The following is a 57,671-nucleotide window of genomic DNA, read 5'->3' as shown; positions in this document are numbered from 1 at the left end:
CGTCTACACGAATGCCCCATTCATCGACAGGAACACCGTTAGGGATACCTTTGTCACCCGCGCCTGCCATGGAGAACCATGCATCAGTAAAACGCCACCCCAAAGAAGGGTCTTTTTTACCGTAATCCATGTGGCCATAAACACGTTCGCCGTCGATTTCTTTTACGTGAACCGAAAAGAACTCAGCGATGTCTTCATAGGCAGACCAGTTGACAGGAACACCGAGCTCATAACCATAAATGCCTTTGAATTTGGCTTTGAGATCGTCGCGGGCAAACCAGTCAGCGCGGAACCAATAGAGGTTGGCAAATTGTTGATCCGGCAGTTGGTAGATTTTCCCATCTGGACCTGTGGTAAAACTAAGGCCAATAAAGTCATCAAGGTCGAGTGTTGGCAATGTGATGTCTTTACCTTCACTTTCGATGTAGTCACTGATAGGAAAAACTTTCCCATAGCGAAAGTGAGTACCAATCAAATCAGAATCATTGATGTATGCATCATAGATACTGCGGTTTGATTGCATCTCGGTTTGCAGTTTTTCGACCACATCACCTTCTTGGATCAAGTCGTGTGTCACCTTGATCCCCGTGAGTTCTTCGAAGGCCTTTGCAAGCACTTTCGATTCGTATTCATGGGTGGTGATGGTTTCGGATACGACCTTGATTTCCATACCGCGGAAAGGTTTGGCAGCGTTGGTGAACCACGCCATTTCCTTTAGCTGTTCATCTTTGTTAAGCGTTGAAGGGGTAAATTCATCATTCACCCACTTCGATGCTGCGTCGCTGTACTGATCGGCGTGTACCGCCGGTGCCAGTAACAACCCGATCATGAACCCAAGAGGCGTCCATTTGGTTACAGCAGGCAATTGCTTCATAGTTTCGCTCCTTTGTCGTTTTCCCTAACCCCAACGAAGAACGGTGACTAGCCATACAATGGCAATCCCAAAGGGATACCAAATGGGAAGGTCCGTCATTCCGATGAAGAGAAGGTGGATATAGGCACTGCCAAGCAGGCCTATAAATAGTCGATCACCCCGGGTTGTGCGGATAGGCAAAAATCCTTTCCTTTCCACACAAGGCCGAAGTACTTCGAATACGGTCATGGCTGTCAACATGCAGCCAATGGTGATAAAAAACAGAGCACTTGGGAGTGTCCAGGCCATCCAACTCATCGTATTTCTCCTTAAACGCGTCCTAGTGCAAAACCTTTAGCGACGTGGTTACGAACGAACCAAATCACCAATAATCCGGGTACGATGGTGAGCACCCCTGCCGCTGCCAGTACACCCCAGTCAATACCAGATGCACTCACCGTACGGGTCATGGTGGCGACAATCGGTTTGGCGTTCACTGAGGTCAATGTGCGCGCGAGTAAGAGCTCGACCCAGCTGAACATGAAACAAAAGAAGGCTGTGACACCAATGCCTGAGCGGATCATGGGAATGAAAATTCGCACAAAGAACCGCGGAAAGCTGTAGCCGTCTATGTAAGCTGTTTCGTCTATCTCTTTGGGAACCCCAGAGATAAAGCCTTCTAATATCCAGACAGCGAGCGGCACGTTGAACAAACAATGTGCAAGTGCTACCGCAATGTGGGTATCAAATAAGCCTACAGAGCTATAAAGCTGGAAGAACGGCAGCAAAAACACGGCTGGTGGCGCCATTCTGTTGGTGAGTAGCCAGAAGAACAGGTGCTTGTCGCCAATGAAACGGTAGCGAGAAAACGCGTATGCCGCGGGCAAGGCTACCGACAACGACAGCAAGGTATTAATGGTCACGTAGGTCAGCGAGTTGAGATAACCGTTGTACCAGCTTGGATCAGTAAAAATGATGATGTAATTTTCTAAGGTGAATGATTGAGGCCAGAACGTCAGCCCTCCGAGGATTTCCTCGTTGGTCTTGAATGACATCATCAGTAGCCAATAGATGGGCAACATCAAAAATAGGATATAGGCAGAAAGGCCAATCGATTTTTTATTCATGGCTTAATCCCTCCTGTCCATGCTGGTCATGGCGGTATAGAACATCCAACACACCAACAAAATAATTAAGAAATATATGATGGAAAATGCAGCCGCAGGGCCAATATCAAACTGACCTACCGCCATTTTCGTCAGGGCTTGCGATAAGAAAGTGGTGGAGTTACCCGGCCCACCGCCAGTGAGCACAAAGGGCTCGGTGTAGATCATGAAGCTGTCCATAAAGCGCAGCAGAACACCTAGCAAGAGCACGCTTTTGAGCTTGGGTAATTGGATGTAACGAAATACAGCCCAGTTGGACGCTCGGTCGATTTTTGCTGCTTGGTAGTAAACATCGGGAATGGCGCGTAACCCTGAATAGCAAAGCAGTGCGACTAACGACGTCCAATGCCACACATCCATCACCAATACGGTGATCCATGCATCGACGGGGTCGGAGGCATAGTTGTATTCCACACCAATGTTGTTGAGGAACCAGCCGAGCAGGCCGATGTCCGCCCGACCAAATATTTGCCAGATAGTGCCGACGACGTTCCACGGGATCAGCAGGGGGATAGCAAGCACGATCAGTACTATTGATGCTTTGAGTCCACGGGCTGGCATGGTGAGTGCTACGGCAATTCCTAGCGGTATTTCAATGGCGAGTACGCAAAAGGAATAGATAAATTGGCGCACAAGTGAGTCGTGTAAGCGTGGGTCGTTAAGGATTTCGCGGTACCATTCTGTACCGACGAAGTAACGCGTATTTTGATCGAATATGTCCTGTATGGAATAGTTCACCACGGTCATCAATGGGATGATGGCGGAGAAGGCGACCAAGAGGAACACGGGCATGACCAAGAGCCATGCGCGATTGTTTTCGGTTTTAGTTTGCATCCTGCTCTCCCGTTTCCATCTCTGATTGTTGCGGTTCACCGGCCAAAAATTCGTCGATGTATAGCTTTAACCATTGAGCGGGAAAGCTGATATGGGCGTGGTCAGCCGGAACAGGCGCTTCTTCTGCAATGCGCAGTTTTAACAATTGTTTGCCAAAGCGAACGGTAACGATTTTATACGTGCCGAGGTCTTCAACGAACTCCACGGGGACTTGCCACGCGTCGTCTCGTTTTTCCTGCCACAGGTGAACGAATTCGGGCCGAATACCCACTTTGATATTGCTGCTATCGGTTTGGGCCAAGACATTGCGCTGTTCGTCAGTTAACAACAGCTCTATATCTTCAAAGCTGACATTGCCGTCGGGCGTTCTTTGTACGGGCAACAGGTTCATGCCTGGACTGCCAATAAAGAATCCAACGAAAGTGTGATTGGGTGACTCAAACAATTCGCGTGGTGTACCAAACTGCACAATGACACCGTCGTACATCACGGCGATCTCTTCCGCGAACGTGGCGGCTTCCAGTTGGTCGTGGGTCACGTAAATCATGGTGATGTGAAACTGTTCGTGAATCTGCCTCAGCTTACGGCGCAGTTTCCATTTGAGATGGGGGTCAATCACCGTCAGCGGTTCATCGAACAAGATGGCGGAAACATCTTCACGTACGAGTCCTCGTCCCATGGATACTTTTTGCTTTTCATCAGCGGTAAGGTTGCTAGCACGTTTGTCGAGTACAGGAGTGAGTTCAAGCAACTCAGCCACATCGCTCACGCGAGAGCGCACTTTGGCTTCAGGCGTTTTCATATTCCGTAATGGAAAGGCAAGGTTGTCATAAACGGTCATGGTGTCGTACACCACAGGAAACTGAAAAACCTGTGCGATGTTTCTTTCTTGCGGCGCTAGCTGGCTGACGTCTTGGTGGTCGAAAACCACCTTCCCTTCCGAGGGGGTCAATAGTCCTGAAATGATGTTCAGCATGGTGCTCTTGCCACAGCCAGAAGGCCCAAGCAGGGCATAGGCACCGCCATCTCGCCATGTATGGGTCATTTTCCTAATGGCGTAGTCGTTGCGACCTTGCGGAGAGGACGAGTAAGAATGCGCTAATGAATCGAGAATTATTTCTGCCATGCTTATCTCCTCACAAACGGCGTGCAGATTGAATGAGCTGCTTTGACTGGTCGAACACATACAGTTTGTGTGTGGGCACATAGATGCTGATGCGTGCATCGACGGGGTAATCGTGAACACCAGGTAAGTGCAGAACCATGTTGATATCGCGGTTTCGTACGTGCAGGAAGGTTTCGCTGCCGCTGATCTCAGCCAGTTCAACGTCAACAGACAGCTCAAGGTCGTCGTCGTTATGTGGGACCAAACTCAAATGGTTAGGGCGGATACCAAATTGGTACTGTCCGTCACTGAGTTCTCCCAGATCGGTATTGAGGGGAAAGTGAATCGTTTCATTGAACGACACATTGCCAGCGCCAACACTGCCATTGATCAGGTTGATTGGCGGCTCGCCGAACAGATCTGCGCATGTGACAGAAGCGGGATGGTGATATACCTCCGCGGTAGGGCCGGACTGGATCACCTTGCCTTCATGAATGAGCAAAACGTTTCCGCCCAATGCGAGCGCTTCATTGGGCTCTGTGGTGGCGTACACGGCAATCGTGTTGCGTTCAGCAAATAACTCTCGCATTTCTTGGCGAAGCTCTTCACGAAGTTTGTAATCGAGGTTCACGAGAGGTTCGTCAAACAAAATGAGATCGGCACTTTTAACAAGGGCGCGTGCCATGGCAGTTCGCTGTTGTTGACCACCTGAAAGCTCAAGCGGAAGGCGATCGAGGAAAGATTCGATACGCAACATTTCGGCGGTTTCCTGCACGCGCTCTTTGATGATGTGTTCAGGGTGTTTTTCTAGGCGCAGTGGAGAAGCGATGTTTTCATACACTGTCATGTTGGGGTAATTGATGAATTGTTGGTACACCATAGAAACGTTACGCTCACGCACAGGTATGCCAGTGACATCTTGGCCATTGAACAAGACGCTGCCAGAAGAGGGTTTATCTAATCCCGCCATGAGTCGCATTAGGCTGGTTTTTCCCGCTAACGTTCTGCCGAGTAAGACGTTGAATGAACCGGGTTCGATACGCAGATCGATATTGTCTAGCCACACCTCGTTATTACTTATTCGTGTGACGCTTTGCAGTTCAAGTGACATGAAGGCTCCCTGAATCAGTGTTGGGGTTAATGTGGTAGCGTGAAATTTCTCTTTGCGAAAACGCGCGCATACATCACATTCCGAATGATATACGCTAGAACCGTGCCAATAGTTAATGAAATGTTATCTCATTGATTTATAAATATATAAATGAAATGTGAACATTGATGGTGTGAAAAAAGTGTCACCTATTGTGTTGACTGTTAACAAAATGTGAACAATGATTAACGCTCATTTTATGTTCGAATGCGCATGGTGGGATGTTGTAATGAGCGATAAAGCTCACTCTCATAGTGAGATAATCCAAGCTTCATGGCGGCGCTGTCAGTCATTTGGTTTGTCACAAAAAAACTCGCCTGAAATTGTGAAACTCGATACCGGAGATTGGGGAGATGTTCGCGATCGGTCTCATGACCTGATTGCGACGACGCAAGAACAAGTCCTACCTTTTTACGAAAATATTTTGGTAAACAGCAACAGCTTAGTGCTGTTGGCAGACAATGATGGCAACTTGCTGAGTCGCTGGGGGCGGCCTGGTTTTATTAATCAAATGGAGAAACATCTGTTTGACGAAGGAACGAACTGGCGAGAAAAATACAACGGTACCAACGCTGTGGGTACAGCCTTGCAAACCGGAGAAGCCGTCGCGGTGGGGCGAGATGAACATTATTTGATAGCAAACCGCTACATGACCGCATCTGCCGCCCCGATATTTAATAGTGATAGGCATTTGGTCGGTGTATTGAACATTTCTTCGGACGCTTATTTGCCGACATCACATGTCGCAGGCATGGTGAAGGTGATGACACAATCGGTTGAGAATCAACTGATCATCGCTACTTACCGTCATCACTGCCACATGCTCACCTTTAACACCAGTAGTGATAACCTCGCTAGCCAGTGGGCTGGGCTGTTAGTGTTTAATGAAACTGGCGACATCATTGCTGCTAATCGGCGAGCGGATTTGTTAGTCGGGCAGACCTTAGTGGGTTTGGACATTGGGTCAGTCACTGGAATTTCGGCGCTCAAGCTGTCGGCACATCCTGAACATCACCCTCTGTCATTTATTGGGTTGTCTAAATACCGCCTGTTTGGAACGATTAAGCGACCAGTCAACCGCGCAATTCGATCGCCACTCTCGGCACCGTTTCCTATTTCAGGGTCATCGATTCCCTCTCAAAAGGCGGCTATCAAGCCCAGCGAACGTCAACTTCAACATTTGGACCTTGGCGACATCAAAATGCAAAAGGCCATTCGGCAAGCTCAGAGTGTAGTGAACAGTGATATTCCGTTGGTGATCCAAGGTGAAACAGGGGTTGGCAAAGAGGTGTTTGCTAAAGCAACCCATGCTTCATCAAGTCGCGCCCACAAAAAGCTGGTGGCGGTAAACTGTGCAGCGATTCCGGCTGATCTGGTGGAATCTGAATTATTTGGCTATGTGAAAGGTGCTTTTACAGGGGCGAATACGAAAGGCAGCATTGGCTATATCCGACAAGCAGACGGCGGCACTTTAATGTTGGATGAAATTGGCGATATGCCACTGCATGTGCAAGCTCGATTACTTAGAGTACTGCAAGAAAAAGCCGTGACGCCCCTTGGCAGCACCGAAAGTTATTCGGTGGATTTTCGTGTGATATGTGCAACGCACCAATCGCTACGAGAAGCCGTCGCGCAGAAAAAATTCAGAGAAGATCTGTACTATCGCATTAATGGATTGACGCTTTTCCTACCAGCTTTGAAAGAACGTTCTGACATAAATGCTCTTGTTAATGTATTACTGCCCGAGCTTGCAGGAGAGATCAGTACGCAAATTGATGATGACGTATTTGCGCTATTTAATCGCCACCCTTGGCCGGGCAATATTCGACAGTTGGTAAACACGCTTCGTGTTGCTTTGGCGCTGTCAAACAATGAGAGAGTGCAAACTCACCACCTTCCAGATGATTTCTTCCTCGACCTTCGCAATGACGTTATACCACTTTCATCACAGCCAGAAGTGACTCCTCGTGTTGCTAGCTGGCGCGAAAGCCTCCCTTTGTTGTATGCCGAAACGGAAGGCAACATTACCCGAATTGCAGAAATTTCAGGTGTGAGTCGTAACACTATCTATAAGCGCCTTCGGATGCTGGGCATCAAATAGCCAAAACTTAACCTGCACTATAAATGTCAATTAAATTAGTGTCTTGTTGCACGTTATTTCCGCATTGAGCCGAAAAAACTCATTACAACCCTAAATATTATTTCCCTAATTAGAGATGTGAGTCGCATTTATTGTTCAGGGTGATGTTAACCGTATTGCGTGTTTTTTACGCATATTTTGTGTGGGGATTAAGCGGCTTTGCTTTTCGCTCTCATGAATGTTTAGTTGCATTAGTGCGCCATTTGATTCGTTTTAGCGACTTATTATTCGCTTTTGTGTTATTTTTATGAATGTTTGATTGTTGGTGAAATGTTAGCCCAAGTGTCTGTCAAGTGCTTTAAATGTTAATAAATATATCGTTGAACTCTGTGTTTCTAGGATGTTAATTTTTATTCCGCAGCATCAATGCAAACGGAATTTATAAGAAATACAGGAACGTATTCTATGAAAAAGACAATTTTAGCAGTAGCAATCCCAGCAGTACTTTTGGCAGGCAACGTAAGCGCTTACGAAGTTCTAAGTACAGAAGATGGTTCAGTTGAAGTATTTGGTCAGTTACGAGCAAAACTAGAAAAGAAAGAGAACACTGACATTAAATTAGACGATGGCAGCTCTCGAGCTGGCGTTGCAGCGCAATACAAAGTGACTGAAGACTTTGATGTTCTTGCTGCACTAGAGTATAGCCTGGCTGACGAATTTAAAAACCGTTATAGCTACATTGGTGCAACTGGTGATTGGGGTAAGGTCACCATTGGTAAGCAATACCTAACAGCCGATGACCTTTGGGGTGTAGATAACTCTTACTTCTACGGTGGTTCACATATTGTTGAAGGTATGGTCTCTGGTGGTAAGCACGATAGTTCAATCCGCTACACATACCAGCATGACGCGTTTTATGTTGATGCGAGCTACGCATTGCCAGAAGATGATACCAACCCAGAAGTATTCGAACTTTTCGGTGGCTTTAAGGTGGCGGGTTTTGACGTGACTGCTGGTGTTTCTAAAGCAGAGCAAGGCCACGGTGCTGAGGGGGCGGTTAAAGCTGGTACGCTTGAAGATCTTTACCATACCGTATGGGTTGAGCGTTCGTTTGGTGACCTGAGTGTTGGCGTACAATACGCAGCAAGTGACATTGATAGCGCAGAGAATAACACATCTCTAGATCGCACAGGTTATGCAGTAGCAGGTAACTATGCTGTTTCTCCAAAATCAGCAGTATATGGCGGCTACGAGATCAGTGAATACGATGTAAGCGGTCTTCTTGATGAAAGTGGCGACGCGACTCTGGTCTATTTAGGCGCAGTACACAAGTTTAACTCATTCTTCCGTGTGTACGGTGAAATGGCTTATGCTGACGGTACGACTGCAGGTTTCACAAACAACAAGAACGATTGGAAAGTGGAATCTGGCTCAACAGCTGACAGCGAAATGATGTATGCCATCGGTGCACGTGTTTACTGGTAATCAATACCGTTAACAACGCTTAAACTTCACACTGTCTTTAAAGCTCAGCATTTGCTGGGCTTTTTTCGTTGTACTCGTTTAATGACCAAGAGCTGATTGATGGCACTTGTCTCAATGCAACAAAAAAGGAGGCAGTAGCCTCCTTTTGTTCAATCTGATACTGGTGACAGCATCCTATGTATAAACGCTTACTTCTTGCCTTCTTTCTCTAGGCGCGTCAATTCTTTGATTTGACGACTGATTTCGCGGCGTTCTTTTGAAATTTCAGCGCTGCTGATAATGTGGTCATCAACACGATCTTCATAATCTGCTTTCATGTTCTTGACGATTTCTACGATTTCGTCAGGAGTCATGTTTGGCTGAATGTAGTCAAGCAGGTTCTCAAGCAAAGTAACGCGCTTTTGGTTGTCGCGGATTTTTTTCTCGTTGTCCTGAATTTCCCGCTTCAGTTTATTTTTGCGACGAGAGAACTTAACGATCTCGAATACATTGTTCATCTGTGTTCAACCTTCTATGTGTAATCCTGACGAAATTAAACCACATCGGGAGCGTTGGAAACAGTCTTTTGATCAAGGAAAAGTGAGTAATTTTGGAAGTTGTAATCAGCGTGGAGCGTACGGAAGTATTGGCGGTTTTTTGTCGTCATGCTGTGAAAGAAATTGTTTGGGTGGCAGACCTGCATGACGACAAATGAAAGTAAATTACTCGACGGTCCCTTCTAATCGAACAGATTCGTTTTGTGTTTTTAGTGTCGCCCCTCTCAACATAGCGGTGACTAACTCGGTTGCATCAAATTTCTCTAGTGCTTCGTGTGCCCCTACTTGGTGAGCGCGATCAACACTGATTTCACTCGAAAGCGAGGTATGTAGGATGAGGTATGCTTCAGACAATGAATTATTGCTGCGTATTTCAAATGCTAACTCGTAACCATCGATTCCCGGCATTTCAATATCACTGACTACAATGTCGAAGGGGCGTCCTTGCATGGCTGAATCTTTCATTTTCTCCAGCGCATCAAGGCCATTGGCGCTGACCACGTAAGGGATGTTTATGCTGTCGAGTGCCTCTGACAGTTGGCGTCTTGCCAGGCTGCTGTCATCAACCAAAAGAATATGCATAGGTTTGAGCTTTTCGCGATCAACATCAGCGAGGATCGGATGCAGTTTGTCTTCTGAGGTTGGAAAGACTTTAGACATGATGAGTTCGACGTCGAGTAACTGAACGATTTTCTCATCGACATTCATCACACCCGTTAAGAATGCGTGTGTGCCAAGTGTATTGGGAGGCGGAGTGATATTTCTCCAATCGCATTCACTGATTTTTTCTATACCACGAACAAGAAAGCCGACCACGCGACGTTGACAATCGGTAATGATGATAAAGCAATTATCATATTCTTCTTTACCCACTGCGGGGTAACCAATTGCCTTTGCCATATCAATGATAGGTGTGGTGATGCCGCGCATGTTAGCGGTACCAACAACAGTGTGATGGGAACCTGGCAGTGCTGTTAGTGAGCAATATGGCACTATTTCACGGACTTTCAGCGTGCCGATAGCAAATGTCTGCATGGCTGAGAGTTTAAATAGCAGCATTCCCTGAGATTCATTAGCCTTGCTTTTCATATTCGCGCCTGTCACTAACAGTAGTGTTTTTATAATTGTACTTTAATTGTAGCGTTTCGTTGGCATGATAACACCTAGGTTGTTCTGATTTTTTTTAAATCTTTAGCAAGTTGTTCTGCTCTAGCGGCATGATTTGTAACGATCTGTTATTGTGTCTCTTCGTTAGGACTTCGCATTATTCTCGAACTTTTTCTATGATTAATAGTGATAGATAACACGATAAATAACACTGCCTTGATGAGTGGAAGCAGTAAATGTGCTTTACTGTTACTCACTTGATAGACAAAGAGAAATCACACCATGATGTGATTAAACATTGGTTTATACCCATGACGAGTATTCTTGATTCTGTAGACTCCCGAACGCGCCTTGTTGGTGAAAATCGACTTGAACTGCTGATTTTTCAACTTGGTACACGACAGCTTTTTGCCATAAACGTGTTCAAAGTACGCGAAGTGCTGAAAGTGCCACATCTAAATCAGATGCCAGGCGCTCACCCCAAAATTAGCGGTGTTGCGACCATTCGTGGGCATTCGATTCCCGTTATAGATATGCGTCAGTCCATAGGTATGAGGCCACTGGAGAAAGATCAGGACTCTAACCTGATAGTCACCGAGTATAATCGGACAATTCAGGCCTTCATGGTTGGTAAAGTGGTGTATATCAAAAATATGGGGTGGGATGAAATATTAGAGCCGCCGACCACAGGGCGCGGAAACTACCTGACAGCAATCACTCGACTTGAGCATGAAGATGCGCTTAAGTTGGTTGAGATTATTGATGTTGAAAAGGTATTGGCGGAGATTGTTTCTTACGATATCGGCATTTCTGAAGAGGTGCTCGATCAGGATCTCTCTCAGCACTTGATGGGGCAGAAAGTGTTGGTGGTGGATGATTCTTCGACAGCGAGGAAGCAAGTCACAGAAACACTAGGACAACTCGGCATTGAATGCATAGAAATGAAAAACGGCGCGCATGCTCTGAATCTTCTGAAATCTTGGTGTGATGAAGGCAAAAAAGTGACCGACGAAATCTTGTTGATGATCACTGATGCGGAAATGCCAGAGATGGATGGATATAAACTCACCTCCGAGGTGCGTGCAGACACAAGGATGAGCAATCTTTACATTGCTTTGAATACCTCGTTAAGCGGCAGTTTTAATGAGGCCATGGTCGAAAAAGTAGGCTGTGATCGTTTTGTGTCTAAGTTCCAACCTGATCTATTGGTTGATGTTGTTCAAACTCGCATGAGAGAAGCATTGGAGAATAAAACGGCAAGATAGCAGATAGCATGCATAGGCAGATCGGACAGCTATTTTGTCTGTCGCTTAAGGCTTTGGCTTGGTTTTGTTGAAATGAGTCGTGAACTCATGAAATGGCTCCACTACAACGGCTACCCACAGAATAACTTATTCACTTTTTCTGTGGATAAGTGAGTGAATGTTCCCTTCTACTCTTGTCGTTACCCTTGTATTATGGGAACTCTCACCTGAATAATAGATGGTGGTTAGAAATTGCTCACTTATTGGTATTCTTTCCATCCTTCACTTTTTACTTCGGTTTTGAAAAGCAAATTCGTTAAAATGTACGGCATATCGCACAAGGCCGTTTAGATAAAAGTTTGGAGTACATCATTGATCTCTGTTGAAAAATTAGAGGGATTAACCGCACGGATAGCGATACTAAATGAAGAGATAAAACGACAGGATGTCGAATTCTACCTTTTTGTTCCTGGTGAACTTAACTTTTCCAAGAACGTATTAAGTGAAGATGATTTCTACAACACGGTATTGTCGAATACACGTACCTATTTCACGTCTCAATATCACCTTCCTCTCGTACATTCACGCTTGGCGAGCCGGGACAAACTCCCGTCGGACAAATATCGTGTCAGTTTGAGTTTGTACGCCTATCAGTATTCATTGTCACTTGAGAAAACTACCCACCGTTTTTTTGATTCGATGAAGGATCTTTCTGAAGAAGAGGCGGTTGAACAGCTAGAAATGATCACGGACATGGCGGTAGAAATTCTACGTCGTCTTCGTCGTTATAAACCCAAAGATGAAAGCCTGATCAAATACTTTAATAACATTGATAACTACTTGTCATGGCTTACTGAACAGCGCTTCCTCTCTTTGGTCACTCATATGCCCAGAAGTGCGGCTTTCAAACCGATTCGTGAACAGTTGATTGGTGTTTGTGAATCAGAAGCCGCCTATCGTATTGAGAAAAACTACAACTCAATGAAGGCGCAAAATGATCCAACGCGTATGGTTAATAAGATGCGCTTGGCACGCCGTTTGATTGAGTACCCAGTCACCATTCGACAAAATGATGTGGTGTTAGGACAAACATTGAACAAGTTGGCCAAAGGTACGGCAACGGGGCTTGTGATGATCTTCGTGACCATTGCGATTATCCGTATGCGCAGTTTCCTCGGGGAGATTACCTTGTCATTTGTTTTGGCTATGGCGGGTTTATATGCATTACGAGAAATCTTTAAAGATGATCTTCGTGATGTATTGTGGCGTTGGATTCGTAAAGGTCGCCCTAAATGGCGCAAGTTGTTTACGGACCCAACGTCAGGGCAGCGAATCGGCAATCAACTTGAATGGCTGGATTATATTCCGTTCGACAAAATCCCAGATGATGTTCGCAAAGTACGTCGCGGTAAGCTTCGCCAACGAGAAGAGTCAGTGGTGCGCATCAAGATGGTGACGCAGATGTCGACAACCAAATTCCTCAGTGGTTATGACATGACACGTGAGGTGTGGCGAGTTGATTTCCGTCCATTCTCGCGTTTGATGGCGCGAGGTAAGCAGCGCTTCTATACCCTCAATGAGGGTAAAGTCAGCCAAGAATCCATTGATAAACGCCACCAATTTAACTTGATTTCAAAGCAGAAAAACCAAGACGGTAGTGTGACACTGCAACGTTGGAAAATCACAGTAAACCGCTCCAAAGTGGTGGATGTCGAAGAAGTCTTCGGCTGATCGACTATCAACGCTGTTGCTATGATCAGTGAAAGTCCTGTGGTTGGAATCATAAGATGTCCTCGCCACAGTCACTTGCTTGGATGAGTAGCTGATCGAGCGTTGATGTTATTCAGCGTGATTAATATTGCGGTGACGAATAAGTACATGTAGTGGGCAAATAGACGTAACCCGCTATGGTCGAATTGCGACACTGCAACGCTTCACCAGCGTTGGCTCGAGCTGAATCACCTTCGCCTCGTCGCTATTTTTTTCGAGCTTGGCAAGCAGTGTCTCCACGGCTGTTTGACCTAAACGATATTTAGGCTGATGAATAGTGGTGAGTGAAGGCGTCATGTACTTGGAAATTTGAATATCATCGTAACCAATGATCGAGAGGTCTTTCGGTATCGCAATCCCTTTTTCATTGGCTGCATTGATAACGCCCATCGCCATCATGTCGTTACAAACAAAAATGGCACTCGGCAATGGTCCTTTCTGATACATGCGATGAAATGCATCATAGCCACCATCACATTCGAAATTGGACTCAATGATCCAATTCGCATGAAACGCGAGACCTTCCTCATTGAGTGCCCGCTTGTAGCCTTCGTAACGCATATGGGCTTGGTAGCGATTCAATGGCCCGGTAATACAGCCAATGTTTTGGTGGCCGCATTCAATCAAGTGCTTCGTTGCTAAGTAACCACCATGAAGCGAGTTATCTTGGATTTTGTCGCTGGCAAACAGCATAGGGCCCCAGTCCATGACGACCACGGGAACATCAGGGTAGCGATCGAAAACGTCGATGTTTTCGCCTTCTAGCGAAGAGCACATCAGAATCATGCCATCTACACGCTTTTGTAATAGCGTGGTGATGGATTCTTTCATTCGCTGTTGATCGCCTTCTGTATTACACAAGATGAGGTTGTACCCTTTTTGGTAGCAACTGCGTTCTACCCCTTTTACCACTTCGCCAAAAAAAGGATTTGAAGACGTGGTCACCAACATCCCCAATGTTTTGGTTCGATTGGTTTTTAGGCTTCGTGCTAATGCAGATGGCGAATAGTTGAGCTGCAGAGCGGCTTGGTTTACCCGCTCTGCAATGTCTTCGCTTACGTAACGAGATTGGTTGATAACATGGCTGACCGTTGAGGTAGATACACAGGCCAGTTTCGCGATGTCTTTCATTGTCGCCATATTATCTAATCCTCAATACTGCTTAGTAAGAAACGCCTCAACTTCTTCACGATGAGGAATGGACGTTTGCGCGCCAAAGCGAGTGACACTGATCGCGGCGGAGGCATGAGCAAATTTAACGGCTGATTCTATAGGCATTTCTTCGAGCAAACCAGTGACGAATGCTCCATTAAAGGTATCGCCGGCTGCCGTTGTATCTGTCGCTTCTACTTTAAATCCTGCGATCAAGTGACCCACACCATTTTGGCTCAACCAAACCCCTTTTGCTCCAAGCGTGATCATCACTGTCGTAATGCCTTTTTGGTGCAAAATGTTCGCCGCTTGCTGCGCGGATTCATCGCACTGAACCGTGATGCCGGTTAAGACCTCCGCTTCGGTTTCGTTTGGGGTAATAACATCCACATTTTGCAATAACGCATCAGGTAGCGCGCGTGCTGGTGCAGGGTTCAGAATGACTTGCGTCTGATTGTCTTTGGCGACCTGAGCGGCTCGCTCAATGCCTTCTAACGGCGTTTCCAATTGCATGAGTAAGTATTGCGCGTTAGCAATCGTCGCCAAATCATCACTGATGGCATCCGCAGTGAGGTAATCATTCGCTTCTGCTGACAAGCAGATACTGTTCTCACCGCTGTCTGATACTTGGATCATGGCAATACCCGTTGGGCAATTTGGCTGCATCTTTATCCCGCTGATATTAATGCCGTCTAAGCGGAAACTTTCACGGATGTTGATCCCAAATGCGTCATCGCCCACGCATGCAATAAAGCCGATGTCAGCATTCAAACGTGCGGCAGCCACGGCTTGGTTTGCGCCTTTTCCGCCCGGAATAACTTGGTAGTTGCGACCATGTAAAGTCTCACCAGGACGAGGAAAAGAAGGGACTTGAAGAACGTGATCTGCGTTTACACTGCCTAGCACAACTAACTTGTTCATTGGGGAATCCTTGGTTCTCGAGGAACGTTTTTCGAACTTTGTCTATTAAGATGACTTTTAAAAAGCCTTTGGTTTTTCAACGCGCTTCAGCTGGAAAACCAAAGACATTTTCTCTTTCTTTTTTGCTCTCTTCCCAACAGGCGCTATTCGTGCGCTGAGAAGAGAGCAAAGAAGATAAATATCGGGACGTTAACGAATGCCTGTACGCACCGTAAAGCTGCGCTCTTCATTCGCCTGTAAGTAAATTAACGTGCCTTTTTCTTTGGCGGTTAAAAAACCTTCAGGGCGACACGTAGCAGGCAGAGCATACGCCGCGACCTGCTGATCACCACTGCACAAAATCCAGCGTGTCGCACTATTAAATTCATCGGTACTAAACTCCGTCACCATTTGTTTGTCACCCATGTTCATGTTGAATACCGCGCGCTTTGCGTATTGTGAAATACCATCGATACAGTAAACAATTTCTGGGTCGTACATGTCCGGCGTGTTCAGGGTTTGAATAGGGGCTGAGGTTTTTAATGTCTCATTATACGCGAGCCATTGTTCGTTTGGCTGAACATGAGCAGGAATCGTTTCGCGTAGCTTAAAGGCGTGGTCAGGGATATTTTGTGTCATCACCGCATCGGGAATGTAAGCGGCGTTGATATGGCACATGTACTGCAGTGGCATTGGCACGGTCGCGAGGTTCTTCACCTTCATTTGAATATCAAACATGCTGGCATCTTTTGCTAAGCAAACTGACGGTTGCGCCAAGTAATGGTCGCCAAAGCCCATCACATACTCATAGCTGCCTTTCATTGTGGCCGCAGTATCACTGATTTCGAGCCAAGCACTGTCCATCGCTGCGCAAGGCATCTCGCCATGCAGCATATGGTCATCTTGAGGTGTTGGACACCCCATGCGAATCATACCTGCGTGGAACGCAAAACATCCGTACGTCTCAACAATCGTTTTCGCCTGCTTCGGCTCTGAAAACATGTTTTTCATGCACAAATCGGTACCAAGAAACTCAGCGTCCCAAATCATTTGTCCCATAAATGGCAAGATAACGAGGTGTCCTTTTGCGTTTTTGATCTCTACGGCGTGGATGCCGGAGTTGTAAATGAAGGAGTAGATTTCAAAGGAATCTGATTGTGCAATCAGCACTTTCTCTTTGCGGAACTGCTCTTTGTAAAGTGGGATAGTAAACATAGTCACCTCAAAAAGTGGTCACCCTCGTAGAGTGACCACTCTATTCAATTATGCTGTCGCTGCCGTGTAAGAAAAGGTTTGCTTGTATTTCTTCTCACTGAAGAAGTAGCAGAACACACCTGCAAAACAGACGGCGTTGACGATGAATGAGGTTTGCATGCCCATGTGATCCGCCATCAAGCCTTGTACGACAGGAATCGCTGCGCCACCGATGATGGACATCACCACAAAACCGCCCGCAGTTTCTGTGTAGCGCGTATCAACCGATTGCAGCGTCGACGCGAAGATAGTTGCCCAGCATGGTGCGAATAGTGCTGATGTACCCACAGCAACCCATACCGCGCTGAAGTTAGGCACAAACGTGACGTAGATTAAGCAGAAAACACCAACCGCTGAGTAGCCCATCAAGACATTTTCTTGCGAGGTCTTAGTGAATAAGTAGTTCGCTAGCAACTTACCTAAGAAGTACATAATAAATGCATAAAGCAGGTAGTTGGCTGCATCGTGCTCAACCATGGTTGAATCCATTTCAAGCGCGAGGCGAATGGTGAATGACCACACCGCCACTTGCATACCCACGTAAGCAAACTGCGTCACGATACCTTTGAAGAAACGTGCATTGCCAGCAAGGTATGCCAAGGTTTCACCAAATGATGGCTGGTCATCTTTCTTGTGTGACACCGCTTTACAGTTCGGGTATTCCGTTACCGCAATAAGGATTGCCACCGTCGCGATCACACCCACCAACCACTTGTAAGGTTCTAGGGTTTGTTGCAGTACTTGTTCTTTAAATACTTCTAGCTCTGGGCCTGATAGCGTTGCCATCAAATGGCCAACGTCGACACCTTCTTGGAAAATAAGATGCTTACCGAGTAGTAGACCTATGATGTAGCCCATCGCATTGATGGTGTGAGAAACATTCAAACGTAACGTGGCGCGTTCTGGCTCACCTATCATCGCAGAATAGGTATTGCACGAGGTTTCAAGGAACGACAAACCAATTGCGATACAGAAAATCGCAGCCAAGAACATGGTGTAAGTGCCCGCGTGGGACGCAGGGAAGAACATCATGCAGCCAAAGATATACAGTGCTAAGCCCATCAGTATCGCCAATTTATACGATGTTTTCTTCACAACCATAGAGGCAGGGATAGCCACTAGGAAGTAAGCACCGTAGAAGGCAGATTGCACCAGCGCCGATGCAAAGTTAGACAAATCAAAAATCGATTTAAACTGTGTGATTAAAACATCGTTCAGCGCTGCTGCCGCAGACCACAATGCAAACACAGAAGACAGCAATAAAAATTGGAATATTGGCGTTTTGTTCAGGAATCCGTCGGCATGTTGCACGGTATTGTTTCGAATAAACATAATGTACCTTCCATTCTTCCCGTTACATTCAGTGGCTCGCCACGTTCGGCAACAGGTTGTCATTTAAATATTGTTTTTTGGAATGTTTAGAAAACAACGCCAGCTTGAAAAATCACGTTGGCATAAGGCGTACATTCACCCGTGCGAATCACCGCTTTGCTATCGCGCGTGCAGCGCTTGAATTGCTCGTGAGTGACATATTGGATATTGAATGTTTTGTTGCAACGCGCTTGTTCCGCTTCTAGCTCAGTCATGAGCGCTTGGTGTAACTCAGGGCTCACGGTCGCAAACTCTTCCGCCATCACAACCCCTTCGATTTGAGACTCTGTGAGGATCACTCGAACGGTATCAATGAAACTCGGTACGCCATGCGTAAGCGCTAAGTCGATACGAGAAACAGCATCGGGAATAGGCAAACCCGCGTCACAAATGGTGATCTCATCGGTATGGCCTAGCGTCGCTAGCAAATAAGAAATATCAGAATTTATTAGAGTTGTTTTTTTCATTACATCGACCTTTCGGTTACACGTCTTGCAATATTGAATAGAAGATGAGCGAGAAATCGTGCTGTTTTGTTCATCGAACAAAGCTCATCGAAACGTTTCGATGGGATAATATTCCTCTAGATTGGCTTTGCATTAAGCTTCCGTCATATGTGTGATTTCGATCTTTCTGGCGGCAGTTTTGGATAGATTATTGAGATGCTGATCATATCGCCGGGCTTGCGGCTGAGCTTTTAGTAGAAGAAAAGAGTGTTAAGAAAGGGAAAAGCAGTGTGAAAGCAATAAATTTTTAGATAACACGAATTATACAACTATCGAACAGGAAATTTACCTTGCTTGAGTTTACCGAAGTTACCTCTAGGTGCTAACACACCACTGAATGTTCAGCAGAGCTTATTCTTTTTCGATACTGACTTGAACCCCAGTTGGCAGGATACCCGCAGAAAAGACCACTCCATAAATAGTAGCGCTTGTCTTGATAGACTATAAGCTGAGATATTGATAAGGAATGAAGTCGTTCGAGTAGTCGCTTCACACTCTAGAACACAAAGGCCGGGGGTACCCCCGGCCAAGATTACTTATAGATTGTTGTTTACAACGCCGGATGCGGACATAACTTCAAAATGCGGATCGTCGCGCAGTAAAGGAAATACCTCCTGAATCTGATGAGCTTCAAGGCCTAACCAATTCAGCATATAGCCCGCATATTCTTCATGAGAAATCTTAGGGATAAGTCTACCCTCACCGTTATCATCATCACCTGCCTCATCGAAATCGGGGTATTTGCCAAAACACCTTCTCGACTCAATATCATCTTCAATTGGATGTGCAACAGTGGGGCCAAAGAGAAACTGTCCTCCTCCCCAACCATGATCTGTCCCGTTTCTATCATTGGTATGCATAGTTCGACCAAATTCCGACAAAGTACCTGTCATGACGCTATCATTCATGGTTCCTAATGACGCATAAAACAAATTAGTCACGGTTGAAAACTCTTTCATCAGATCACTTTGTCTTAGCTCTTGTTCTGCATGAGTATCAAAACCGCCTAATTCAACGAAAAACACCTGGCGGGTTCCGTTTGTCCCCCCAAGACATTTCCTAGCTTGAATCATTTGCCTTACCGCTCTTAGCTGAAGAGCAAAGTTAGATTCTGTGTTCCCTGATTTATAGGAAATGGATTCATCAGGCTGCACGTCACTCGATGAAAAAATAGATCTCAATTTATCAGAGTAAAAATGGGCACTCTTCATCGCATTCGCATAAGCAGCTGTTAACGGTGAAGGATGTGAAACGGAACTCGCCGACGGACTGTGAATGTAATTGATACCAAAAATATTTTGGTAATACGTCCCCATTCTTCCAAATGATAAGCGAAGTGGGTCGAAGCCACTTTTACTCAAGTATACCGCTTCAGTTTTTTCAGAATCCATTAGCTCATGCGGACCGCCATAGAAGTTATTGGAAATTGCACCGTCTATATCGTCCTGAATTTCATCAATCGCTCTACCGAGCCAACCGTTTTTACTTTCATCTCCGTCACTATTAAGGAAACTTCTCTGCCACGCTTCTTGCTGTTTATTATGTGCAAACAAGTTGCTAGGTAACTTCGCAGTACTAAGATTTTGATTGTTAGTGTCTTGAAGTAAAGTGCCGACATTAAGCACGACATTTGCGTTTCCAGTTTGGAAAAATGTTGATAATTCACTCATATCATTATGAATAAAGATGGATTTTCCGTTTTCATCTTTAAGCTGAGCATCCCAGTATTGACCTTCTATCGTTGGTTCATTCGTACTTTCTGAGGTGGGAAGAAAAGCGCTCCTTCTCTGAGTATATTTGCTATAAACATTGTTGTCGCCTTCAATAACATTGGGCACAACTTGATGGAAAAAATCATTCCCACCCTTCAAAAAAACACAAATTAGGGCTTTATAATCGCCATTGTTTTCATCGCAATTGGTTGATGCATTCACATTGAAGCTAATGCTGGGAACCATAGTAGCTAAACCCGTTGCGCCAATTCCTCGAACAAAATTTCGTCTTGTTACTTTCATTTTAAATCTCCAAATTTTTTGATCACTTTGCTAAGAGTGTTTATCTGCAAAAAGGCTCTAGATATTGCAGTTGACATAACCGCTACCAGCAGGCTCAGGAAGTGTCGTTCTATAAGGGAATGAATTTAGGTTTTGTTGCACATGAAAGTATGGAGACGATAAAGCTAACGAAAGTAGTCTTTGTGTCCAGTTCGAGGCTTGCACTGATAAATCTCCGCGTGGGAATGCATCAATAATTTGGATTTCTAAATCTTTTGGCATGAGAGAGTTAAAAAACCGAGTTGAGACGGCATTCACAAACCCAATTTTATCTGACACTTTAACGGCATTATAAAAAGGCCCAATGTCAACAAATAGTAACTTCTGATAGGTATTATAAATTCCTCCATCACTTGAAGTTAGGCAAGTGTTTGTATTGGTGATTCCCTCGCCATAAGAAATATTCCTACTAAACATGCCGTATATATGATTTTGAACAGAGATAATGTGTGACCAATCCATTATCTGCAGTTCCGGTGAAGTCAAGCTACTATCTTTGTACTCAAAAGGTAACAAGTCGACTGGCTGATAATCAGGTAAGTAAAAATTAAAAACAGAAGGAGAGCCAAGTGGGTATTGGTTACATGTTTTGGAATATCTCAAATTGTTTTTAATTCTTTTATTAGACTGGTCCCCACCATTTCCAACGTTAGGGAGTACGTCGACATTCAAGGCACGATATATGTATACAAGCGACAACCAAGGCTCCCGAATTTTGCTCATATATGTTGGAGGAGCAGTATAAACTTCATTGTCAGAAATAATTGCCCAAATAACAGCTTTCAATTGGCCTTTCTCTTCTCCAGCCGCTGGAGCAGGTTGTTTCAGTTCTACGAGTTTTTCCGTGCCATCATTGAACACATCCACGATACGCTGTAAGTAAGCACTGCTCGGATTTGATGTAACCAAAAGCTGTATGAGTTTATAGCAGATATTAATCGCGGTGGAAGGATGGTTCTGTAGAGCTTCCAGTAGTATTTCTAAATCAGTTTCACTATTGTCTGTACCTTCATTTTCGTCATAATTTTCATTACCAGCATTAAAAAAAAGTGTCCCATTAAATAAACTCTTGGATTCTGAATCACGGATTTCGGAGTCTTCTAACTGAATCATTGGGGTATGCCAGCTATCATTATTTCTCACCCAGCCCGTGAAGACTCGAGCTAGTTCACGAATGTCATCTTCGGTATAACAAGGGATACGTTTGTTATCGGTATCAAGTTTGTAAGTGGCTTCAAGCCCATCTAAGTTATGGTCAATTTCCCTCTCATGAAGTCCACAAGAAAACAACTGGAGAATTTCTCGCGCATAGTTTTCATCAGGGTTATCTTTTGAGTTGTTAACCATGGTTAGGTAATGCCCCATGACTGGCGAGCGAGTAACATCACGAAGAAGATCTTTGTATGTACCAAAAGCATTCTTTACCAGTAGGTCATAGTAATTTGCCAGTGCAGTTGGTCTACCGCTCAGCTCGGCATCTTTATCGGAAACAACGAAAATCTGACTGAGTGCATAGGCGATACGTTGTCTAAGTTGGTCGGGTTTATAGAAAGCGATATCCAGCCATGCACGAATCCTTGCGTCTGATTCGACCCCGTCTCCAATTTGTAGTTCTGTTTGTGTTTCATGTGATGATTCATCAAGGCTAACTTGGTCATTGAACCAAGTCACCGTGCTTTTATTTAGTAAGTCTACGCTTTCACCTTTTTTAGGTCCAAAAGTGCATAGATCTAACCACCTTAACGCACGCGGTCGGATAGAAAAATTCAGCATTGCATTACTCATGATATTGATGTCCCATTTGTGATTGTTTATCCGTTGGTCTGATTTGGAATTAGACGAGATATTACAGGGGAGTCTTTTAGTATGTTCGAGTGAAAGTTAGTTCACCAACTCCAGTGTAAATTTAATTATTTTGAACTCTAACTTCACAATAATTATCGGTCAATAATAAAGTGTCTAATTATGTGGACATTAATGAGATTGGTATTTGTGGATATAAGCCCATGGTTTCTCATGCAACATGAGACATATTATAAATGCTGACAAATTTAATTTGGATTATAGAAAAGGTGTTTGAAAGTTAAGAATGATATTTATCAGGAGTCAAGAACGAGACTTTAATGATTAAGTGAAGTCTTTGGGAGGGTGCGAATAATGTTGAAGCATTAAAGTTTACGATGTTCAAAAATAATTATATTAAATTTCTTACTGAATAATTTTCTAACCGTTGTGTTGGTGTTGAAAATGTCGATGCTTTTTTTGGCAATTAAAATGTGTCTGTTGCTGGTTTACTTCGGCTGATTCATCTCCAGTCTATGCTGCTCAATGAAAGTCCCTTGCTTGGATGAGTAACTGATCGAGCGTCGATGTCATGTCGATCAAGCGTCCAGCAATAATATGCACGACGTCACCTTCTCGCTCTAAAATTCCTTTTATCTTTAATATTTTGGCTGTGACAAACGGGGTGTTCTGCGCTCTTGCTGTTGCTAACCACACCACCACGTTGATATTGCCGGTTTGGTCTTCCAAGGTCATGAAAGTAACGCCACTTGCTGTGCCGGGGCGTTGGCGTCCTGTCACGACTCCAGCAACTGTTACGGCAGATCCGGATTTGACAGTGGAGAGTTCACTGGCAAGGCGATGCTTTCCCAATTTCCCACTTTCATCTAATAACGCAATGGGGTGCTTACCCAGCGTGAGCCCGATTGCGGCATAGTCTTCAATTACATCCTCAATGGCGGTGGGGGATTGAATGGTTTGTATGTCATTATCTGTAGGCGTGGTATTCGCAAGCAATGGCAGGGTGTGGGTGTCGTCCATCATTTGCCATCGCGCCGAAAAGCGATTGTTAGCAAGAACCTGCGTGGCATTAGCACTGGCGAGTGCTTGGAGATCACCCCTGTTCATACCACATTGGCGCAGTTCATTGATGTGCTGAAAGCCGTGAATGGGTCGATGGGAAAGAAGTAATGCCCCCCCTTGCGCAGAAAAGCCATTTATAAGACGAAGACCCAAACGTAGTGCGTATTGGTGGTTCTCTACAACTTGTTGGTGATCCCAATCGCTGCAGTTCACACATACCGGTAGGATTTTCACACCATGACGATTGGCATCTTGAAGTAGCTGGGAGGGGCTATAAAACCCCATGGGCTGGCTGTTGAGCAAGGCGCAGTAGAAGGCAACCGGATAGTAATGTTTGAGCCAAGACGAGGTATATGCCAATACAGCAAAGGAAGCACTGTGGGATTCGGGAAAACCATACTCACCAAAGCCTTGTATCTGCTTAAATATTTGTTCCGCGAACGCGATATCGTAACCTCGTTCTTGCATCCCATTGATTAGCTTTTCGCGAAAAGGTGCGAGCTTACCACTGCGCTTCCATGCCGCCATGGCACGACGGAGTTGATCCGCTTCACCGCCACTGAAGCCCGCAGCCACCATGGCGAGTTGAATCACTTGCTCCTGAAAGATAGGCACTCCCATGGTGCGAGAAAGTACAGACTCAACCTCCTTTGAGGGATAGGAAACGGCTTCTTTCCCCCAGCGACGTTTTAAGTAAGGATGCACCATGTCCCCTTGGATTGGACCAGGACGCACGATGGCTATCTGTATAACCAAATCGTAATAACAGGCGGGTCTCAGCCTTGGCAGCATGTTAATTTGCGCACGGGACTCCACCTGAAAAACACCCACGGAATCGCCCTTTTGTAGCTGTTGATAGACTTGTGGGTCGTCTCCCATGGCAGTAATGTCTGCGATTGATAAGGCACGTTTATCATGCTGGCGAATTATCGCAAATGCCTTACGAATAGCACTTAGCATACCCAAAGCCAGAATATCGACTTTGAGTAATCCTAGAGATTCGAGGTCGTCTTTGTCCCATTGGATCACGCTTCGTTCTGCCATGGCGGCATTTTCAATAGGAACCAGTTCATACAATGGCCCAGCGGAAATAATGAACCCACCGACGTGTTGGCTTAAATGGCGAGGAAACCCGCGTATCTCTTCCACTAATTCCAATAACCAGCGCCCGTGATGAGACTCAATGTCTAATCCTAGCGCTTTGAGTTGCTCGGTCTTATCGAGCTCTTTGTCCCTGTGGTTAAGGTTTTTGATGTAGTAATCGAGTTGTGTTTCGTTGATGCCTAATGCTTTTCCGACATCTCGAAATGCACTTTTAAACCGATAAGTGATCACGGTGGCAGCCAGTGCGGCGCGCTGACGACCGTATTTTTGGTAAATATACTGGAAGATTTCCTCACGCCGCTCGTGTTCAAAATCCACATCAATGTCAGGGGGCTCATCGCGTTCTTTGGAAATGAAGCGCTCGAATAGCACATTAACTTTGTCGGGGTTTACCGCAGTGATCTCTAGGCAGTAACACACCACTGAATTCGCCGCCGATCCCCGCCCTTGGTACAAAATCCCCTGTGATTTGGCAAACTGAACAATGTCGTAAATGGTGAGGAAAAAGAATTCATATTTTTGCTCCGCAATGAGCACCAATTCTTTTTCAATGATGGCGCGAATATCAGGGCGAATGCCGTCTGGAAATCGCAGTTTGATACCTTGCTCAACAAGGTGGCGAAGGTAATGACTAACCGTGTACCCATCGGGGACTAACTCTGCAGGGTATTCGTAGCGTAATTCGCTTAGACAGAAGTTGCACCGCTTAACAATGCTGGCGGTTTCTTGTATCCACACTGGCGGGTAGAGCTTAGTGATTTTGTCGAGAGGCTTTAGCGCTTGCTCTCCATTGCGAGGCAGTGACAGTCCGCACTCATGAAGCGGCTTTCTTAAACGAATGGCAGTTAGCACATCAAGGAGAGGCTGGCGTCTTGGGTGGTGCATGAGAATGTCATTGGTGCACACGATGGGAAGGGCGAGTGAACTAGCCAGTGTTTCTATCAAGGTAAGGTAGCGGGATTCATCAGGCAGTAGAAGACGTTCAGCGCCAATCCAGAGCCGCTCATCAAACATGTTTTTTAGCCAATGTTGGAAAGGCGTTTTCTCGTTGTTTTGTTCGTGATCAAGCGTTGGAAGCCAAATACACAGGCAGTGTTTGATATGGTCAAAATCATCACTCATAACCTGATAACGCCCTTTTTCACTGCGCATACGCGCTTGGGTGATCAGCCGCGCCAATTCGCCATAAGCCGTTCGACTCGGGCAAAGCAGAATCAATTTTTCTCCTTGGTATGTGATTTCCGACCCGACAATGAGTGTGAGCGAGAGTTGCTGATCCCGAATGGCGGTGTAAGCACGTACTACGCCAGCAAGTGAACATTCATCAGTAATGGCGAGGGCTTTATACCCCAAGGTTTCAGCGCGAAAGACTAACTCTTCAGGGTGAGATGCTCCCGTTAAAAAGCTGTAGTTACTTTTACAATGTAACTCGCCAAACCAAGGGTGTTGAGCTGATGGGCTATTTGTCATGTTGAATCCGTTTAGCAAAAAAGACCATGCTCAAACCACTCGCCTGTTGCCGTTCGAAATACCCAGCACCATTGCCCTTGCTGATTACGTGCGATGAAATAATCGCGTTGAATGGGGGTTTTGTCCCACCACCCTCCGCTGATGCGCTCAGGGCCTGTTAATGTCTCTGGTCGAGCGAGCAGAGGCCGTGGCGACATGTGCAGCAGTGATGGTCGCGATGGAAGATGAGTGGGTAGTGTTTGTTCGCAGGCGTGTAATGGAGGCTGTCGGCGAAAAGCATGTTCAGGGCGATGATCGTTTTTGAGCGTTAAGCTATACACCGCCTGCTTTCCCGCTTTTGCCTGCATAAGGCTAATGAGCTCGCCAGATGTCAGTTGCCCGCGTTTTCCAGCGAATAAGTCTTGGGTCGGGGATTGTTTGGGCAGCAAGGTGCTCGCTTCAAGGCGGATATGGGTAACAGGTGCATCGAGTGTGAGTTTTTCTAAGTGCAGTTGGAGTAAAGGCATCCATCGATTGGCGCGAGATTCAGGCGCCGCGGCCGACAGCGTCAGCGTTTTGTCATCCTTTTCACGCTGGGTGAATATCAGCATGACATTCGGAACCACCGCCTCTCTGGCATCTAGAAACTTCTCCATTTCTTTGAGCATACGTTGGAGTGGGAAGCACAGGGTTTGGCTGTTGGCTATCTCATGTAAGAGCTCTATGGATTGCTGGAAGTGCTCAGGCGGTGTGAAAAAGGTTTGCTTGGCGGTTTGGGTCTGTGTCAGAGCGCGAAGTTGTTCAGGCACACTTTTCCCAAATCGCTGCCCTAAAGAGGAAATGGGTAAAGCAAAAAGTTGTTTGGCTTGGCGAAATCCCATGCGCTCAAATTGCACGGCTTGTTTGTCGGTAAAGCCCAATTGACGAACATTAAGTGCATCCAAAGCACTTTGTGTGGACTCTGGTGTGAGAAACCCTTTGTCGGACTTGGCTTGCGCCAGTTTTAATGCAGCTTCAGGGTAGGGACTTAGCGCAAAGTGAAAGGTCACGTTTTCATTTGTTAATAACGGCAATAAGGTATGCCAGTAATGGTCGAGAGACCTATAGAGCTTGAGCATAGGGGAGACTTTCATGAGCAAGCCATTTGGGGGATAAAGCACAATGTCGGCGTTGACTTGATAAAGCACAGAAGCCAATTGCAATAAGCGTTCAGCCTCGTTTTTTCCATCGTAATTCACAACATGCAATGTATGGCAAAGCGCACTGGCTGTGCCTAAATCATTGCCAAGCGTGATGCCATGTTCAAAGGCGCTTTGATTGGCCTGACAGACGGAGCCATTGCTACCCGATAGGATGATCAGTGGCAGTGTCGAACCGTTATCACGCTCCAAGGTATTGAGGAGAAGGGCGGGGAAGTAAAAAGAGATCCACAGCATCATCGAAATAAAGGCACAACGTTATTGCTTGATGGGAGAACATGAATGTTATCTTGGCTTTTATTTAAGAGATGTCGTTGATAGGCATGAAAGATTGGTGGCAATGGTAAGTGGAAAGGAGGGATAGGCAGCCCGCGGCGTTTAACAACACGAACATTTAGCCCTTCTTCAGATGGTGTCATGGCAAGCCGACAGCTCACAGGTAAGCCTTGTGAGCTTGCTTGATAGGTGAACATAAACAGTAAGCAATCATTCTCTGTTGCGGCTAATTGTAAGCGCCTTGCTTGCGTGACAGAGAGGCTTTTTCCCCACAGCACAGCAGTTCGACAGCATCCGCTTTTGATGGCTTGTTCAATGCACCACAATGTTGATGGCAAGGTTGAATGTAGAATGATGACTTTGTTCAAATCCAAATCGGCTTGGCATAACGCGATAGGGTTTAACTCTCCGGGCGGGGCAGCAAATACCACCAGTTCGCTGTGTTTTAATGCGCTGGCAATGGAAGGGAGCACGAGGCGTAGTTCACCAATACCAAAGCAGGGAAGTTGAAGTTCAACTACCCCTGATTTTGGCCAGCCGCCCTCTAGTTTTTCGTCAATAATTTCATGGCCGCTAGAGAGGTATTGTGTTTGGGGTTGGTAGAGGCGATTGGCTGTCCAAATCCCAGAGTGCAAAGCAAGAATGTCATCAAGCATAATTCATAATACTGTATTTATGTACAGTATTATTCTAGAGGGTGATAGCTGTTTGAGCAAGTCCGTTTTACACATGCTGCCCATAAGTTCTCAATGAATAATGAGGTCATTCGGGTATAATCTTATTGTGTAACCAAATAATAAACGTAGAGAAAAACATGAAGAAGTGGCTACTTGTTACTGCCCCATTTTTACTGTCAGCGTGTGTGACAATGCCTGAGCCTAAATCTGAAAATATCAATGTGTTGTGGGGCGACGCCCTAGAAATGACCGCATGTGAAGATAAAGGTGTTGTGGTTGGTTCTCAAGGCCATTGGTATGACTATTGGATGATTAGCGACGGTACGCTAACTGAGGGGGCTGTGAATCAAATGCGTAACAAGGCCATGGCGCTGGGCGCTGATACCATCTTACTCTATTCACCTAAGCCGTTTTCTACCTCGGTTACCTTTCTCGCTAAGGCGTATCGTTGTCAGCCATAAAGCCACATGACGAAGATCAGTAAAGAACTGAATGCGGCGGTGGTTTGCAAATGTGGAAGCCATCGTTTGATTTCATGAGAGATAGAGTGATCTTCGATTTGCCCGCTTATTCCCTGTCGAGTCCAACGTTGAACATTCGGATGGAAGAAAAGGTACACTTTCACCAAGGATCCGATCAGTTGTTCGTACCATAGTAGTGGGACGAAAATAGGGTGGAATTGACCAGACTGCACGGAGATTAAGAGTACATTGATACTTCGCGTTGCGATCACCCAGAACAGATACGCGATCACCACTTTTGTTCCCATGTAAGTCGCAACGACCAATGCCAATGATGGGCCGATAAGGGTGGTCCACATGCTGACACGTTGGTCAAGCAAACAGAACCAGAGAAACCACCCCGCTTTTCTTGGACCAAGAGCAATTGCACGAATATTGCTTCTCAACATATTGCCATACCAACGAGTCATGAGAGACATGCTCGTTTTGACAAAACTTCCTGATGGGGCATCTTCTAAGCATGTTACAGATACATCCGGAAGATAGAGCATTTTCCATTGCTCTTTGAGCACGAAGTACCAGGTGCTCTTGTCATCGCCTGTCAGCATTCTGATGCGCCCATACCGCCAATGGTTAACGTGGTCATACCTTAAGCTATCTATAAAGTCCGGTGACAAAGCCAAGGAAGCGCGATAAGCCGAGAAGCGACCGGTGAGAACCAGGACGCGATAAGTCAGGCTTAAGGAGCTCATGTAGAAATGACGTTGAGCCATGCGTTGGCGATACCATTGGCGCGTCAGGGAATTGCCTTTGACGATAGGTTTGTTATGCGTTGTTAATGCACCAAGGTCGTGATAACGCATGAGAAAACCAGACACTTTTGTCAGAATGCCCTCAGGGAGCACGGTGTCGCCATCCATCAAGATGAGAATGCTGTCTTTAGATACTGGGCGATCTTCAGCCAATAGCGTCAGGGCGTCCGCCATGGTGTTTCGTTTACCTGTGCCATCTTGATCGATGATATAGAGGCTGACAGGAACGCGTTGCTTGAGCTTATCAAATTGAGATTCGATGATGCTGATATCTGCTTCATCCGTGACGCAAGCAACCGCGCGACATGCGACGCCAAAATTTCCGATTTCGTCAATTAGTGCTTTAAATACGGGGGCACTAATTTCGGGCGTGGTTCGATAGCAAGGGATCACCAACAAAATTTCACTGGGTTTCTGGGTCATATCCGCTAAAACCGATAACGCTGGGTAGCGAACATACTGATAGTAGAGACCACGTAAGAGGTGAAGCGTTTTCCAACCGTATCGCCAAGCGCCAATGATCCCAAGAGTGTAGAGTACTTCAGGTTGCACTTTGTCAGACGGCAATATGGTGTAGAGAGCCCAAAGACCGAGAAGAAGCGCGCCAAAGAATAGCCACCATAAAATGGTGACGTGACGTGGGTCATCACGGTGAAAGTTTTTGACGACTAGGTTATTAACATTCATAGGTTAAACCAATGTTTGAAAATGTCTTTCCAACCCACAGTCGCCACCACCGTCACGGGTTCATTAACGATGGAATCGCGGTCAAACTCAGAAGGTAGAATTTTTATTAGCGAGTATTGTTGTAACCTTGGAAGCGTTTTTGGTAAGCCACTGAGAGATTCACCTTCTTCGTTGTATATATCACTGTTGGACGCGCTGTAGTATTGGACGTGATCAACAATACCTATCAATTTGTCATCTCGACTAGCCAGTCGATATTCCACTGGCATACCTATCTTAATGAGCTCAGCACCTTCAAGTGGCATGAGAGCCAGAATAGAGCGTGCGGTGCGGTTTTGTTGTGAAGCAGGTGAAAGTTCAAACACAGAGGTACCAGTTTGAACCACTTGACCATCAGATGCATTGATAGTGACGATGTAGCAATCACAAGGCGCGTAAGCGAGACCGCGGGTTTTAAGGCGCTCAATTTCTTCGAGTACTTGGTCTTTCTTTGTGATCAAGATATCGAGCTTACTTTGCACTTCAAAGGGAGAGTTAAGATCGCCCTGTGCTTCTCTTGGAGGAACGCCGATTAAAATTTGATCGAGTTTGTGTTCGATATCTTCAAGTTGATTGTCCATAGTGAGCAGTTGGCGTTTTATCTCGAAGGTTTCTACGCGCTCTAACTCTCGTGAGACTTCATCAACTGTGCCTCTTTTTACACCATTGGTATAGAGAGCCAGAATACGCTCTCTCGTCACGAGCTCGTCTTCAAGTAATTGTTTTTTCTCGGTGACTAGTTGCAGTTCATTGAAGAGGCGAGAGTTGTAACGTGCGACGGATTCTTTACTTTGACGCAAAAGTGTTTGCAGATAATTTATTTGGCTGTTTATGCCATTGAGTAATTGTTTGTCTTTGGCTAACAGATCCGTCCCTTCATCGGTAAATACCGTAAACAGAAGTTCTCCTTTTTTCACGAGTTGTCCCGGTTTGTAGTCTCCCAATCGCAAAACGCCATTGTTATAGCTACGTTGGGTGAGCACGGGTTGGCTAACGGCAGCATGCTCGGAGGTAATAGATAAAATGCGGGACTGGATCATCAGCGCAGCAGTGACTATCAAAGTAAGGGAGACGAGAGCAACCAGCGCAAACCGCCACCAGTTTTGCTGCATACGCTTCACTTCTTCTTCGTGAAGTTGGGCTTTCACTCCATATGACGTAACACTTTCGAGGGAGATGGTTTCGCCCGTCAGGTAGGTATCTACGATGCTTTGCAGTGTTTTTTGGTGACCAGAATTTAAAGAATAGAATTGGCAACCAAGCGCATAGCCATGCTCGCTTGCCCTCATTACTTCGAATTGAACAGGAGTAGAAAAACGCCCTACAGGGAGATCGAAACACAGATTGCCGTGATGCTTGTCACCTTTTCTACCTGGGTATTTGTCATCACCAATGGAGAAGCCTCCGACACTCCACTCTTTTGTGGGGTAGAGAATGCCATCAATTTCGATTTGGGCAGCAAATTCAATCCGTGGAAATTTTCGAGCGCCAGATCGCGACTGAAAAGTATGAATTGAACCTGTGCTAATTGCTGCTACTCCCATAATGCCTCCAGACATTGCAACTGCTTATTGTCTCTTGCAATTGTTGCGCCAATGTAACTAGTGTCATTTTTTTGAGCTCTTGCTTTAACAATGAAACGTATTGATAACTATATAAGTAAATGATGATTGTGGTGGGGAATGTCCACTCTTTTAAGCGTTCTGGACTAAGCGGGGGGATTTACGCACTGTATAAACGCCATAAAATTGCCGCGATATGTGATTGAATAAGCCGATATACGTGAATGAATACCTGCATCCTTACTTGCAAACTGCGAGAGGAGTAAATCTATTTTCGCAAAATGAGTGTTAAAAAGTAGACAAAAAAAAGGAGCTAACAGCTCCTTTCTTCGTTTGTTGGTGTTGGATTTGTCAGATTTTCTTGGCGCGTTCGATATGGAACAAATGGATTTCATGAAGAATACGCTCAGAGATAATTTCTGAAATGATGCCATCAAATCGAGATTGAAGTGATTGCACTGCAGGGATCATTTGCATCACACCCGCTTCGTTGTCTGAGGTGATTTCAACATCTAATTCTAAATCGCAGTCCAGAGTCGCGATGAAGGGTTTCATCCTTTCTAGGATGCAATTGACCATATATTCATTGGAGCTCAGATGGCAAAGTTCATCACGGATGAGTTCAGTCAGGGCGCAAGATTGCGTCGCTGGTGGCACATTTTCTGTCGGAAAATGGATAACAGTCGGCATGGCGTACTCTCTAAAAATGTTGAAATCATTAAAATTATGTTTTTTATTGTTTGAGTTAAAATTAATAAAAAAATGCCTATTTGCCTAGGGTTACCTGAAGATAGTGGAGCTAGGTTTGCAATATTCGCAAAAAGGGTTCAAAAAGCAACCTTTTCAATCTTGCGTTATTGTTTATGTTCTACTAGCGCTTTGTGGCGAGCATTCTTTCACATAATAACGCTGATTTGTGTTGCACTTCGTGGAGTAAACTCTCTGGCGGGGCATCGGCTTCGAACTCGTATTGTTCTATCTCTTTGCATAGATCGCCGAAATCAATGGCGCCTACCATAAGGGCTGCTCCTTTCATTTTATGGGCAAGCTTCTTCACTTCATTGAATTGCTGGTTATTCCAAGCCCCTTTAAGCGCTGTTATGTCTTTCTCTTGTGTCTCGATGTAGCGGTCAACCAGCATGGCGATCAAAGCAGGATCGTCTCCTGTTGTTTCTCGCAGCGTTGTTAGGTCAAAGGTAGAAGTGTCATGATTATCCTCTTTGAGGGCACCCTGAGCGTTATTAAGCGCAGTCACTGCTTGATCCTGTGTTTTGGGTGGGACATTGTTGAGAGCACGAGAGGAGGTGTGAGACGCTGAATGACTCTGTGCGTATACATTGCCCTCCATATTGGCAGTTTGTGGGCTTGAGAGTGAGTCAGCGGCAATAGGTGATACAGTGTCTTGATGACCCTGTGATGAATCACCAACCGATGGCATCAGGTCGTTCATCATGTCAATCAATGTTTGTTGTTTAAATGGTTTTGAAATGTACTCGGTCATCCCTTCTTGCAAACAGCGTTCGCGGTCTCCGACCAACGCATTTGCGGTCATAGCAATAATAGGTACGGCAGGGAGTTGATTGACGGTTTCTAATTGACGGATCTTTCGCGTGGCCTCATAGCCGTCCATGACAGGCATTTGGCAGTCCATAAATATCATGTCGTAACGGTTTGACATAAAGCGTTCAAAGGCAATGGCTCCGTTGTCCGCGATAGTGGTTTTACAGCCTAACCCTTTCAATATAGTCGTAATGAGCTCTTGATTGACGGGATGATCTTCAGCAACCAAGATAGAAAGACCGCTGCGTGATAAGGTATTGACCGTTCGTTTAACTTGGTGTTCTTGCTGCATTAGGGAACGATATATAGCTTCACGAGAATGGCCTTTCTGATCCATAGAAACAATGCTCTCGAGCATCTCTGTCATATTGAAAATATTGAAAGGTGCGGTCAGTGCTGCAGAGATAGATAGACTGTTTTGAGTGACAATCCCTTTTATATCTGCGAGATATAGGACATTTTTGGTGCGGTCACTCTCCTCTAGCGAGGCCTTAATATCACTAATTGATACAGTGTGATCAATCAGTGTTATGCAAAATCCCGGCGATTGCTCAAGTAAACGTATCGCTGACTTTTCGTCCCGAGCGAACTCTGCACACATATCATGAAACGCGAGATATCGCTTAATATTGGTTATTTGACTGACGCATCGAGACACTAACAGCACTTTCTGATGTTTGAGTAATTTAGAAGGCTCGGCATGCACTAAAGTGGCAGCTTGTGAAATACCAACGCTTAAGCGAGTCGTAAACACAGAACCTTGACCAACGTGGCTATCAGCGCCAATTGACCCCCCTAATAAATCGACAAATTTACAACAAATCGGCAAGCCTAGACCTGTACCCTGATAACGCCGCTTGCTGGAATTATCGATCTGAGAGAAATTCTCAAAGACTTTTGCTAGGTTTTCTTCGCTGATACCAATACCGCTGTCCGTCACAGAAATCTCGATATCGCATTTATCTTCAGTTCGAGCCAATAGCTTGACTGATACATCGACAAAGCCAGAATCTGTAAATTTAGCGGCATTACCCGCAAGGTTGACGATGATTTGCCTCAATTTGGCAAAATCAGACACCATTTCCCGGGGTAAGGCTGGGTCGATATATGAGGTAAAACAGACTTCCTCCTTCACTCTCGGCGCAACAATGTTCGTGACGTTCTCCATGAGTTCCGTGAGCGTAAATATTTCCTCTCGGATGGTCATTTTGCCTGCTTCTATTTTAGACAGGTCTAGGACATCATTGATGATATCTAGCAGTGCATTTGCAGAGCTTGAAATGGTGTCGTTGTAGTGACGTTGTTCGTAGGATAGTTGTGAATTATCGAGGACTTCTGACATGCCAATGATGCCATTTATTGGCGTACGAATTTCGTGACTCATCATGGCAAGGAAATTGGATTTTGCTTCGTTGGCGTGCTCCGCTTCTTCTTTGGTTTTGATCAGTGCCTCATTCACCTCTTGGTTCAATTGCGTTTGCTTGTCAGAGTACAGCATGCTGCAAATGCTTTTCACCACAGGAGAAATCCAATTGATTTGCTGGTCTGAGTAGGGCTCTTCGCGCCCGGCTAGGACGATAACACCAATCGCTTGGCCCTTTGTGATCAAAGGGAGTAATGCGTAGTTAGGATAAATAGTGTGGTTATTACCGTTGGCCTGCGATGTTGAGGTTGAAAATTCCGTCCGTCTTTGGCTAATGGCAGATTCAGCAAGGGGTAAAAGATGCTCTGGTAGTTGCTCGAAACTGCTCGTAAGCCCTGTTACCTGATGCTTAAAAAGTAGTTTTTGTTCACCATTTTTAATTTCGAGCATCGCGGTGACTTTACTGTCGGTGAATGTCGCTAATACGATCAGGGCTTTTCGGAACGAACGCTCAGAATTCCCTGTCGTCATGTACATGTCTTGTACGGTGTTAAAAACAGAATACAAGGCATTGCTTCGGCTGAGCTTGGCTTCCGTATTGGATTGCTGGGTGATATCTCGGATGTTGAGAACAACGTAATTGCGTTTCCCAATGAGTTGATGACTTGCTTTTATGTTGAGAAAAGTAGCGTCTGTCAGATTACCTTGTTGTTCTACTCGACTGAACTCACCCAATGCGATTGCTCGCTCTTTTGAATGCTCAAGTACGTCGATCAAAGCTGCATTGTCGTCCGATCGGTATTCATCAAGTCGTACTTTTTTTGGCATGTATTCAGGAAGTCCCACAAGCTCTTTGGCTCGGTCGTTGACCGTAATCGCTTGTCCAGATTCATTGATGACGATGACGCCGTCAGCATAGTGGCGAAGGATCGATTCCAGATAGCGTTGGCTAAAACCAATTTTCAAAACTGACTTCGCGTGCCTCCAAATAAATAGGGAAAAAGCAAGCGTCACTACAAGAAAAGCAAAGGATAAGTATGTACGGGTTTGTGCAACGATACTTAGCGCTTTATCCGCACTAAATTCAATGACGAGGCCAACGGGGTAAGTTTCGTGCCATTGCCACACACCAATAGATTGATAGGGGAAGTGGCCAGCAAACCCCTGGGTATTGAGTTCAAAAGTGTTTGATTGAGAACTTAATAAGTTCGACGGTGTTGCATGTGCCGTGGTTTTTTTACTGGACTCGAGACTCTTGTGGTAAATGGACGAAGCAGACGATGAGGCAACCACGTTACCTAACCGATTAACCGCGAAAGCAAGTCGTGTCGGTTCACCGTTATGCGTTTCAAATAATTTGTTAAAGTCATGACTGCTCCGCGTGACCAGTAATATAGGAGCAGCGAATTCCGTTTTTTTACTATTTTTAAGCACGACCCCCATAGTGATGGTTGGATCAGTCTTGGATTTTAGGAGGTTTTCGGGAGGGGCGACATACAGCTTGTTCGATAAGATGGCAGAGCTATGGCGTAGGTAAGATTGGATAGTCTCACTTTCGCTTTCATCGTTTAAATTGATAACTAATTTGCCACTTGGTGAAAAGATAGCAATGTTGCTGAATTGAAAGCTCTCTGCATAGAGTTCTAATGCGGTATAAATGGAATCTTCAGCGTGCAGCTCCCTTCCTTCGTAGACCCCAGTATCTCGAAGAATTCGTAGTACTTGTTTGTCACTGGCAATGATTTGCAGCTCTCTTGTTCTGTGTTCTTGCCAATCACCAACCGCACTGTTCAAACTGACTATTTCTGCCTGCAAGAAGTAGTTCATTTTCTCTTCAGTATCTTGGTAGATAGAGCGGTAAAACCATAAAAAAGAGAGCAGTAGGACAATGATTACTGCGCTACCACTGAGAAAAAGTTGTGCGAGAGTATGGCGAGATTCGCGACTGGAGAGTAACAAGTGTGTACGCATTTTTTCCTCGCTATCCACCTTGAGACAAGGTTGACTTGTATTGCGTGTCTTCTTGAACGACGTGTTTCACCCACCAAAATCGTAATAGCCGGAAAAAGTCTGTCTTGTAAAAACTCGGGTCTGCCTGACATTTCAGGACGACAAAATCTGCTTGTTTTAATAGCCTTGCATGAATGTCTCTATGGACTTTTAGCCGAGCGTATCCATGCTCTTCTAACAGTGATTCTTCGCGGAAAATGTGTTGATTAATGTAGTGCTGAAATCTTTTCGATATGTCTTCAAAAACAGCTCCCTCTTCATGATTTACGATTAAATCGTAGGTGTCATTGATGATGTTTAGTAGTTCCTTATTGCTGGCATCGAGTTCTTCATTACCAACGGTAAAACGATCTTGCCATTTGATGAATCTTTTACGGTTATCTTCATTTTTTGGAACGAACTGTGGCTCGCTAGATTTAGGCACAAATGAAGCGCTGGAAGTCATTACCGGGTCGGGCTTTTGCCCATGTATTAACATGTCGAACTCTTTGAGATCTTCGTCGTTAAATGCCACCGTCCCGTTGACTTGAAAGGCTGTAGACTTGGCTGGATCTTGTTGGTACATGGAAAAATAATGTTCGACGGTTTTTTTTGGTTTGGCTTGTTGAGAGAGTTGGTTGATACGTTCTTGCAAAGATAGGCGATTGACAGGCTTGACCAAAAAAGCATCAACATCAAACGAGATGCATTGGGCAATGACACTTTCTGACGCGTTTGCAGTGAGAATGATAATGGGAATGTCGTGAGGTAAGCCGTATCTCCCGCTTCTGATTAGACGCAACATTTCCAAACCGTCAATGGGCTCCATTTGTAAGTCTGTAATGATGAGAGAGGGCCTAGAGTGGTAGAGTTTTGATATCGCATCAGCACCATCAACGGCCATGATGCATTCTTTAAATCCGAGCGACGTCGCCATGATCGCGATTGTTTCGCGAATCATCTCATGATCATCAACGACAAGGCATCTCTCTAACATCTGGGGTTCCCAATAAATTACATTTCCCTATATAAGAGATAGCCTATATTGCTGATTTTTCAATAAAAGAGACATGTGTCTCATAACTATTTTTTTGGTGTTTGAGGAGTATCCCGTTCTGATGATGTTATCGAATAAACCAAAAGAAAATCATAGAAATAACGACCGTAGTTAATGTGTTTAAGCGAAGGAGGCTAAGCACACACACAAAGACTCCTGCAATTAAAAACGGGTTTTGGTATGAGACAAATAACTCTTCTTGCGGAAAAACCAAGAAAGGAACCGCTAATGACGTTAGCACGGCGGGCGCACTGTATTTTAAAATACGCTGCATCACGGGGGTAACGCGAAAAGGAACACTCTTGGAAAGGAAAAAATAGCGTACCGAAAACGTAATACACGCCATGCCGATGATCAAAGACCATGTGTTCATTGTTTATCCTCCATGACCGATTTCTTTTTGGAAATAAGGCTTTCACAGACAAAGCCCGACACCATTCCGATGATGGCGGCAACAATCAGTGCATTACTGATTCCTACAAGGGTGAGGAGAACAATGGCGATAGCAGATACCACCACACTCACCAAGATCGGAATGTCTTTTATTGTCGGAATAACCAGTGCGATGAAAGTGGCAGCGATGGCAAATTCTAGCCCAAGTTCTTCAATATTATCGAATTGCTTACCCCCGAGGACGCCCACCAAGGTGGCAAGGTTCCAGCAAATGTAAAAAAATGCCCCGCTGATCAACGCGTAGTAGTGATCAAAATGGCCTGTTTTTTCGGTGTGGACCGCACTAACTGCGTACATTTCATCCGTTAGCACGAATCCCAGCGCCAATCGCCACCGTAGAGGGAGAACTTGAATGTGTTGGCGAAGATTCACTGAGTAGAGTAAGTGCCTTGCGCTAATCACAAACGTGGTACCAAACAGCGTACTCATTGGCGCACCTGCAGCAATCATAGTGACGCCAGAAAGCTGCGCCGCTCCTGCAAAGACAAGTAATGACATCGCTTGCGCTTGCCATGGAGTTAGCCCAGCCTGAATACCTAAAGAACCACATAATACCCCCCATGGCAGTACAGCTAGGCTGAGGGGCAGCATATCGGCGCAGGCACGGAGCCAGAGATGAGAGTTTGGGCGAGACACGGGAAGTTCCTTTTGCATGTTTATCTCTTTTGTTAAAACAACGTAATTTGTGTTTTATCAAAAGAGGATCAAGAAAACTTGGATGATATTGCGCGCTGATACTGTTTTGGTGTGACGCCAATGGTGCGGCGAAAGTGGCGATGTAAATGGCTTTGGTCGTGAAACCCGCTAGAGACAGCGCAGTCAACGAGAGAGAAACCATTTTTTAGCATGGATTGAGCAAGACGAATGCGCTGTTGAATTTGGTAAGCATGAGGCGGTAAACCAAACCGCGATTTAAATTGCCTAACCAGATGATAGGGGCTAATACCAGACAGTGTACTGAGGGTTTCAAGACTCACCGTGTCGCTTGCATGCTGATGTAAATACTCTCTGACCAGTTCGAGTTGAGGGACGATTTTTGCGATGTCTTTCGGTAGCTGTGGACGCTTATTGAATCGACACGTCAGAGTGAGCAATAAATGATGCGCATAAGTCTCCGTGAGTAAAGTGTCTTCAGAGTTACGTAGCAATGAAAACAGTGTCAGAAGTTGGTGGGAGAGCTTGGGATCTTGCTCAACAGCATAGGGAAAATAAGGGGTAGTTGACGCTAGCCCTAGGTCTTTTGTAACGGCGTCGAATTGTGCTTCGGTCGGGTACATGGCTTCGTATGTCCACCCCCCTTCACTGGCTGAATGCCCATCATGAATTTGATCGGCATTGACCAAGATAATGCTACTCGTTGGTGCGATATGATAACCACCATTGCGCCAAAAGCGCTGTGCACCATGACGAATAACACCGACAGTGTATCCTTCATGTGTGTGGCGTGAAAACGCCTGCTTCTCATAGGTTGCTTGGAGTATTTCTAACCCGCCAAGCAAAGGGGAAGCGTCAAATTTTGCATGTTCCATTGCAGGCCTATCTCGTCATAATGCTTAAAGTATAAAGCAAGGCCGTCACAAATTTTTGTACAAAATTGCGATGTTTGTTGAAAGAGGAGTGTGCGGTGCAGTGGTTGGCTACGTGACTAAAACGAAGAAAGGACGCTCAAGAGCGTCCTTTTAAATTCTCTGCGATTAGAAAAATTAAGCTTTTTCTACGTTTGCAGCTTGTGGGCCTTTTTGGCCTTGCTCGATTTCAAATGTTACTTGTTGGCCTTCAGCCAAAGTTTTGAAACCGTCGCCAGTGATAGCGCGGAAGTGTACGAATACGTCAGGGCCATTTTCTTGCTGAATGAAACCAAAACCTTTTTCTTCGTTAAACCACTTCACGGTACCGGTAGATTTAGACATGTTGTCTCCTGAATATATTTCTATCTATTACTTTGCAAATTAGCATGTAGACCTACTAATGAATCATTTATGGTGGCAAATTTTACGAATATCTTCAGGACAACTTACTTATGCGAAGGTAGTGTGTAACGAAGTGAGTATTCAATTGCAGCATAAAACGCTCTATTAACCAGGCCGAACAATATTACCACAGAGAAGCCGATTGTATAGCTGTTGTCGGTTACCTCTGCATCACCTTGTGCGTTTTGTCACCAACTTGACGGCAAAAATGACGTGGTTGGTAACACGGTGCACTTTCTAAAAATAGTCGTTAATCGCAGAAAAGAAAGTGAGTTACATCTCGAAATTTAAAAAAAAACTTCAATTTTTTCGATTAATCAATTGCTTATATTTTTATTGTCAATTTTTCGTTTCGTGTGTTTAGGGCATTTATCCGTAGATTTTTCAGAGTATTATACTCATTCAACTTGAAGAAACCTTCACACCGAGCCCATCGGTTGTTCACTTTTAAGCGACGATTCATAGGATTAGCGATTTAATTTTGAAAAGGTCTAACAACAAAGTGGATGCACTGATTTGGGCTAGTTGAGAACGATGGTATTTGTCGCTTTTGCAAGCGGAGGATGATTGTGAAAATAGGTTTAGATCTGGGCGGCACTAAAATTGAGGTTATGGCGATGACGGATTCTGGCGAAGAAGTTTTTCGACAGAGAGTCCCTACACCTCAACATGATTATCAAGGTACTTTGCAGGCCATTAAAGGGCTTGTGGACGATGCTGAAAAAGCGGTGGGTGAGCCATGCACCGTGGGGTTAGGTATTCCTGGCACGTTATCACCAGTCACTGGTTTGGTTAAAAATGCCAATTCAGTGTGGCTTAATGGGCAAGCACTCGATGTCGATCTAGGCCGATTGTTGGGTCGAGAAGTACGCATAGCGAATGATGCCAATTGCTTCGCGGTGTCGGAAGCTGTTGATGGTGCTGGCGCCGATAAACACGTCGTATTTGGTGTCATTATTGGCACCGGGTGTGGTGGGGGTTTTGCCATTGATGGGCGGGTTCATGTTGGTGGCAATGGTGTGGCTGGGGAATGGGGGCACAATCCACTGCCTTGGCAAAATGAAGTGGATACCAATCACGCCGAGTTGACTCCCTGTTATTGTGGTAAGCCTGGTTGTATGGAGGTGTTTATCTCCGGAACCGGTTTTTGGAAAGACTTTGCACTGATGACTTCACAAACCTTACGTGGTGCGGACATTGTTCAACTGGCTGTTCAAGGTGATGTTGAAGCAGAAGCTTGTATTCAGCGCTATGAAGATCGCTTGGCCCGTGCGCTTGCATCAGTTGTTAACCTTATTGACCCTGATGTGATCGTTCTTGGCGGTGGTATGTCAAATGTCGAGCGCCTTTATACCAATATCCCGAAATTGATGTCTAAGTGGGTGCTAGGTGGCGAGTGTGCAACACCAGTACTCAAAGCAAAATACGGCGACTCGAGTGGCGTTCGAGGTGCGGCGTGGCTTTGGTGATGTTGTTATACCCGACAATTAACTAGCCAATATTAAATAATATTAAATATAGAGAAGAGATGTTGGCATCTTCATAAGCTCTCTTCTCTCTATCTCTCTTCTAACTTGTCAGCCTCACTTTTCCGCGTATCAACTCAGCCCTCAACAAAAGTTCATGCACCATGCTGTCGTCTTGCAAACAGTTCTTTCTTTAATAATCGAGGTCGAGTCCCATTTTGCACAGATTGATGCTTTTGTAGTCGAATCCATTCGTTATGATGGACTCAGATTTCAAATGGTTATGAGGATTTTCAATGGACGTTTTTACGTTGTTACCGCTTCTACTAAATACATGGGTCATTCTGGCTGTGCTTGTGGTTATCTTCCTGCGATCTGCGGTGAAGTTTGTACCTCAAAATACGGCATATGTGATCGAGCGTTTTGGGAAATACAATAAAACCATGGAGGCAGGGCTTAATTTCCTTGTGCCGTTTATTGATCGTGTCGGCTATGTTCGAACATTGAAAGAGCAAGCGTTTGATGTGCCGAGTCAATCCGCGATTACTCGAGACAACATTTCATTGATTGTCGATGGTGTGCTTTACATCAAAGTTGTTGATCCTGTGAAGGCATGTTATGGCGTAGATGACTATATTTTCTCTGTCACACAATTAGCTCAAACGTCAATGCGTTCTGAAATTGGTCGCATGGAATTGGATAAAACGTTTGAAGAACGTGAAAGTTTGAACACTGCAATTGTTTCTGCCATCAACGAAGCGGCGCTTCCTTGGGGTGTACAAGTGCTACGTTATGAAATTAAAGACATTGATCCACCGCGTTCTGTTTTGGATGCGATGGAGCGTCAAATGAAAGCTGAGCGTGAAAAACGTGCAGTTATCCTTGAGTCTGAGGGTGCACGCCAGTCGGAAATTAACGTGGCAGAAGGTCATAAACAAGCTCGCGTATTAGCGGCTGAAGCAGAAAAATCTGAACAGATTCTACAAGCTGAAGGTGAAGCACAAGCGATTCTTGCCGTTGCACAGGCACAAGCTGAAGCTCTGGAAGTGGTCGGTCGCACCGCGTCAACGGAAGAAGGTCAAAAGGCGATTCAATTGGATCTTGCAGTTAAAGCCATTGAAGCCAAAAAAGCGATTGCGAAAGAGTCGTCAGTGGTGCTACTACCCGACAGCCAATCAAGCGCGGCGGGTGTCGTTGCTGAGGCAATGAGCATTATTAACACTTTGAATGCAGGCAAAAAATAATGGATGTGATGGCGTATATTCAAGAAAATCTGGCTGAAGTAACTGTGATCATGGGCTTGGTGTTTTTGATCGTGGAAGTCTGGCTGCTTGGGTTGTCGACCATTGTTTTGCTGGCGTTGGGTTTATCCACCGTGACTACTGGTGTATTGGTCTGGTTTGGGGTTTTACCTGCTACGGTATCTGGCGTGGTCGCTGCGTCTGGTATTGGAGCGGGGGTGTTAACGGCTGCGTTGTGGCTACCAATGAAGAATTCTCAGAAAACGATCAAGCGTGAATACAATATTCACAGTGATTTGATCGGACTGAATTTTGTGTTGGACGCTGAACTAGACGCGAGTCACCCAGGCACTGTGCGATATTCAGGCGTCAGTTGGAAGCTCGTGCTCGCATCGCCTCACCACAATATGACACTGCCTACTGGAGCGTCGGTTAAAGTGGTGGCGGTTGATGTGGGGAAATTTACCGTTGAACCAGTTGAAGGTACGGCTGAGTAAGTCATAGCTTCGTTGAGCGGTGTACATCTATCGCCATTTTGCATGAGCGATACACACATACGGTTTTAGAACATTGGGGAATACTAGCTCAAACGTCAGTATTCCCCGTCTTAAATTACCCCTCGATAGCTTTTTTACGTTTCTTGCTGCATTAGCTTTCTCTCAATTTTCCGATTTGCTTTCTCCAAAAATACTTTTTGTACGCCATTGGTATACTTTTCTTCTCTATCTTCATGGCTTTGTGGCTGCTATTTTTCCTCATGCAGTCTAGGTAGCGCTTCGAACCATTGCATCCTCAAATAATGAGCGGAAAGTAGTCTAGGACGTGAAGCAGAGTGCACTTAGGAGAATGAATAGAATGAGCAAAGTGTGGTTGACCGGTGATGCGGTTGTGGATTTGATCCCTGATACTGAGATGACGTACTTGAAGTGTCCTGGTGGTGCACCCGCTAATGTTGCTGTAGGTGTTGCTCGTCTTGGCGGCAATGTGGGGCTCTTTGGTCGTGTCGGCGATGATCCATTTGGTCGTTTTCTGGCTGATACGCTTAAACAAGAAAATGTGAGTGTCGATGATTTAGTGCTGGATCCAGATCAGCGTACCTCAACCGTAGTGGTTGATCTCGATGCCAACGGTGAGCGGAGTTTTACCTTTATGGTAAAACCGAGTGCCGATCAGTTTATGACATCAGGAGATGTTCCTGTCTTTTATAAAGGTGACTGGCTGCATACTTGCTCGATTTCTTTGGCGAATGAGCCTAGTCGGAGTGCTACCTTTGAAGCGATGGCAGCTGTGAAAGCAGCTGGAGGTTGCGTGTCGTTTGACCCCAATTTGCGTGAAGAAGTATGGCGAGATCCGCAAGAGATTATTCCCACTGTGATGCAAGCGGTCGCTATGGCGGATGTGGTGAAGTTTTCAGATGATGAATTGTTGTTTTTGACGCAAAAAGACGAGTTTGATTCAGCATTAGAAGATGTCATTGCGTTAAGCATTCCTTTGATTTTAGTGACACAAGGTGCGAAGGGCGCATTGTTGGTGCAAGGGGGAGAGCAAACGCTGATTTCTGGTACAGCAGTAAAACCTGTCGATACTACAGGGGCAGGTGATGCTTTTGTGGGTGGGCTACTTGCATATTTAGCCAATGCGGAAGATTGGAAAACTGAACAAGGTGTTAACAAAGAGGTCGTTGAGGAGGCCGTTATATGGGCGAATGCCTGTGGCGCGTTGGCGACGACTCAAAAAGGGGCGATGACGGCATTACCTGATTTACCGAGTTTGGAGCGATTTATTGGTAAAAGTGCGCCATAGAAGATATTGCGCCAACGTAGTGCGATTTGATTTCTTAAAGGAATGGCCAAATGAAGTGGAAACAGGGGGTAAGGCATCGTCCCGTTACCCCCTGTTTTGTTACTGCTCGTCGATGAGTTGCGATGCTACCTCACCAAGAACTTGGAGAAGGTCGGCGCGAATGATTGGCTTGGTGAGATAGGTGTTCATACCCGCCTCTTCTGCTAACTTGAAGTCGCTCGAGTTTGCATGTGCTGAGAGGCCAATGATGAAGAGAGCGGGCAAATCATGCTCTTTCTCGAACGTGCGGATTTGCTGGGTGATTTCATAACCATCAATGTATGGCATGGAAACGTCGGTGATCAAAATGTCGAAGTGGCCTTGTTTGTAGTGAGCAATGACGTCTCGCCCATCATCAAAATATTGGATGTTATCTGCAATCTCTGACAGATAAAGACGAATGACATCGCGGTTATATTCAATGTCATCCACCACAGCGATCGACAGTGTTTTCAAAAAAGGTAGCGGCTCGAGGATGGCATTGGCATCAGTGCCAGCGGATAGCGTGATTCCAGGTTGGCTTCTTGTTGAAGGGTTTAGCTCGTTCACAGCCTCACGCAGTTCAGTGAGTAATTGACCCATGCGCAATGGCTTGGAAACCATATGGGGGTTGGAGCATTCACTCACACGTTGGATCTGTTTGAGTTCAGTGACCACTCCAACAACGGGGCAGTTGTCGGTGTCCTTCCATTCATCATCGTTTGAAAGCATTACCACGGCGGCATCGAAGTCTAATCGACTATGCGGAATGTCCTCGACAGCAGTGAGATAAGTGAACATTGCGCCCCAGTGAACGAAATAGCGATCCAAAATCGGCCGATGAAGTGGGTCTGTGTTAACAATCGCAATATGCTTACCTGCTAATGCGTTTTCGTCAGATTGCGTTGGTTGAATGTAGGGCAGAGCAAGCGTAAATGAAAATTGGCTACCGATGCCTTCTTGGGACTGAATGTGCAAGTGGCTGTCATTCAGTACAAGTAATCCTTGGGTAATCGAGAGCCCTAATCCTGTTCCTTCGTAGCGTCTTGTGGTTGTTCCATCTACCTGTTCAAAAGCATTAACCACATGGTCTAGTTTATCTTCGGGAATGCCAATGCCTGTGTCTTCAATGCTGATGGTGAAATTGATATAGCCTTTTCGCTGGCTGTACTCACCAGTCACAACAACTTTTATATACCCTTGATCGGTAAATTTGACAGCATTACCAAGCAAGTTGTTCATTATTTGACGGATACGCAGCTCATCGCCAGTGACATCAGTAATGAGTGTTGGAGGAATATCTATCACGAGTGATAGCTCTTTTTCTGATGCTGCGAAAGCACATAAAGTGGTTACATCTTCAATGGCGTTCCGAAGAGAAAAAGGAGCGCTGTTGAGCGTGAATTTACCGGCTTCAATTTTAGAAAAATCGAGAATGTCATTGATCAACTGAAGGAGGTCTTTTGCGGACCCTCTAATGATATTGATATAACTACGCTGGTCATTGCTTAAGGTCGACATATTGAGCATTTCGGACATGCCAACAATGCCATTCATTGGCGTACGGATCTCATGGCTCATATTGGCTAGGAACTCAGATTTGATCCTGTTTGCATGCTCGGCGTTTCTAACGGCTTGTTTAAGTTCTTGTTCGAAGCGATGGCGTTCACTGACGTCACGAACAATAAATGCGTACCGGTCTATGGCTCCAGTGCTGTCCAAAATCGGAAAAGCACTGATCTCTGTCCTTATTGTTTTGTTTGCTTTGGTCGTGCACAGTGCCCCAATGGTAATCGTTTCACCCGCTTCCATGGCATCAGAAATATCAAAAGCAGCATCAATACTTGTTTGTTTTCCAAAGAGTAATGTTGTCAGCGGTTGAGATACGATGTCTTCCTCTTGGTGGCCGATTAACGTATTCAGAGCGTTGTTTGAATGCGTTATTTTCCCTTTGAGATCGGTGATCAAATACGCTTCATGGGACTGTTCAACAATGTCAGCTAGCAGCTTGTTTTGGACAGCCAATTGTTGGTACCTGTTCTTCTCAATCGATAGCTCCTCATAAGTTTTGGACAAAGACACTGACATGTCGTTGAAAGCGCGTGAAACTTGAGCCACTTCGTCGTTACCTTTGACGGGAACAGATATCCCAGGGCCATTTTTCTGAATCTCTATCGCACCATGTTGAAGTTGTAAAAGCTGTTTAGTTAGGAGCGACCCAAATGCTAACGAGAACAATGCAACAAGCACCATTTCGACCAATGCCAGTGATATGGCGTATTTTTTTGCGTCATGGAGCAGTTGGCTGAAAGCGCTAACGTCCAACCCCACCTCAATATGACCGACGGCCCAATCGTCAATCGTAATGTTAGCAAGAATGTCATAGATTCCATCCGGTGATTCGGAAGGACGTTGATTGTAGTTTGGCGCCACTGCATCGTTGGGCAATATGGAAGATTGGGCTAAGAGTTGACGCTGGTCATTGAAGATACGTATGTACGCAATGTCGCGGTTACGCGTTGCTTCTTGGCTAAATGAACGAAGGTTTGCCAAGTCCGTGGCGATGATGGCATCACGAACAGCAATGGCAAAAGTGTTGGTAAGCTGTTCTCCGCTGGCGATGATTTGTTTTTCGTTTGAGTCGCGTAACCATCCGATGCCAGAAGCGATCAGTATTGCCAGCAACACGACTTCAATTATCGCGATGCCAAGTATGGTTTTTAGGCGAAAAGTCATCGTCTTTTTGTTTTTCATTTCCTATTTGGGGGAGATCACCGAAATATTGAGCTCGCGAACATCATCCCAATCGGCGTCTTGGGCAGATTGAAACCCTTTGATTTTCAATTTTTTAAGGGCTTGGCTTCCTTCTTGTGTTTCAGACAACATGACAAATGCCTTTTGTAGACGCAGTCTCGCGTCTTCTGACATTGACGGGTGCGTTGCGACAGCGTGCGGCGTATATCCCTTAGTTTTCAGAAGAACATCCAAGGTTTTCCGTATTGAATCAGGTGTCGCGTTCAACGTTCGAACAATTCCGCCGCCTGCAGAGAACAGCCCATCAGACACGGCAAGGTAGGAAGAGTCGTGAGAGCCGACGTAGCGAGGAGTAAAGGTGATCTCTTGGTTCTTCAAAACGGCTTGTGTTAGCAGCGTGGCGGCAAAAGCGGCGGGAGCGGGAAACGCAACTTCCTTACCTTCCAAATCCTCTAGCGTACTGATGCCATCGCTTTTGCTAACCACTAAAATGCCTTTAATGCGCTTGTCTTTTGCATGCGCAATGGCCTTGTAGCCGGGGGATTGATTAAACACGGTAAAGTGGTAAGGGTTCATATAAGCCAGATCGTAGTCGCCAGCAGCCAATCGTTTTTCAAATTCAGGAATGTTGGGCGCTGTGGCAAAGCGGATTTTTAACCCCGTGAGTTCACTGACTTTCGCCATGACAGGGCTCCAAGTGCGAATGAGCTTAGATGATGACTGTTGAGGAACAATGCCAAATACGATCGTATTCGAATTCTTTTGGTGATCGTCAGCGTACGTGGGAACCGTGATGGCTGCCCAAATAAGTAGCGCTGATAGAATTCTTCGAGATAGGCTAATTAATGAGGCACTATGACCGTTACCGTTTGATCTCATTGCAAATATCCACAAAAGAAATAATGTCTTAACTATAGTACAGTGTTCTTGTTATGCGATGTGTCAGCCACAGTTATCTTGTATATTTTGATTGCACTGTGAGCACTGAGATGATTATGGCTAACGTCGCCTCGATCCTTTACGTCCACAATATGGATGGTGTCGGGATTGGACGCTGCAAATTTCACTATTCTCATGTACTCTTTGTGGCTTGTTTTTTGAGTGCTGAGACCGTCAATTTGACGACGGACGGGTTTGAAAGGGAGATTTCATGTCATCAGAGAAACTGAACACAAAATTGGTGTCGGTAGGGCGCAATAAGAAATACTGCCAAGGCAGTGTGAATAGCGTGATTCAGCGAGCGTCATCGATTGTTTTTGATTCTGTTCAGCAAAAAAAGCATGCGACGAAACATCGCGGAGAGCGCGAACTATTTTATGGTCGTCGTGGCACGCTCACTCACTTCGCTTTTCAGGATGCGATGGCAGAACTTGAAGGTGGAAAAGGTTGTGTGTTGTATCCGTGCGGCTCGGCAGCCATTGCAAACAGTATTTTGTCGTTTGTTAAAACCGGTGACAATGTCTTAATGACTGGCGGTGCCTACGAGCCAACTCAGGCTTTTTGCAATACGATTCTGGCCGATATGGGTGTTTCGACAACCTACTATGACCCGATGCAAGGCGCAGAAGTTGCCAAGCTAATGACTTCGGACACTGCGGTTGTGTTTCTTGAAACACCGAATTCAATCACCATGGAAGTGCCGGATATTCCAAGTATTGTCAGTGCAGTGCGAGCGGTTAAATCCGATGTGGTGATTATCATTGATAATACATGGACTGCCGGTGTTTTGTTTCATGCGCTGGAGCATGACATTGATATTTCCGTGCAGGCAGGTACCAAATATATTGTTGGTCATTCTGATGCGATGATCGGTACTGCTGTTGCGAATGAACGTTGTTGGGAACGCTTACGCGAACGCTCATATTTGATGGGGCAAATGGTTGACGCGGATACGGCGTATGTGGCTTCTCGTGGCCTTCGTACCTTGGGTGTGCGATTGAAACAACATCACGAAAGCAGTATTGCTGTCGCACAGTGGTTAAGTGCCCGTCCGGAAGTGGCGCGAGTGAATCATCCAGCATTGCCAGAATCCATTGGGCATGAGAATTATCAACGTGATTTTTCTGGAAGTTGTGGACTTTTTTCATTCATATTGAATGAGAAGTTAACTGACGAACAAATTGCGAATTACTTAGATAATTTCACACACTTCAGCATGGCGTATTCTTGGGGTGGCTACGAATCATTGGTATTGGCGAATCAACCCGAGGAGCTCAATGCCATTCGTCCAGTTGGCCCTGTGGATTTTGAAGGTACGTTGGTGAGGGTACACATTGGTTTGGAAGACGTTGACGATCTTATTGCTGATTTAGAAGCAGGCTTTGATCGCATCAAGTAGCCCTTTACGTGTGCGATGAGAGAAAAGAAAACGGCGCGTCGGCGCCGTTTTTTCCGTTTAGAGACTCATGTTCTCAGTTGCATGTTTTCAAGCTAGGCACGGGCTCATAGTGCTCGACTGTGGGAAATGGGTCATAAAAATGATGTAGGAGCGCTTTCCATTCCAAATACCCTTCCGACTGGCGGAACCCTTCAGTGTGATCTTCCAGTGTTTCCCAGTTCACCAACAACACATATCGGCTAGCGTTTTCCATGCAACGGCGTACTTCATGGCTAACATAACCACGTTGTGCCGCGATGATTTTCTGAGCGCAGGAAAATGCAGACTCAAAGTCGGCTTCTTGGCCTGGAACCACGTTCAATATCGCCACTTCTAATATCATTTTCACTCCTTGAAAATAGTTAACTCAGAATCCGCTATTTTGCGTGTTTTTACTTGTCTTTGTTCATCAGCATTTTGAGGGTTACTGCTAGCTCATCGGCACTGTTATGAGCACTGGTATTCACCACATATTTGCCGTTGACAAGGAATGTGGGTACAGACACGATGCCAGATTCTGTGGTGATTTGGTCTGCACGCTCAATGGCGGCAAATAACTTGGCTTGTTGAGCTTCACTTAGCGCGTAAGGACTGGTGAGTCCAAATTGTTCAAATATTTGACTAAGAATGACTTTATTCTGTTCAGCGTCATCGGTTTGTTGTTCTTGAACATATTTGAATAACGCCTCCACCAATGCTTTTGAAGGTTTACCATCGGATTGAGAGATCGCCGCATAGTAAATTAACGCAGAGAAAGTCGCGCTTTCGTTGAAGGTGACATGAGCCTTGCCGATGTTAACACCCGCGGCAGCTTCAATAGCTGGAATAGCGTCTTCCATTGAGCGGCAGTGACCGCATGATAGGCTAAACACTTCAGTAACCACCGGCAGATTCTCAATTTGAACAGGGGTCTCAAGTGTCGTGTACTTGTCTGAATTCGATGGTGCATTTTCGCTGCATGCAGTAAGCGCCAATGCTGCAAAAAGGGGTAAAAGCAGTCGTGTCAGTTTCATGTGTTGGTCTTCACTTTCGCTTGGTCTTTATCAAGCTGATTAAATTTCATGAGGAGAAGATTATACCTGAGTCTAGTAATTATGCATGCGTGAGACATACGAAAAAAAGCCAGTCAGAGGGACTGACTGGCAAACGTGTAGCGCTAGGCTCTTATTATTATCGGTGTAACTAGTCGACGATCATTTTGCTTTGCATAATCATTGCATCGATCACTGAAGAGCTTATTTGTTCTGATGACATACCGACAATATCAACACTGTAGGCGTCTGCCATGTCTTCCACACTCATGTTGTCAAATACCACTTGTTGGTCGACGTTGCCGTCTCCATTTGAGGAAATGTTAAGCATTGCATGACCTTCACCATCGTCAATTAATGATAGGAAGCTATCTAGGGACTCTGATGGTTCTGCTTGCATTAGGTCGGACAAGTTAATGGCATCTTGTGAGGTGTCAAAGTCAGCAATATGATCGACAGTGGGAGCGTTTGCGGTGCCTTGGTCACCGTTAAGGAACGCAAATGTGTCAGAACCTGCGCCACCCGCCATAATATCGTTGCCTTGCCCACCAAAGATAAGGTCGTCACCGAGGCCGCCGTCAATGATGTCATTCCCCAAATTTCCGTGAATGATGTCATTACCATTGTTCCCCAATATAAGGTCATCACCGACTCCTCCTGCAACACGGTCGTTGCCATCACTACCAGAGAAGGTGACATCATCGAGTGAAATGACATCCGCAAGAGATTCGCTAACACCATTTAGTGAGGCTTGTGATATTGCATTTTCAGAACCTCCTATGGTCACACTCACATCGGTTTGAGCACCGTTGGTTGCGGTGAGCGTGATGACTTCTGTAACGGTATCATTGTCGCCCAATGATGGTGTAGAACGTGGGTCAAGTGTGTAAGTCCAGTTGCCATCGACCAATTCCAATGAACCGTACTGTCCCGTAACCGTCGTATTCGCAAAAGATGCTTGGACATCATTGGTGTCTGGGTCAAGAATCGAAAGCGAACCCTGCGCTACCAGAGAGGCGGTAGCACCGTCAGCAAAGTCGGCATAAGACATGGAGCTTGGCTGATTGGGCGTGTCACGAATGTAATCCATGGACGTGCCTGGAGCGATAGTGGGGCCATCAATCTGGATGATTATTTTGCCTTGCTCGTTGGCGTCATAGCGAAATCCACCGTCATTATCAAGATCGACATCTAGAACTGCAAATGAGTAAACGTTACCGCCACTATCTTGGTAATCTAGCTGGTAGTCATAAGTTGCAGTATAAAGAACGCCATTGATCTCCACTTTCTGAGATGAATCGTATACATACTCATTTGAATAGATGTCACCATGCATTTGGCTGTCTGTGTCGAAGATACGGATGGTTGAACCCGAATCATTGAACGTTAGTGTCGGCTCGTTTCCGTAGTACTGCATGTCACCACCGGAAAAGTTATAGCCATCGCCGAGGATAAAGGCGTTGTTGATGTCGACATAATCCTGCGTAGCAGAATCGGGTGCGACAATTGCAGCGCTATTTGTGCCAACGACAAATGGGTTATCATCGGTACCCGAAATGGAAATGTTGATGTTTTGCACCGTACCGTCGGTTGCGGTGAGTGCGATGGTATCGTTGACACTGTCAGTACTTGATAAGACCTCCGCTTTCACGTCATCCAATTCGTACGTCCAAACGCCATCCACCAATGTTAGAGTGCCGTAGCTGCCTTGCACGGTGGTATCGAGAAACTCTGGTGCGTCTTCTGCGTCTACGTCGCTAATGGCAATGCTGCCACTGACTTTGATTTCGTCTCCAAAATCTCCTTCCGTCACTGCACCTGTGAATGCCCCTGTGACTGTAGGGGCGTCATCTGTGCCTTGAATGGTGATGACCACTTCGTGTTGACCGCCTTCAGAATCAGTGATGGTTATGGTGTCTAGTGTTTCATCATCAATCTGATCGGATTTACTCTCATCAAAGGTGTATGTCCAGTTACCATCGGTCAGTACCAAGGTACCGAATTCGCCTTGTACCGTCGTATTGGGCAAGATGGGGTTATCACCAGCATCAACATCGGAAATGGTGAGTGAACCGCTGGTGGTGATGCTTTGCTCGACGTTTTGACTTGCATTGACCGTAAAGGTCACATCATTGAAGTCGCGATCTCCTCCCCCTACGATGTCTTCCCACGAAGAACTACTGCCAGAGTTGGATTCGTAGTCGAAGCCGTTACCATTTTTCGATGACTCCGAGACCAAGGTCGTGCCTGATGCGGAACCCTGATATGCCGTGACGCCGTTACTGCCGAAGCTCAGTGTGACTTCGCCAGCATCAAAGCCTCTTGTATCTCCATCAGGGATAATAAACAGGCCAACTTTCTCTCCGCCTTCGGTGTTGATATCCGCTGTTGCACTGGTGACGCCATGTGCGTTATCAAAGATGATTTCTGCACGAAGTACATTGCCTTCCGCATCGAGTACGTAGTAACCGACAGAGTTGTCATAAGCTGCGCTGGTTGCTACGTGACTAAAGTCCAGCGTCATTGAATCACCACCGTTGGTTTCCCACATCCCCTCGCTTCCGCGAGTGACAGATGTCTCGACGGTTGTTTGATCAACGATAGAAATGTTGCCAGTCGTGTCACCGCTCACCACCGCAGTTTCGTCAACACCCGACACTGTGATTTCAATGTTTTGTGTGGTGCCATCGGTAGCGGTCAATGTGATGGTATCTGTTGCGGTTTGATCTTCTCCTAAATACTGTGCTTTTTCTGTATCAACGGTGTACGTCCATTCACCATCAACCAGTGTTAGGGATCCATATTCGCCTTCAATGGTTGTGTTTTCGAAGGCTGGCGCTTCTGCCGCATCCACATCAGAGATATTTAGCGTACCGGAGACCGTTGCAGCTTCCTCAATGTCTGAATACTCGAGACTGCTAATGTTCTGGTATGAATCAGGCACCAGACTCAATGACGTTTCCGGTGTGATTTCAGGTCCATCCAATTGAATCAACACTTTTCCGCTTTCTGTACCACTAACGGCATTGCTGCCATCACCGTTCATGTCGACATCGACGACTGCAAAGGTGTAAGTGTTACCCGCTCCATCTTCATAGGTGAGAGAGTAATCTACGTTTACGCTGTAATCTTCACCGTCCAAAATAATGGACTGCGTTTTGTCTTCGCTCGTTTCGTTCTGGCTGTCGTCACTGTTGAGTTGACCATCGTTATCAACAATTTGAACGGAGATACCGCTATCACTGAAGTTAAGCTCCGGCGGGAAGCTCCAAGTTGTGAAGGAACCACTGTCATAATCGACATTCTGGTCCATCACAAATGCATTGCCGATCGTGTGACTCTGCGTGCTGTTGGCCGTGACTGATGCCGAGGTATCACCAGTGACAACAGCAGCATCGTCAGTACCCGTTAGACTAATTTCAATGTCTTGTGAGGTGCCGTCAGACGACGTGACTGTGATGGTGTCAGTGGCGGCTTCGCCTTCAGCGAGCGACTGAACGGCGTCAGCGTCTACGGTGTAGGTCCACTCGCCATCGACCATGGTCAGTGAGCCGTATTCACCGGCGATGGTTTCGTTTGTGAAGGTTGGCGTTTCGTTCGTGTCTGGGTCAACAATGTTGAGTGAGCCAGAGACGCTTTGTGCGCCTATATCTTCAGTGATGCTACCTGTGGTATCCCCCGTGATTTCAGAGGCATCGTTTGAGCCCGTGACTGAGATAACGATGTCTTGGGTTGTGCCATCGGTCGCTGTCAGTGTGATGGTGTCGGTTTGAACCTGGTCTTCCCCGATAGATTGCGATTTCGCTTCATCTACCGTGTAAGTCCATACACCATCGGTGAGGGTAAGTGTTCCGTATTCTCCTTCGATAGTGGTGTTTTCAAAGGATGGCGAATCATCGCTGTCTGCATCGGAAATACTGAGTGTGCCAGACACCGTAATGTCTGAGTCGTTGCCAAAGTCGAGTTTGACCGTTGTTGACTGACCATCGCCATCGACAAGGTAGTAACTTCCGTCGGATGTTTGCACGATAACCGGCGGTGTTTTGTCATTCTCTATGTCAGTGACCGTGGTTTGAAGCACGAAATCACCATCCTCGTTGATGGTGTAAAGGTCTACACCCGCGGTGGCATTCGGCATGACAAATACGGGTTCGCCATCCACGTATCCGGCAGATGACATATATGCGCCGTCACCGGACACGGTGTCGGTTAATGTCATTGAGCCGTTTGGACCAATTTCAAACAGGGACGCGTTATCACTGCCTCCACTTGATGCAATGGCATAGGTGGTGCCGTCACCTGTTTGATAGAAGTTAACCGAGTTTCCACTGCTTAGTTCAAGTGGTTGGCTATCGACAAGCGTCAAATTCCCTGTGGCACTGTCAACGGAATAGATATTGATGCCATCATTGCTGCTGGATGCGAGGAAGGACTGACCATCAACAGTGATAATGTCGACCCCTGACACCACATCACCTGCTGCAATCGAATTGCCTGTTTCGGCGAATTCGCCCGTTTCAGGGTTATAGGTAAGTGTGTCGACCGAGTCCCCTTGAGGGCGAGCGACGAAGACATACTCTGTGCCATCATCCGCTTCAAAGGTCACGTTTTCACGGACAATGCCTGTCTGTGAGTTACCGAAGGTGAGGCCACCATTGAGTGACAATGTGCCATCACTAGAGATTTCCCATGCGGAGAGAGAGCCGCTGTTCTGTGACGTCAGGAACAATGTGTCTTGGCCATCAATGTTAGACACATTCGATTGTGTCAGGCCATTCCCCATCGCGCCCACAGAGACGCCGGCATTTTCAATCACATCTGTGATATCACCACTTGATGTGGATGTGACTGTGCCTGCAGAACTGTCGTAGGAAATACGGTCTGTTTCCGTCAATGAACCATCATCTTCAACACGTGAAATGATGGTGGTGCCGTCGTACCCAAACGACGTCGAGATGACGTAAGGTACACCATCGATGGTGGTTGTCGTTGTAGTCCAAGCGCCATTGCTATCGCCGGTTGCTGCATCACCAGCCTGAATGTTTCCACTTTCAGAAGCATTTAAACTGAAGCCATCAGTATCGACACTTGCATTAAATGTGCCTGATACTTCAGCGGCATCGTTTGTGCCGGTGACGGTGATCGTGATGTCTYGAGTCGAACCATCTGACGCTGTAACAGTAATAGTATCCGTCACTTGTTGGTCTTGGTTGAGTGATTGGGCTGCTTCTTGATCGAGTGTGTATGTCCACGCACCATCTACTAACGACAAGCTACCGTATTCGCCGCTGACATTCGCATCAGGGAAATTCACGGGGTTGCCATCAGGATCGACAATGCTGATTTCGCCCGTGGCGGTGGCAACATCACCGATATCCCCTTCAGTGACCGTCCCTGTCGTTGTGCCGGAAATTTCCGCGGCGTCATCCGAGCCTGTTAGCGTGATGGTTATGTCGAGGGTTGAGCCGTCTGACGCGGTAATAGTGATGACGTCAGTTTCTGTTTCATCCGCCCCGATGGACTTCGCCTTTTCTTGATCCAGGGTATACGTCCACTCGCCGTCGACCAGTGTTAAGGAACCGTATTCACCTTCAACAGTGGTGTTTGGCAAGGTTGGATTGTCGGCTGAGTCAGCATCACTGATTGTGATGGTGCCAGAGGTAGTGACAGGAGCGACCGTCGGTAAATCATCGTAAGACATGTTGCCGTCACGGACTATAGAGTCTGGAACGTAATCCAACTGTGTACCTGGTTGGATTTCAGGGCCTGAGAGCTGAACAATAATATTGCCCTGCTCTTGGCTATCAAACTCATGGCTTCCGTCGCCATCCAAATCAATATCAATAATGGCAAAGGTGTACACATTACCACTGCTGTCCGTGTATTCCATGGTGTAGTCGAAGTTGGCGACATACTGTTGACCATTCAATTCGATGTATTGATTTGCGTCATCAGATACCTCGTTGATGATGTCATCGCCATGCATGGTGGCATCATCATCAAAGAACTTCGCGGTGGTGGCAGATTGTTGGAAATCGAGTGTCGGCGGATGCGCACCAAGATATTGCATGTCACCACTGGTAAAGGAGTAACCTTCATCCATGACGAACACGCCTGACACTGTGTAAAATTCTGGTTCAACATTTTGGGGAGCTACAATCTCACCTGTTGTCGTACCACTCACCTCGGCGGCATCATTAGTACCTGTCACCGCAATGACGATGTCTTGCGTGCTGCCATCCGATGCTGTCACCGTAATGGTGTCACTCACTTCTTGGTCTTGATTGAGCGATTGTGCTGCTTCTTGATCGAGTGTATATGTCCAAGCACCATCTACCAGGGTTAAGTTGCCGTATTCACCGCTGACATTTGCATCAGGGAAGTTAACAGGTTCGCCATCAGGGTCGACAATGCTCAGTTCGCCCGTTGCGGTTGAAACATCTCCGATATCACCTTCAGTAACAGTGCCTGACGTATCGCCTTCAACAACCGCCGCATCGTCAGTACCCGTGATGGTAATCACGATGTCTTGGGTTGACCCATCTGACGCCGTGACCGTGATGGTATCGGTTGCGGTATCGCCGTCTGCCAGCGATTGGATCGACGCGCTGTCAGCGGTGTATGTCCAYGCGCCATCGACAAGCGTTAACGAMCCGTATTCACCCGCCAARGTGCCATTCGGAATGGTCGGTGTTTCACCSGTGTCTGCRTCGGTGATSGTGATGGTGCCAGAGGCYGTTTGTGCGCCTGAGTCTTCAGTGATCGCACCTGACGTATTGCCTTCAATGACAGCTGCATCGTCAGTACCCGTGATGGTAATGACGACGTCTTGGGTGGTGCCATCCGACGCTATCACCGTGATGGTGTCAGTCGCAGTATCGCCGTCAGCCA

At 45.9% G+C, this 57,671-nt stretch carries 42 protein-coding genes (1 of these 42 running past the window's edge); 10 read left to right on the top strand and 32 right to left on the bottom strand.

The genetic code is table 11. The features are described 5' to 3' along the window. The 6 genes in view from L4D06_RS20585 to L4D06_RS20560 are tightly spaced (at most 24 nt apart) and all read right to left on the bottom strand, a layout consistent with a single transcriptional unit that may run on beyond the window. Positions 1 to 874 carry the 5' portion of an ABC transporter substrate-binding protein gene (locus L4D06_RS20585; protein WP_429741065.1) on the bottom strand. 860 nt of this gene lie to the left of the window's left edge, so only the first 874 of its 1,734 coding nucleotides appear in the window; its start codon is at positions 872 to 874; its stop codon lies beyond the left edge, outside the window. A 24-nt stretch (positions 875 to 898) separates the two neighbouring features. After that, entirely contained in the window at positions 899 to 1,171 is a 273-nt protein-coding gene (locus L4D06_RS20580) for a DUF2160 domain-containing protein (RefSeq protein ID WP_028021751.1), read from the bottom strand. 11 nt (positions 1,172 to 1,182) lie between these two features. Then, positions 1,183 to 1,980 (bottom strand): carbohydrate ABC transporter permease, encoded by a 798-nt coding sequence (locus L4D06_RS20575; RefSeq protein ID WP_274166109.1) that lies wholly within the window; start codon positions 1,978 to 1,980, stop codon positions 1,183 to 1,185. A gap of 3 nt (positions 1,981 to 1,983) precedes the next feature. Beyond that, positions 1,984 to 2,853, bottom strand: a complete 870-nt coding sequence (locus tag L4D06_RS20570; protein WP_274166108.1) for a carbohydrate ABC transporter permease — start codon at positions 2,851 to 2,853, stop codon at positions 1,984 to 1,986. After that, positions 2,843 to 3,979, bottom strand: coding sequence for an ABC transporter ATP-binding protein (locus L4D06_RS20565; RefSeq protein WP_274166107.1), 1,137 nt, complete (start codon positions 3,977 to 3,979; stop codon positions 2,843 to 2,845). The genes L4D06_RS20570 and L4D06_RS20565 overlap by 11 nt, the downstream gene beginning before the upstream one ends. 10 nt (positions 3,980 to 3,989) lie before the next feature. Beyond that, entirely contained in the window at positions 3,990 to 5,069 is a 1,080-nt protein-coding gene (locus L4D06_RS20560; protein ID WP_429741061.1) for an ABC transporter ATP-binding protein, read from the bottom strand. Positions 5,070 to 5,337: 268 nt separating this feature from the next. Here L4D06_RS20560 and L4D06_RS20555 point away from each other — a divergent pair, with 268 nt between their 5' ends. Both L4D06_RS20555 and L4D06_RS20550 read left to right on the top strand, forming a co-directional pair. Beyond that, on the top strand, positions 5,338 to 7,209 hold the full coding sequence (locus L4D06_RS20555) for a sigma-54-dependent Fis family transcriptional regulator (protein ID WP_429741059.1): 1,872 nt from the start codon (positions 5,338 to 5,340) through the stop codon (positions 7,207 to 7,209). A gap of 444 nt (positions 7,210 to 7,653) precedes the next feature. Then, a complete protein-coding gene (locus tag L4D06_RS20550; RefSeq protein ID WP_429741057.1) occupies positions 7,654 to 8,673 on the top strand; it encodes a porin in 1,020 nt (339 codons plus the stop codon). A gap of 188 nt (positions 8,674 to 8,861) precedes the next feature. On the opposite strand, the gene L4D06_RS20545 is transcribed toward L4D06_RS20550, so the two are convergent. Together L4D06_RS20545 and L4D06_RS20540 are read right to left on the bottom strand one after the other, a co-directional pair. Next, on the bottom strand, positions 8,862 to 9,170 hold the full coding sequence (locus L4D06_RS20545) for a DUF496 family protein (protein WP_274166103.1): 309 nt from the start codon (positions 9,168 to 9,170) through the stop codon (positions 8,862 to 8,864). A 204-nt stretch (positions 9,171 to 9,374) separates the two neighbouring features. Beyond that, positions 9,375 to 10,298 (bottom strand): chemotaxis protein, encoded by a 924-nt coding sequence (locus tag L4D06_RS20540; RefSeq protein ID WP_274166102.1) that lies wholly within the window; start codon positions 10,296 to 10,298, stop codon positions 9,375 to 9,377. 329 nt (positions 10,299 to 10,627) lie between these two features. Here L4D06_RS20540 and L4D06_RS20535 point away from each other — a divergent pair, with 329 nt between their 5' ends. After that, positions 10,628 to 11,581, top strand: a complete 954-nt coding sequence (locus L4D06_RS20535; protein ID WP_274166133.1) for a chemotaxis protein CheV — start codon at positions 10,628 to 10,630, stop codon at positions 11,579 to 11,581. Between the two features lie 351 nt (positions 11,582 to 11,932). Further along, on the top strand, positions 11,933 to 13,291 hold the full coding sequence (locus L4D06_RS20530) for a hypothetical protein (RefSeq protein WP_274166101.1): 1,359 nt from the start codon (positions 11,933 to 11,935) through the stop codon (positions 13,289 to 13,291). A 174-nt stretch (positions 13,292 to 13,465) separates the two neighbouring features. Here L4D06_RS20530 and L4D06_RS20525 read toward each other — a convergent pair whose 3' ends face one another. From L4D06_RS20525 to imuA, 10 genes are all read right to left on the bottom strand, one after another. Then, a complete protein-coding gene (locus L4D06_RS20525; protein ID WP_429741054.1) occupies positions 13,466 to 14,470 on the bottom strand; it encodes a substrate-binding domain-containing protein in 1,005 nt (334 codons plus the stop codon). Positions 14,471 to 14,482: 12 nt separating this feature from the next. Then, a complete protein-coding gene (gene rbsK / locus L4D06_RS20520) occupies positions 14,483 to 15,403 on the bottom strand; it encodes a ribokinase (protein ID WP_274166097.1) in 921 nt (306 codons plus the stop codon). A gap of 189 nt (positions 15,404 to 15,592) precedes the next feature. Beyond that, positions 15,593 to 16,597 (bottom strand): aldose 1-epimerase family protein, encoded by a 1,005-nt coding sequence (locus tag L4D06_RS20515; RefSeq protein WP_429741052.1) that lies wholly within the window; start codon positions 16,595 to 16,597, stop codon positions 15,593 to 15,595. A gap of 48 nt (positions 16,598 to 16,645) precedes the next feature. Continuing rightward, entirely contained in the window at positions 16,646 to 17,968 is a 1,323-nt protein-coding gene (gene fucP / locus L4D06_RS20510) for an L-fucose:H+ symporter permease (protein WP_429741050.1), read from the bottom strand. 86 nt (positions 17,969 to 18,054) lie between these two features. Then, positions 18,055 to 18,474 (bottom strand): D-ribose pyranase, encoded by a 420-nt coding sequence (gene rbsD / locus L4D06_RS20505; RefSeq protein WP_429741048.1) that lies wholly within the window; start codon positions 18,472 to 18,474, stop codon positions 18,055 to 18,057. A 575-nt stretch (positions 18,475 to 19,049) separates the two neighbouring features. After that, on the bottom strand, positions 19,050 to 20,528 hold the full coding sequence (locus tag L4D06_RS20500; protein ID WP_429741046.1) for a DUF1501 domain-containing protein: 1,479 nt from the start codon (positions 20,526 to 20,528) through the stop codon (positions 19,050 to 19,052). Positions 20,529 to 20,585: 57 nt separating this feature from the next. After that, entirely contained in the window at positions 20,586 to 22,352 is a 1,767-nt protein-coding gene (locus tag L4D06_RS20495) for a DUF1800 family protein (protein WP_429741044.1), read from the bottom strand. A gap of 540 nt (positions 22,353 to 22,892) precedes the next feature. After that, positions 22,893 to 26,006 (bottom strand): error-prone DNA polymerase, encoded by a 3,114-nt coding sequence (locus L4D06_RS20490; RefSeq protein ID WP_429741042.1) that lies wholly within the window; start codon positions 26,004 to 26,006, stop codon positions 22,893 to 22,895. 11 nt (positions 26,007 to 26,017) lie between these two features. Then, positions 26,018 to 27,424: a Y-family DNA polymerase gene (locus L4D06_RS20485; protein ID WP_429741040.1), complete on the bottom strand. Its 1,407-nt coding sequence runs from the start codon at positions 27,422 to 27,424 to the stop codon at positions 26,018 to 26,020. Further along, on the bottom strand, positions 27,421 to 28,116 hold the full coding sequence (gene imuA / locus L4D06_RS20480) for a translesion DNA synthesis-associated protein ImuA (RefSeq protein WP_429741038.1): 696 nt from the start codon (positions 28,114 to 28,116) through the stop codon (positions 27,421 to 27,423). The genes L4D06_RS20485 and imuA overlap by 4 nt, the downstream gene beginning before the upstream one ends. A gap of 158 nt (positions 28,117 to 28,274) precedes the next feature. Here imuA and L4D06_RS20475 point away from each other — a divergent pair, with 158 nt between their 5' ends. Then, positions 28,275 to 28,598: a DUF4156 domain-containing protein gene (locus L4D06_RS20475; protein WP_429741036.1), complete on the top strand. Its 324-nt coding sequence runs from the start codon at positions 28,275 to 28,277 to the stop codon at positions 28,596 to 28,598. Here L4D06_RS20475 and L4D06_RS20470 read toward each other — a convergent pair. The 9 genes from L4D06_RS20470 to cspE all read right to left on the bottom strand — a co-directional run bounded on the left by L4D06_RS20470 (position 28,589) and on the right by cspE (position 40,030). Beyond that, entirely contained in the window at positions 28,589 to 30,097 is a 1,509-nt protein-coding gene (locus L4D06_RS20470) for a glycosyltransferase (protein WP_429741034.1), read from the bottom strand. The two genes, L4D06_RS20475 and L4D06_RS20470, sit on opposite strands and share 10 nt — an antisense overlap. Beyond that, complete coding sequence (locus L4D06_RS20465) at positions 30,094 to 31,695, bottom strand: HlyD family secretion protein (RefSeq protein ID WP_429741032.1); 1,602 nt, start codon at positions 31,693 to 31,695, stop codon at positions 30,094 to 30,096. Before L4D06_RS20465 ends, L4D06_RS20470 begins: the two co-directional genes overlap by 4 nt. 354 nt (positions 31,696 to 32,049) lie before the next feature. Then, entirely contained in the window at positions 32,050 to 32,388 is a 339-nt protein-coding gene (locus L4D06_RS20460; RefSeq protein WP_274166085.1) for a hypothetical protein, read from the bottom strand. Positions 32,389 to 32,569: 181 nt separating this feature from the next. Next, positions 32,570 to 36,592: a response regulator gene (locus L4D06_RS20455; RefSeq protein ID WP_429741030.1), complete on the bottom strand. Its 4,023-nt coding sequence runs from the start codon at positions 36,590 to 36,592 to the stop codon at positions 32,570 to 32,572. A 10-nt stretch (positions 36,593 to 36,602) separates the two neighbouring features. Beyond that, positions 36,603 to 37,607 carry a hemerythrin domain-containing protein gene (locus L4D06_RS20450; RefSeq protein WP_429741028.1) on the bottom strand — a complete coding sequence of 335 codons (1,005 nt, stop codon included), beginning with the start codon at positions 37,605 to 37,607 and terminating at the stop codon, positions 36,603 to 36,605. 127 nt (positions 37,608 to 37,734) lie between these two features. Beyond that, positions 37,735 to 38,040 carry an AzlD domain-containing protein gene (locus L4D06_RS20445; RefSeq protein ID WP_274166082.1) on the bottom strand — a complete coding sequence of 102 codons (306 nt, stop codon included), beginning with the start codon at positions 38,038 to 38,040 and terminating at the stop codon, positions 37,735 to 37,737. Then, positions 38,037 to 38,774, bottom strand: a complete 738-nt coding sequence (locus L4D06_RS20440) for an AzlC family ABC transporter permease (protein WP_429741026.1) — start codon at positions 38,772 to 38,774, stop codon at positions 38,037 to 38,039. Before L4D06_RS20440 ends, L4D06_RS20445 begins: the two co-directional genes overlap by 4 nt. Positions 38,775 to 38,824: 50 nt before the next feature. Continuing rightward, complete coding sequence (locus L4D06_RS20435; protein WP_429741024.1) at positions 38,825 to 39,649, bottom strand: AraC family ligand binding domain-containing protein; 825 nt, start codon at positions 39,647 to 39,649, stop codon at positions 38,825 to 38,827. Between the two features lie 174 nt (positions 39,650 to 39,823). After that, positions 39,824 to 40,030: a transcription antiterminator/RNA stability regulator CspE gene (gene cspE / locus L4D06_RS20430; RefSeq protein WP_016959796.1), complete on the bottom strand. Its 207-nt coding sequence runs from the start codon at positions 40,028 to 40,030 to the stop codon at positions 39,824 to 39,826. Positions 40,031 to 40,659: 629 nt separating this feature from the next. On the opposite strand from cspE, the gene mak reads away from it, so the two are divergent. From mak to cscK, 4 genes are all read left to right on the top strand, one after another. Next, the gene (gene mak, locus L4D06_RS20425) at positions 40,660 to 41,559 is read left to right on the top strand and encodes a fructokinase (protein WP_429741022.1); all 900 of its coding nucleotides are present in this window, start codon (positions 40,660 to 40,662) and stop codon (positions 41,557 to 41,559) included. A 293-nt stretch (positions 41,560 to 41,852) separates the two neighbouring features. Further along, positions 41,853 to 42,800: an SPFH domain-containing protein gene (locus L4D06_RS20420; protein WP_274166078.1), complete on the top strand. Its 948-nt coding sequence runs from the start codon at positions 41,853 to 41,855 to the stop codon at positions 42,798 to 42,800. Further along, a complete protein-coding gene (locus L4D06_RS20415) occupies positions 42,800 to 43,294 on the top strand; it encodes an NfeD family protein (RefSeq protein ID WP_274166077.1) in 495 nt (164 codons plus the stop codon). The genes L4D06_RS20420 and L4D06_RS20415 overlap by 1 nt, the downstream gene beginning before the upstream one ends. 358 nt (positions 43,295 to 43,652) lie before the next feature. Continuing rightward, entirely contained in the window at positions 43,653 to 44,600 is a 948-nt protein-coding gene (gene cscK / locus L4D06_RS20410; protein WP_429741020.1) for a fructokinase, read from the top strand. Between the two features lie 99 nt (positions 44,601 to 44,699). On the opposite strand, the gene L4D06_RS20405 is transcribed toward cscK, so the two are convergent. Together L4D06_RS20405 and L4D06_RS20400 are read right to left on the bottom strand one after the other, a co-directional pair. Beyond that, on the bottom strand, positions 44,700 to 47,354 hold the full coding sequence (locus L4D06_RS20405) for a hybrid sensor histidine kinase/response regulator (protein WP_429741018.1): 2,655 nt from the start codon (positions 47,352 to 47,354) through the stop codon (positions 44,700 to 44,702). A 21-nt stretch (positions 47,355 to 47,375) separates the two neighbouring features. Continuing rightward, positions 47,376 to 48,251 (bottom strand): phosphate/phosphite/phosphonate ABC transporter substrate-binding protein, encoded by an 876-nt coding sequence (locus L4D06_RS20400; protein WP_429741016.1) that lies wholly within the window; start codon positions 48,249 to 48,251, stop codon positions 47,376 to 47,378. A gap of 271 nt (positions 48,252 to 48,522) precedes the next feature. On the opposite strand from L4D06_RS20400, the gene metC reads away from it, so the two are divergent. Next, positions 48,523 to 49,710 carry a cystathionine beta-lyase gene (metC, locus tag L4D06_RS20395; protein WP_274165454.1) on the top strand — a complete coding sequence of 396 codons (1,188 nt, stop codon included), beginning with the start codon at positions 48,523 to 48,525 and terminating at the stop codon, positions 49,708 to 49,710. Positions 49,711 to 49,783: 73 nt separating this feature from the next. On the opposite strand, the gene L4D06_RS20390 is transcribed toward metC, so the two are convergent. From L4D06_RS20390 to L4D06_RS20380, 3 genes are all read right to left on the bottom strand, one after another. Further along, a complete protein-coding gene (locus tag L4D06_RS20390; protein WP_274165455.1) occupies positions 49,784 to 50,092 on the bottom strand; it encodes an antibiotic biosynthesis monooxygenase family protein in 309 nt (102 codons plus the stop codon). 49 nt (positions 50,093 to 50,141) lie between these two features. Further along, positions 50,142 to 50,762 carry a thiol:disulfide interchange protein DsbA/DsbL gene (locus L4D06_RS20385; RefSeq protein WP_274165456.1) on the bottom strand — a complete coding sequence of 207 codons (621 nt, stop codon included), beginning with the start codon at positions 50,760 to 50,762 and terminating at the stop codon, positions 50,142 to 50,144. Between the two features lie 169 nt (positions 50,763 to 50,931). Next, positions 50,932 to 57,671: VCBS domain-containing protein (locus L4D06_RS20380; protein ID WP_429741013.1), on the bottom strand; the 6,740-nt coding region annotated here is incomplete at its 5' end.

This window comes from Enterovibrio makurazakiensis (genome assembly GCF_050336585.1).
GTDB lineage: Bacteria > Pseudomonadota > Gammaproteobacteria > Enterobacterales > Vibrionaceae > Enterovibrio > Enterovibrio gelatinilyticus.
The sequence above is the reverse complement of the archived record's forward strand: the minus strand, read 5'-3'. Positions and strand labels throughout refer to the sequence as shown.

Bases quoted from the DNA above. Each gene is read 5' to 3' on its own strand.
- L4D06_RS20580 (WP_028021751.1), bottom strand. From the start codon at position 1,171: ATGAGTTGGATGGCCTGGACACTCCCAAGTGCTCTGTTTTTTATCACC.
- L4D06_RS20575 (WP_274166109.1), bottom strand. From the start codon at position 1,980: ATGAATAAAAAATCGATTGGCCTTTCTGCCTATATCCTATTTTTGATG.
- L4D06_RS20570 (WP_274166108.1), bottom strand. From the start codon at position 2,853: ATGCAAACTAAAACCGAAAACAATCGCGCATGGCTCTTGGTCATGCCC.
- L4D06_RS20565 (WP_274166107.1), bottom strand. From the start codon at position 3,979: ATGGCAGAAATAATTCTCGATTCATTAGCGCATTCTTACTCGTCCTCT.
- L4D06_RS20560 (WP_429741061.1), bottom strand. From the start codon at position 5,069: ATGTCACTTGAACTGCAAAGCGTCACACGAATAAGTAATAACGAGGTG.
- L4D06_RS20555 (WP_429741059.1), top strand. From the start codon at position 5,338: ATGAGCGATAAAGCTCACTCTCATAGTGAGATAATCCAAGCTTCATGG.
- L4D06_RS20550 (WP_429741057.1), top strand. From the start codon at position 7,654: ATGAAAAAGACAATTTTAGCAGTAGCAATCCCAGCAGTACTTTTGGCA.
- L4D06_RS20545 (WP_274166103.1), bottom strand. From the start codon at position 9,170: ATGAACAATGTATTCGAGATCGTTAAGTTCTCTCGTCGCAAAAATAAA.
- L4D06_RS20540 (WP_274166102.1), bottom strand. From the start codon at position 10,298: ATGAAAAGCAAGGCTAATGAATCTCAGGGAATGCTGCTATTTAAACTC.
- L4D06_RS20535 (WP_274166133.1), top strand. From the start codon at position 10,628: ATGACGAGTATTCTTGATTCTGTAGACTCCCGAACGCGCCTTGTTGGT.
- L4D06_RS20525 (WP_429741054.1), bottom strand. From the start codon at position 14,470: ATGGCGACAATGAAAGACATCGCGAAACTGGCCTGTGTATCTACCTCA.
- rbsK (WP_274166097.1), bottom strand. From the start codon at position 15,403: ATGAACAAGTTAGTTGTGCTAGGCAGTGTAAACGCAGATCACGTTCTT.
- L4D06_RS20515 (WP_429741052.1), bottom strand. From the start codon at position 16,597: ATGTTTACTATCCCACTTTACAAAGAGCAGTTCCGCAAAGAGAAAGTG.
- fucP (WP_429741050.1), bottom strand. From the start codon at position 17,968: ATGTTTATTCGAAACAATACCGTGCAACATGCCGACGGATTCCTGAAC.
- rbsD (WP_429741048.1), bottom strand. From the start codon at position 18,474: ATGAAAAAAACAACTCTAATAAATTCTGATATTTCTTATTTGCTAGCG.
- L4D06_RS20500 (WP_429741046.1), bottom strand. From the start codon at position 20,528: ATGAAAGTAACAAGACGAAATTTTGTTCGAGGAATTGGCGCAACGGGT.
- L4D06_RS20495 (WP_429741044.1), bottom strand. From the start codon at position 22,352: ATGAGTAATGCAATGCTGAATTTTTCTATCCGACCGCGTGCGTTAAGG.
- L4D06_RS20490 (WP_429741042.1), bottom strand. From the start codon at position 26,006: ATGACAAATAGCCCATCAGCTCAACACCCTTGGTTTGGCGAGTTACAT.
- L4D06_RS20485 (WP_429741040.1), bottom strand. From the start codon at position 27,424: ATGATGCTGTGGATCTCTTTTTACTTCCCCGCCCTTCTCCTCAATACC.
- imuA (WP_429741038.1), bottom strand. From the start codon at position 28,116: ATGCTTGATGACATTCTTGCTTTGCACTCTGGGATTTGGACAGCCAAT.
- L4D06_RS20475 (WP_429741036.1), top strand. From the start codon at position 28,275: ATGAAGAAGTGGCTACTTGTTACTGCCCCATTTTTACTGTCAGCGTGT.
- L4D06_RS20470 (WP_429741034.1), bottom strand. From the start codon at position 30,097: ATGAATGTTAATAACCTAGTCGTCAAAAACTTTCACCGTGATGACCCA.
- L4D06_RS20465 (WP_429741032.1), bottom strand. From the start codon at position 31,695: ATGTCTGGAGGCATTATGGGAGTAGCAGCAATTAGCACAGGTTCAATT.
- L4D06_RS20460 (WP_274166085.1), bottom strand. From the start codon at position 32,388: ATGCCGACTGTTATCCATTTTCCGACAGAAAATGTGCCACCAGCGACG.
- L4D06_RS20455 (WP_429741030.1), bottom strand. From the start codon at position 36,592: ATGCGTACACACTTGTTACTCTCCAGTCGCGAATCTCGCCATACTCTC.
- L4D06_RS20450 (WP_429741028.1), bottom strand. From the start codon at position 37,607: ATGTTAGAGAGATGCCTTGTCGTTGATGATCATGAGATGATTCGCGAA.
- L4D06_RS20445 (WP_274166082.1), bottom strand. From the start codon at position 38,040: ATGAACACATGGTCTTTGATCATCGGCATGGCGTGTATTACGTTTTCG.
- L4D06_RS20440 (WP_429741026.1), bottom strand. From the start codon at position 38,774: ATGCAAAAGGAACTTCCCGTGTCTCGCCCAAACTCTCATCTCTGGCTC.
- L4D06_RS20435 (WP_429741024.1), bottom strand. From the start codon at position 39,649: ATGGAACATGCAAAATTTGACGCTTCCCCTTTGCTTGGCGGGTTAGAA.
- cspE (WP_016959796.1), bottom strand. From the start codon at position 40,030: ATGTCTAAATCTACCGGTACCGTGAAGTGGTTTAACGAAGAAAAAGGT.
- L4D06_RS20420 (WP_274166078.1), top strand. From the start codon at position 41,853: ATGGACGTTTTTACGTTGTTACCGCTTCTACTAAATACATGGGTCATT.
- L4D06_RS20415 (WP_274166077.1), top strand. From the start codon at position 42,800: ATGGATGTGATGGCGTATATTCAAGAAAATCTGGCTGAAGTAACTGTG.
- cscK (WP_429741020.1), top strand. From the start codon at position 43,653: ATGAGCAAAGTGTGGTTGACCGGTGATGCGGTTGTGGATTTGATCCCT.
- L4D06_RS20405 (WP_429741018.1), bottom strand. From the start codon at position 47,354: ATGACTTTTCGCCTAAAAACCATACTTGGCATCGCGATAATTGAAGTC.
- L4D06_RS20400 (WP_429741016.1), bottom strand. From the start codon at position 48,251: ATGAGATCAAACGGTAACGGTCATAGTGCCTCATTAATTAGCCTATCT.
- metC (WP_274165454.1), top strand. From the start codon at position 48,523: ATGTCATCAGAGAAACTGAACACAAAATTGGTGTCGGTAGGGCGCAAT.
- L4D06_RS20390 (WP_274165455.1), bottom strand. From the start codon at position 50,092: ATGATATTAGAAGTGGCGATATTGAACGTGGTTCCAGGCCAAGAAGCC.
- L4D06_RS20385 (WP_274165456.1), bottom strand. From the start codon at position 50,762: ATGAAACTGACACGACTGCTTTTACCCCTTTTTGCAGCATTGGCGCTT.